Annotated in this window: 52 protein-coding genes and 1 other annotated feature (1 of these 53 only partly in view); of the genes, 12 read left to right on the forward strand and 40 right to left on the reverse strand. The window is 36.5% G+C overall.

Features of this window, described 5'->3' with window-relative positions; all coding sequences use genetic code 11:
- The 14 genes from BFJ97_RS04450 to BFJ97_RS04520 all read right to left on the reverse strand — a co-directional run.
- Positions 1–172, reverse strand: partial view of a GrpB family protein gene (locus tag BFJ97_RS04450; protein WP_068983416.1) — the 5' portion only. It extends 356 nt beyond the left edge of the window; the window shows 172 of its 528 coding nt (coding positions 1–172); the start codon lies at positions 170–172; the stop codon falls past the left edge of the window.
- Between the two features lie 720 nt (positions 173–892).
- Positions 893–1,267 (reverse strand): hypothetical protein, encoded by a 375-nt coding sequence (locus BFJ97_RS04455; RefSeq protein ID WP_068983417.1) that lies wholly within the window; start codon positions 1,265–1,267, stop codon positions 893–895.
- 979 nt (positions 1,268–2,246) lie between these two features.
- Positions 2,247–3,206: a hypothetical protein gene (locus BFJ97_RS25045; protein ID WP_223552867.1), complete on the reverse strand. Its 960-nt coding sequence runs from the start codon at positions 3,204–3,206 to the stop codon at positions 2,247–2,249.
- 88 nt (positions 3,207–3,294) lie between these two features.
- The gene (locus tag BFJ97_RS04465; protein ID WP_068983418.1) at positions 3,295–3,828 is read right to left on the reverse strand and encodes a hypothetical protein; all 534 of its coding nucleotides are present in this window, start codon (positions 3,826–3,828) and stop codon (positions 3,295–3,297) included.
- A 214-nt stretch (positions 3,829–4,042) separates the two neighbouring features.
- Positions 4,043–4,510 carry a sensor histidine kinase gene (locus BFJ97_RS04470; protein WP_175401666.1) on the reverse strand — a complete coding sequence of 156 codons (468 nt, stop codon included), beginning with the start codon at positions 4,508–4,510 and terminating at the stop codon, positions 4,043–4,045.
- A gap of 414 nt (positions 4,511–4,924) precedes the next feature.
- Positions 4,925–6,097: a D-alanyl-D-alanine carboxypeptidase family protein gene (locus tag BFJ97_RS04475; protein WP_068983420.1), complete on the reverse strand. Its 1,173-nt coding sequence runs from the start codon at positions 6,095–6,097 to the stop codon at positions 4,925–4,927.
- Between the two features lie 1,233 nt (positions 6,098–7,330).
- The gene (locus BFJ97_RS04480) at positions 7,331–7,747 is read right to left on the reverse strand and encodes a hypothetical protein (RefSeq protein ID WP_068983421.1); all 417 of its coding nucleotides are present in this window, start codon (positions 7,745–7,747) and stop codon (positions 7,331–7,333) included.
- A 445-nt stretch (positions 7,748–8,192) separates the two neighbouring features.
- Positions 8,193–8,705 (reverse strand): hypothetical protein, encoded by a 513-nt coding sequence (locus tag BFJ97_RS04485; RefSeq protein ID WP_068983422.1) that lies wholly within the window; start codon positions 8,703–8,705, stop codon positions 8,193–8,195.
- Positions 8,706–9,063: 358 nt separating this feature from the next.
- Positions 9,064–9,243: a hypothetical protein gene (locus BFJ97_RS04490; RefSeq protein ID WP_068983423.1), complete on the reverse strand. Its 180-nt coding sequence runs from the start codon at positions 9,241–9,243 to the stop codon at positions 9,064–9,066.
- A 377-nt stretch (positions 9,244–9,620) separates the two neighbouring features.
- Positions 9,621–10,913: a histidine--tRNA ligase gene (locus BFJ97_RS04495; RefSeq protein ID WP_068983424.1), complete on the reverse strand. Its 1,293-nt coding sequence runs from the start codon at positions 10,911–10,913 to the stop codon at positions 9,621–9,623.
- A gap of 453 nt (positions 10,914–11,366) precedes the next feature.
- Positions 11,367–11,744 (reverse strand): enoyl-CoA hydratase, encoded by a 378-nt coding sequence (locus BFJ97_RS04500; RefSeq protein ID WP_068983425.1) that lies wholly within the window; start codon positions 11,742–11,744, stop codon positions 11,367–11,369.
- 146 nt (positions 11,745–11,890) lie between these two features.
- Positions 11,891–12,100, reverse strand: coding sequence for a hypothetical protein (locus BFJ97_RS04505; RefSeq protein WP_068983426.1), 210 nt, complete (start codon positions 12,098–12,100; stop codon positions 11,891–11,893).
- Positions 12,101–12,404: 304 nt separating this feature from the next.
- Positions 12,405–13,211: a thermonuclease family protein gene (locus BFJ97_RS04510; RefSeq protein ID WP_068983427.1), complete on the reverse strand. Its 807-nt coding sequence runs from the start codon at positions 13,209–13,211 to the stop codon at positions 12,405–12,407.
- A 1,270-nt stretch (positions 13,212–14,481) separates the two neighbouring features.
- The gene (locus BFJ97_RS04520; protein ID WP_068983429.1) at positions 14,482–15,063 is read right to left on the reverse strand and encodes a phosphatidylglycerophosphatase A family protein; all 582 of its coding nucleotides are present in this window, start codon (positions 15,061–15,063) and stop codon (positions 14,482–14,484) included.
- Between the two features lie 110 nt (positions 15,064–15,173).
- Here BFJ97_RS04520 and BFJ97_RS04525 point away from each other — a divergent pair, with 110 nt between their 5' ends.
- From BFJ97_RS04525 to BFJ97_RS04535, 3 genes are all read left to right on the forward strand, one after another.
- Positions 15,174–15,893 (forward strand): alpha/beta hydrolase, encoded by a 720-nt coding sequence (locus BFJ97_RS04525; protein ID WP_068983430.1) that lies wholly within the window; start codon positions 15,174–15,176, stop codon positions 15,891–15,893.
- 82 nt (positions 15,894–15,975) lie between these two features.
- Positions 15,976–16,491 carry a YjcG family protein gene (locus tag BFJ97_RS04530; RefSeq protein ID WP_068983431.1) on the forward strand — a complete coding sequence of 172 codons (516 nt, stop codon included), beginning with the start codon at positions 15,976–15,978 and terminating at the stop codon, positions 16,489–16,491.
- Between the two features lie 3 nt (positions 16,492–16,494).
- Positions 16,495–16,923, forward strand: a complete 429-nt coding sequence (locus tag BFJ97_RS04535) for a GNAT family N-acetyltransferase (protein ID WP_068983432.1) — start codon at positions 16,495–16,497, stop codon at positions 16,921–16,923.
- 121 nt (positions 16,924–17,044) lie between these two features.
- On the opposite strand, the gene BFJ97_RS04540 is transcribed toward BFJ97_RS04535, so the two are convergent.
- The 6 genes from BFJ97_RS04540 to BFJ97_RS04560 form a co-directional block, all read right to left on the reverse strand.
- Positions 17,045–17,293: a stage VI sporulation protein F gene (locus tag BFJ97_RS04540; RefSeq protein WP_068983433.1), complete on the reverse strand. Its 249-nt coding sequence runs from the start codon at positions 17,291–17,293 to the stop codon at positions 17,045–17,047.
- 173 nt (positions 17,294–17,466) lie between these two features.
- Positions 17,467–17,643 (reverse strand): YjcZ family sporulation protein, encoded by a 177-nt coding sequence (locus tag BFJ97_RS23420; RefSeq protein WP_083226900.1) that lies wholly within the window; start codon positions 17,641–17,643, stop codon positions 17,467–17,469.
- A gap of 65 nt (positions 17,644–17,708) precedes the next feature.
- Positions 17,709–18,068 carry a stage V sporulation protein AE gene (spoVAE, locus tag BFJ97_RS04545; protein WP_374967608.1) on the reverse strand — a complete coding sequence of 120 codons (360 nt, stop codon included), beginning with the start codon at positions 18,066–18,068 and terminating at the stop codon, positions 17,709–17,711.
- A 16-nt stretch (positions 18,069–18,084) separates the two neighbouring features.
- Positions 18,085–19,080, reverse strand: a complete 996-nt coding sequence (locus BFJ97_RS04550) for a stage V sporulation protein AD (protein WP_068983435.1) — start codon at positions 19,078–19,080, stop codon at positions 18,085–18,087.
- Positions 19,074–19,529, reverse strand: a complete 456-nt coding sequence (gene spoVAC / locus BFJ97_RS04555) for a stage V sporulation protein AC (protein WP_068983436.1) — start codon at positions 19,527–19,529, stop codon at positions 19,074–19,076. Before spoVAC ends, BFJ97_RS04550 begins: the two co-directional genes overlap by 7 nt.
- Positions 19,529–19,933, reverse strand: a complete 405-nt coding sequence (locus BFJ97_RS04560) for a hypothetical protein (protein WP_254660113.1) — start codon at positions 19,931–19,933, stop codon at positions 19,529–19,531. The genes spoVAC and BFJ97_RS04560 overlap by 1 nt, the downstream gene beginning before the upstream one ends.
- Before the next feature lie 141 nt (positions 19,934–20,074).
- On the opposite strand from BFJ97_RS04560, the gene BFJ97_RS04565 reads away from it, so the two are divergent.
- Entirely contained in the window at positions 20,075–20,599 is a 525-nt protein-coding gene (locus BFJ97_RS04565; protein ID WP_068983437.1) for a CotY/CotZ family spore coat protein, read from the forward strand.
- Between the two features lie 64 nt (positions 20,600–20,663).
- Here BFJ97_RS04565 and BFJ97_RS04570 read toward each other — a convergent pair whose 3' ends face one another.
- From BFJ97_RS04570 to BFJ97_RS04595, 6 genes are all read right to left on the reverse strand, one after another.
- Entirely contained in the window at positions 20,664–21,065 is a 402-nt protein-coding gene (locus tag BFJ97_RS04570; protein ID WP_068983438.1) for a hypothetical protein, read from the reverse strand.
- 52 nt (positions 21,066–21,117) lie between these two features.
- Complete coding sequence (gene mgtE / locus BFJ97_RS04575) at positions 21,118–22,494, reverse strand: magnesium transporter (RefSeq protein ID WP_068983439.1); 1,377 nt, start codon at positions 22,492–22,494, stop codon at positions 21,118–21,120.
- Between the two features lie 955 nt (positions 22,495–23,449).
- Positions 23,450–24,358, reverse strand: coding sequence for an RluA family pseudouridine synthase (locus tag BFJ97_RS04580; RefSeq protein WP_068983508.1), 909 nt, complete (start codon positions 24,356–24,358; stop codon positions 23,450–23,452).
- Position 24,359: 1 nt separating this feature from the next.
- Positions 24,360–25,154, reverse strand: coding sequence for an NAD kinase (locus BFJ97_RS04585; RefSeq protein WP_068983440.1), 795 nt, complete (start codon positions 25,152–25,154; stop codon positions 24,360–24,362).
- Positions 25,151–25,822, reverse strand: coding sequence for a GTP pyrophosphokinase (locus BFJ97_RS04590; RefSeq protein ID WP_068983441.1), 672 nt, complete (start codon positions 25,820–25,822; stop codon positions 25,151–25,153). Before BFJ97_RS04590 ends, BFJ97_RS04585 begins: the two co-directional genes overlap by 4 nt.
- Before the next feature lie 62 nt (positions 25,823–25,884).
- The gene (locus BFJ97_RS04595; RefSeq protein ID WP_068983442.1) at positions 25,885–26,268 is read right to left on the reverse strand and encodes a hypothetical protein; all 384 of its coding nucleotides are present in this window, start codon (positions 26,266–26,268) and stop codon (positions 25,885–25,887) included.
- Between the two features lie 146 nt (positions 26,269–26,414).
- On the opposite strand from BFJ97_RS04595, the gene BFJ97_RS04600 reads away from it, so the two are divergent.
- The 4 genes from BFJ97_RS04600 to BFJ97_RS04615 all read left to right on the forward strand — a co-directional run bounded on the left by BFJ97_RS04600 (position 26,415) and on the right by BFJ97_RS04615 (position 29,252).
- On the forward strand, positions 26,415–27,002 hold the full coding sequence (locus tag BFJ97_RS04600; RefSeq protein ID WP_068983443.1) for a CYTH domain-containing protein: 588 nt from the start codon (positions 26,415–26,417) through the stop codon (positions 27,000–27,002).
- A 32-nt stretch (positions 27,003–27,034) separates the two neighbouring features.
- Entirely contained in the window at positions 27,035–27,823 is a 789-nt protein-coding gene (locus tag BFJ97_RS04605) for a lytic transglycosylase domain-containing protein (protein ID WP_068983444.1), read from the forward strand.
- Between the two features lie 219 nt (positions 27,824–28,042).
- Entirely contained in the window at positions 28,043–28,450 is a 408-nt protein-coding gene (locus tag BFJ97_RS04610) for a globin domain-containing protein (protein WP_068983445.1), read from the forward strand.
- The gene (locus BFJ97_RS04615; protein WP_068983446.1) at positions 28,443–29,252 is read left to right on the forward strand and encodes a DsbA family protein; all 810 of its coding nucleotides are present in this window, start codon (positions 28,443–28,445) and stop codon (positions 29,250–29,252) included. Before BFJ97_RS04610 ends, BFJ97_RS04615 begins: the two co-directional genes overlap by 8 nt.
- A 450-nt stretch (positions 29,253–29,702) precedes the next feature.
- Here the strand turns inward: BFJ97_RS04615 and BFJ97_RS04620 are convergent, their stop codons facing one another.
- From BFJ97_RS04620 to BFJ97_RS04635, 4 genes are all read right to left on the reverse strand, one after another.
- On the reverse strand, positions 29,703–30,425 hold the full coding sequence (locus BFJ97_RS04620) for an anti-sigma factor (RefSeq protein ID WP_068983447.1): 723 nt from the start codon (positions 30,423–30,425) through the stop codon (positions 29,703–29,705).
- Entirely contained in the window at positions 30,422–30,967 is a 546-nt protein-coding gene (locus BFJ97_RS04625) for an RNA polymerase sigma factor (protein ID WP_068983448.1), read from the reverse strand. Before BFJ97_RS04625 ends, BFJ97_RS04620 begins: the two co-directional genes overlap by 4 nt.
- A gap of 114 nt (positions 30,968–31,081) precedes the next feature.
- Positions 31,082–31,570: a COG4315 family predicted lipoprotein gene (locus BFJ97_RS04630; RefSeq protein ID WP_068983449.1), complete on the reverse strand. Its 489-nt coding sequence runs from the start codon at positions 31,568–31,570 to the stop codon at positions 31,082–31,084.
- Positions 31,571–31,608: 38 nt separating this feature from the next.
- Positions 31,609–32,412: a substrate-binding domain-containing protein gene (locus tag BFJ97_RS04635; RefSeq protein WP_068983450.1), complete on the reverse strand. Its 804-nt coding sequence runs from the start codon at positions 32,410–32,412 to the stop codon at positions 31,609–31,611.
- A gap of 391 nt (positions 32,413–32,803) precedes the next feature.
- Here BFJ97_RS04635 and BFJ97_RS04640 point away from each other — a divergent pair, with 391 nt between their 5' ends.
- Entirely contained in the window at positions 32,804–33,709 is a 906-nt protein-coding gene (locus BFJ97_RS04640; RefSeq protein ID WP_068983451.1) for a LysR family transcriptional regulator, read from the forward strand.
- A gap of 597 nt (positions 33,710–34,306) precedes the next feature.
- On the opposite strand, the gene BFJ97_RS04645 is transcribed toward BFJ97_RS04640, so the two are convergent.
- The 5 genes from BFJ97_RS04645 to spxA form a co-directional block, all read right to left on the reverse strand.
- On the reverse strand, positions 34,307–34,774 hold the full coding sequence (locus tag BFJ97_RS04645; protein WP_068983452.1) for a 2,4'-dihydroxyacetophenone dioxygenase family protein: 468 nt from the start codon (positions 34,772–34,774) through the stop codon (positions 34,307–34,309).
- Positions 34,775–35,616: 842 nt separating this feature from the next.
- A complete protein-coding gene (gene pepF / locus BFJ97_RS04650; protein WP_068983453.1) occupies positions 35,617–37,434 on the reverse strand; it encodes an oligoendopeptidase F in 1,818 nt (605 codons plus the stop codon).
- Between the two features lie 48 nt (positions 37,435–37,482).
- Positions 37,483–38,604: a competence protein CoiA gene (locus BFJ97_RS04655; protein ID WP_068983454.1), complete on the reverse strand. Its 1,122-nt coding sequence runs from the start codon at positions 38,602–38,604 to the stop codon at positions 37,483–37,485.
- Positions 38,605–39,037: 433 nt separating this feature from the next.
- A complete protein-coding gene (gene mecA, locus BFJ97_RS04660; RefSeq protein ID WP_068983455.1) occupies positions 39,038–39,706 on the reverse strand; it encodes an adaptor protein MecA in 669 nt (222 codons plus the stop codon).
- A 434-nt stretch (positions 39,707–40,140) separates the two neighbouring features.
- Positions 40,141–40,536 carry a transcriptional regulator SpxA gene (gene spxA / locus BFJ97_RS04665; RefSeq protein ID WP_068983509.1) on the reverse strand — a complete coding sequence of 132 codons (396 nt, stop codon included), beginning with the start codon at positions 40,534–40,536 and terminating at the stop codon, positions 40,141–40,143.
- A 527-nt stretch (positions 40,537–41,063) separates the two neighbouring features.
- Positions 41,064–41,297 (forward strand) — a binding site (T-box leader).
- A gap of 123 nt (positions 41,298–41,420) precedes the next feature.
- Here spxA and trpS point away from each other — a divergent pair.
- Entirely contained in the window at positions 41,421–42,410 is a 990-nt protein-coding gene (gene trpS, locus BFJ97_RS04670) for a tryptophan--tRNA ligase (protein WP_068983456.1), read from the forward strand.
- Between the two features lie 820 nt (positions 42,411–43,230).
- Here trpS and fabF read toward each other — a convergent pair.
- From fabF to BFJ97_RS04690, 3 genes are all read right to left on the reverse strand, one after another.
- Positions 43,231–44,472: a beta-ketoacyl-ACP synthase II gene (fabF, locus tag BFJ97_RS04680; RefSeq protein WP_068983458.1), complete on the reverse strand. Its 1,242-nt coding sequence runs from the start codon at positions 44,470–44,472 to the stop codon at positions 43,231–43,233.
- A gap of 30 nt (positions 44,473–44,502) precedes the next feature.
- On the reverse strand, positions 44,503–45,441 hold the full coding sequence (locus tag BFJ97_RS04685) for a beta-ketoacyl-ACP synthase III (RefSeq protein ID WP_068983459.1): 939 nt from the start codon (positions 45,439–45,441) through the stop codon (positions 44,503–44,505).
- A 738-nt stretch (positions 45,442–46,179) separates the two neighbouring features.
- Positions 46,180–46,551 carry a hypothetical protein gene (locus tag BFJ97_RS04690; RefSeq protein WP_068983460.1) on the reverse strand — a complete coding sequence of 124 codons (372 nt, stop codon included), beginning with the start codon at positions 46,549–46,551 and terminating at the stop codon, positions 46,180–46,182.
- Between the two features lie 428 nt (positions 46,552–46,979).
- On the opposite strand from BFJ97_RS04690, the gene BFJ97_RS04695 reads away from it, so the two are divergent.
- A complete protein-coding gene (locus BFJ97_RS04695) occupies positions 46,980–47,174 on the forward strand; it encodes a YjzD family protein (protein ID WP_068983461.1) in 195 nt (64 codons plus the stop codon).
- Positions 47,175–47,226: 52 nt separating this feature from the next.
- Here BFJ97_RS04695 and BFJ97_RS04700 read toward each other — a convergent pair whose 3' ends face one another.
- Positions 47,227–49,353 carry an ATP-dependent Clp protease ATP-binding subunit gene (locus tag BFJ97_RS04700; protein WP_083226903.1) on the reverse strand — a complete coding sequence of 709 codons (2,127 nt, stop codon included), beginning with the start codon at positions 49,351–49,353 and terminating at the stop codon, positions 47,227–47,229.
- A gap of 271 nt (positions 49,354–49,624) precedes the next feature.
- Here BFJ97_RS04700 and BFJ97_RS04705 point away from each other — a divergent pair, with 271 nt between their 5' ends.
- Positions 49,625–50,311: a Crp/Fnr family transcriptional regulator gene (locus BFJ97_RS04705; protein ID WP_068983462.1), complete on the forward strand. Its 687-nt coding sequence runs from the start codon at positions 49,625–49,627 to the stop codon at positions 50,309–50,311.
- 45 nt (positions 50,312–50,356) lie between these two features.
- On the opposite strand, the gene BFJ97_RS23975 is transcribed toward BFJ97_RS04705, so the two are convergent.
- Positions 50,357–50,560 (reverse strand): hypothetical protein, encoded by a 204-nt coding sequence (locus tag BFJ97_RS23975; RefSeq protein ID WP_139114373.1) that lies wholly within the window; start codon positions 50,558–50,560, stop codon positions 50,357–50,359.
- Between the last annotated feature and the right edge of the window lie 402 nt (positions 50,561–50,962).

Here is a 50,962-nt window from a genome sequence, read left to right on the forward strand (position 1 = left end):
TAACTAAGATGTCTACAATTGGTTTAGCAAAACCAATTGTCGGTATAGCTGTACTCCCTATATGATGAATTTCAAGCAATTCATCTTTAAAAATATCTTTAAGTATAATTTCTTCTTTATAAAATTGTGTTACCCAATCCTCTGTCCAAGGACGTATTTCAGCTTTTCTCATCGGCACCCCTCATTAACTTAAAATTTGATTTTATTTTGGTGATTCCTTCTTTCACTAAATGCCCCGTTAGTTTATTAAAAAAAGAGTTGTCTTAACAGTTCAAAGTTCACCCCCGATAGTTTAAGTGTGATTCTTCACAAAATCTTAGAAATTCGCAATGAAAAGCGGATCACATCATATTTATTAAATTCCTCATATTGTTCAGTTAGGTCATATTGAATTTTAATGATACACATTGTTCCATTAAGTACTTTATCATATAATTTTAATTAGAAAAATTTGGAGGTATTACAATGGATTCTTCATCTATATTCACCATTTCTATAGCAATGGCAGCTTTCGTCATCACGGGTATTAATGAAAAAAAATTAAAAAATTAGAAAAACGTATCGAAGAACTTGAAAAAAATAAGTAATTAATTCAATATAGTTATGAAATTTATAGTTTCACTTTAGGATATCTGTTTAAAGTAACCTTCTACTCCTTCTTATTCAACTAAACTGTCCGTTAGTTCAATAAGAAAAAAGAGCTGTCTAAGCAGCTCTATGGTCTTCAAGTAAAGCACCCCGTTAGCCATCCATGTAGCGCAAAAACCAGCGCTACTCCACAGAAAATGAAAGATGATTACGTTCTTTCATGAGAGTTCTATAACATTTTGTTGAGCTAAAACAAACTGTGAATTGAAAAGTTTTCTACTAGAAAAACAGGATTAGAAATCCATTATTTATAATTAGTAAGCCAGTCAATTAATTGATTATAGTTACTGGAGAACATTACATTGCCTTTAGTATTAGACTTTTCAAGATGAATTAGAATATCCCCTTCTTCTAATAAAAAAGCGACTGCAATAGAGTTCTCTAATATATTATTAGAGAATAATTTATCTTTCCACAATTTTTGTATAGAATAATGCTCTGGAGTATAACCTTTACGATTAACTAACAACTTAAACTTTTTGTCTTGTTTAATAAATGAAAAGCACGTTTTTTCAAATGAATTAAACCATGTGTTTACATCAGCAAGAGTTATGTAACCTGTTAAATTAGTAATAATAATATCTTCAAAAATGGATGTACTTACATTTTTAACATTCAATTAAAAAACACTCCCTTTTTATCATTATAAACCAAATAATGTAAGTGGGTATACATTTTAATATTGCACAGTTCGAAGACATTACGCTTGTTAAATTAACCTGCTCCGTTAGTTTAAGTACATTTCTTCACAATCTCCAAAGTGAATTTTCCAATGAAAAAACCGAGGCTGGGACAGAACTCGATTATTTTGAAAAATAGCGAAAACAGATAATAACTTTTTCGCTTCAATGAGTAGAGTGTTCCTTCCTAAATCCAAAAAATGTTAGACCAATGCAATCGGTCTAACATTTTTTCTTTTTGTCCCAGCCTCCATCTTTTTTATTCGAAAACAGAAGTGACAATATTAATTATAATTATTTCTTTAGTATTCCACGGTATGGGTATGTATTTTATAATTAAAAATACATGTATAGGACAAATAAAGTTGGAAATGCAATACCTTATAAAATGTGTGTTCTAACGTTTAATGATAAAACAAACACCTTATTAAACTAAATTGCTCCGTTGAATAGCAACAATCTTTTAGAAAACAACCTATATCTTTTATTGCTTAGAAGTTTAAGAAATAGACTTTAATGTACAAATAATTGATATAAGCTCCTTTTAAATACTGCAACATTAGATTGATTTAATTGTTGTAGTGATTTTGTTGTTTAATTTTTGATGTAAGATACCCCACTCTACTAAAAAATATAATAATAACGTCGTTTTAAAATCTAAGTTTTATTCTACAATAGCGCCCATGAGCCTCCTCGGCAATGTCTACACCGACAACTAGATGCATTGAGGAAATGTTTTCAATGAGTTGTTTTTCTTGTCCTACGATTTAAACTTCATCGTAGAACATCCTCCTGGATGGTTGGCTTTTGAGGTATCGACCTCGTATGCAACTCTATCGTACCGAGGCGCTTTTTTTTTGCAAAGATCAAATTTTTCGTTTCATAGGAATTCTATCGGGATCTTAAATCTACAAAGACCTAATTTAGCAGTTTGAAAGATTTATTAATATTCAAATCACCGTACAGTTGGTCAAACAGCTTGCCGTCTTTCGACTGGGGAGCAAACGGATTGGACTGCGGTACTGTATACACATACACCATGCCGTTGGCTTTCGTAATGACGCTCCCTACAGGCGGGCCTTCTTCGCTGGAGAGGCGACTCCAATCATTTTTGGAAAATACGGAGATCATCAGCAGCATCTCAGTATCTTTTCCATTTTCGGTAGTATAATCGAACTGCACGACATGCTTAGCCGATGGCATGATTTGATTTGCATTTTTACCTGAATATTGGCTTGTTTTGTAATGTCCGTTCCATGAAACAGGCAATTTAAAAATGAAGTTTGCCTGAGAATTCGTATATAGTTCTTGGTTATCCGCCAAAACATTTTTGAGTTTCTTTCCTTCCCAAGTTAAGATCAGATGATCCACGTAACCACCATTTCCTCCTTGAGGGGCCGTTACGATAATATCGTTGACTTTGTTGCCTGTATAGTCACTAATAATCAACTTTGGTTCTCGGGCAGATTCCCCATACAATTTTCCATCCGTCCCTTTGAACATCCAATCATATTTTATGTATCTTTTAGTTTTTCCCTCCTGCACGATGATGGATAAATCATTCGCATACGCATCTAGTTTTCCATCAATCTTTTCTTTTGTACCCACCAATATCACATTGTCTTTAACTGAATTACCGTCAATATCGGACACTTTGCAGTCGAGTACATACGTATTTTCCTTAAGTTTAAGTTCGGGTACTCTAAATTTTTGACCAATTTCTACTTTTGGCAACGTTTTTTCGGATTGCTGAGCCACCACTTTTGGATCTGAAGCTGCCTGTTTTGCCATCGAAACTTGTGGCGCCCCAATTCCAACTGCACAAATTAAACCTGCCAATGCTAAATAAGAAATTTTCTTTACGTATTGCTTCTTCATTTTCTAAACCTCCATTTATTCATTTTTGTTTCTACATAAGTAAGACGTATGAGGTCCCCTAAAAAGTTTTTTTATGACACTCTATATATTACTTATTGCTTGTTTCTACTTGCTTGGCGTCTGTTACTTTTGCAGCTTTTGTCAGCTTTCCTTCTTTTTCAAGCTGAGCAATTAGCTCATCTAACGTCATTCCTTTTTCTTTAGCCATTTTTTCTAAATTGACAGGTTCATTAGATTTTGAGTTTTCCGCTGATTTAGTAGCCTCAGTTGTTTCGGCAGCTTTTGTCAGCTTGCCCTCTTTTTCAAGCTGAGCAATTAGCTCATCTAACGTCATTCCTTTTTCTTTAGCCATTTTTTCTAAATTGACAGGTTCATTAGATTTTGAGTTTTCCGCTGATTTAGTAGCCTCAATTGTTTCAGCAGCTTTTGTCAGCTTGCCCTCTTTTTCAAGCTGAGCAATTAGCTCATCTAACGTCATTCCTTTTTCTTTAGCCATTTTTTCTAAATTGACAGGTTCACTAGATTTAGTAGTTTCCCACATGTCGTTGCTCGCAGCATAGGCAGATCCTGCAACAACAGATAACCCCAGCATAAGTGTAGCAATTGTTAATGTTTTCTTCATATTGAATTCCTCCTAAAATATTTTTAGCCTCTACCATAAATGAATACTGTAATTAAATTGAATCAGGTTGGTTGCCTGCATCCTTTCTATTAGATGTTACGAGTGTATAACAATCCATGTTAAATCCTTGTTAAGAGAAATACTTCTTGAAAATTTGTAAAAAAAAAGCTTTAAATAAACAGGGTAAACTGCCATTCAAAGTCTTTTTCATTTTTTATATACCAAGTGTAATTTCTAAACAAGTACCGCAGTTTTCGTTGTCAGTAACAACGATAGTTCCGTTGTGCTTGGCTATGATACTTTGCACAATGGAAAGTCCCAAGCCTGATCCACCCAATTTACGAGAGCGTGATTTATCCACTCGGTAAAAACGCTCAAATATATTCTTTTTTTCCTCATCAGGGATACCAATTCCCGTGTCTTTAATTTTAACCATTATCTTCTTATTATCAGATTTGACATTAATCATTACCTTCCCGCCGTCAATATTGTATTTAATACCATTTTCAACAATGTTATAAAACGCTCGATAAAGTAAATCTGTATTTCCGCAAACAACACTATTATCGCAATCCCAATATAGTTTAACCTCTTTTTCATCAGCGATATGAGATAGTTCAGAAACAATATCTCCAAAAACATCCTTCAAGCAGATGGTTCCATTCTCAAATCCATCATTCATATTTGTCATATCTAAAAGGGTGAATACATGCTCGGATAATCGCTGTGTTTGCTTTTCAAAAACGTTAATGAGTGCATCAATTCTTCTGTAGAATGTGCGTTTTTCTTGGAAACGATGGACATTCTACCAATGATGAAATAGCGGAGCTAACGCAATCTTTTAATGAAATGACGGATAAGTTAAACAATGCTTTTATGATGCAAAGCCGTTTTTCCGCAAATGCAGCCCACGAATTCCGAACCACTTGTGGTTTTAAAAACAAAGGTCGGTGTATCGAACTGAATATTCCGATAAATAATTACATGTATTTTGCAAAAAAATGCAACTTTACACGGAGCTTGCCCACCTCTCCGTGTAAAGTTGCAACTTAATCTTATCTTTGTAAACTCTTATTTTAAAACATCATAAACTAACTTATTTAGTACTAGATTTGGAATAATACTCTTCAAGAGTAATTCCTTTACCCATAATTGTTTGGGCTATTGATTTTCCTACATATCGAAGATGCCATGGCTCGTATTGATAACCAGTAATAGACTCTTTTCCTTGAGGATAACGAATGATAAATCCATAATCAGCTGCATGTGATTTCAGCCATTTTGCTTCTTTAGTACCGCCAAAACAATCCTGTGCCGCACATTTACCATTCCCTCCTGTAACATCAATGGCAAGACCTGTTTCATGCTCACTTGTTCCAGGTAATGCACTATACGTGATGGCTTTGTCATAACCATCCCTTTTTACGTAATTATTAAATAGGGTAACTTGTGTCGCATGTGATCTGTATGCAGATACACCAAGAAGACTCACTCCTTGTTTCTTAGCATCGGCAAATAGTTTGCCAATGGCTATAGATGCTTCATTTCGCATTTTTCTTTTTTCTGTCTTTTCTTTAAAAATAAAGGGTATTGAAGTATATACTAAGTCTTTTGGTACATAATTTTCTGGGAGCTTATTTTTTTTATTAACTAATACTGAAATACTTTCAGGCTGTGTAACAACATGAATAGTATCAGATGAAGAATTGCTTATTTTTACATATTGACTGCTGACATAACCTGTTTGACCTTTTATGCTAACCTTTAACCACCCATTGGAAGCTTTCCCTGTAACCGTTAACTGCGTTCCCTTTTTAACCGTTGTTATTATTTTATTAGCGGTAGAAGGGCCAGTACGGATATTTAAATTATCAGTTGCTGTATAGGTTGTAGCTGCTACATTAGATTTATTTTCAGGCTTTTTAACAGCATTACCTGTAGAATTGGTTACTTTCACATATTGACTGCTGACATAACCTGTTTGACCTTTCACGCTAACTTTTAACCACCCATTAGAAGCTTTCCCTGTAACCGTTAACTGCGTTCCCTTTTTAACCGTTGTTATAATTTTATTAGTGGTAGAAGGCCCCGTACGGATATTTAAATTATCAGTTGTCGTATAGGTTGTAGTTGCTGCACTAGCTATATTCGGTCCAAATCTCTCAATATTTGATAGATTAAAATCTATGGGACATGCAAATAAAATTGTGAAGGCAAAACCGATAGCTACGAATTTTTTGTTCAAGAAAGTTCTCTTAAATTGTGTCATTTTAAACATCTCCAAATACTAATACTCTTCAAAACAAACAAATGTAATATTATAAAAGTTTTATTTTATCTATTAATTACTGAATTCAATAACCCTCTCTTTCTATTTTTAGGGTATAAATAAAAATTGAATAACAAAACAAAAAAGAATAACAGGCGTGTTGATTAACCATTTTTATACATTCGAATTAATTCGAAAAGGCTGATGTCTGCTACGGGCTACTCGCTTTCCTGCGGGAGTCTAATGGCCCTACGCTACAATCAGTTAAAATAGAAATATATTAGCAAAATAGCAACAAGATCCATTTATCGCTCAATAATAAAACTATTTTCTCCTAGTCAACACATCTGAAAGAATAATAAATTTTAACCATGCTGATAATTCCCTCTATCTATGAAATCCACTTTCAGCTACTTAGAATATAATAATCTCAATTCTGAGTCAATAAAATTAATATGGTAAAAATATGATTTTTTATTGTTTTTGTATTAATAACGCAACGCTTTCTAACCTTTAATACTATTACATCTAAAGTTCAAACCAAATACATGAGATATAATAAGCAAAAAGCATTACTTGAAACAAAAACGACCATTGTACAGAATTCGGGAGAGATAATATAAAAAAATCGCCATTTTAATTTTTCTAAAGACTTATATGATGAACTTTCATTAAAGAAAAAAGTAGAAAATTTATTAAAATTTCATTCCAATAAGTTTAAAAATCATAAACTTTTGGCAACGTTTTTTCGGATTGCTGAGCCACCACTTTTTGATCTGAAGTTGCCTGTTTTGCCAACGAACCTTGTGGTGCCCCGATTCCAACTGCACAAATCAAACCTGCCAATGCTAAATGAGGAATTTTCTTTACGTAATGCTTCTTCTTTTTCTAAACCTCCATTTATTCATTTTTGTCTCTACATAAGTAAGACGTATGCGGTCCCCCAAAAAGTTTGTTTTTGGATTGGAGGAAAAAGAAATCTTTTTTATTTTTTTATACGTAGTACCTAAAGGGATAACATCAGGTAAATGCGGATTTACATCGCTATGGAAAAAAGACTGTCAATAGACAGTCCTGTTATTAAGCTAACGCTACACGGATTAGGCAGTAACGATAAAGAATAAACCCTTATTCATTACGGCCTTTTAAATTCGACACCTTACAAGTAAAAAGCCGTTGCAAAAGCTCCTCTTAGCAGAAGTATCCTCTTGTGACAGCTCCAGTTACTATATATTATTTAGTGCTTGTTTCTATTTGCTTAGCCTCTGTTAATTCAACAGCTTTTGTCACCTTGCCTTCTTGTTCAAGTTGATCAAGTAGTTCATCTACAGTGATTCCTTTTTCTGTAGCCATTTCTTCTAAGTTAGCAAGTTCATTGTCACTAGAAATGTCATTGTTCGCAGCCTCAGTGTTTGTTTCTACTTGCATGGCCTCTGTTAATTCAACACCTTTTGTCACCTTGCCTTCTTGTTCAAGTTGATCAAGTAGTTTATCTACAGTGATTCCTTTTTCTGTAGCCATTTCTTCTAAGTTAACAAGTTCATTGTCACTGGAATTAGTAGTTCCAAGATCATTGTTCGCAGCCAGCGCAGAACCTGTAACAACAGATAACCCTAGTGTAAATGTAGTAATTGCTAATATTTTTTTCATAATTAAAATCCTCCTATCGATTAGATGCTATCAGTATATACCGATGCATGTTAAATCCGTGTTAAGTAAAAACCGTATACATTCCCATACAGTTTGGATTTACATAACAACGGAATTAGGCAGTAACGATCGATTAAGGATAAACCCTTGTTGGGGTAGCACCAGGAAAATGCGGATTTACAACGTTAAGAAATATACACGATTTTATGTACACTAAACGGTAAGCCATAAACGTGGAAATATTGATGTATCAAGTGTTTGTGCTTCCTGTATAAAAAGCTGTATAAAGAATGTTCATAAGAAAAGCCACGAAACGTTGATGTAACAACATTTGTGGCTTTTTGGTGTGTTTCCAAACTTCCATTTGGGAACGTTATTCGGTTTATTTATGTATACGATATAAATCCTTGTTTCACTAAAACACTCAAAAGAATATTAAAGAAACTCAATTGATCCAAGGAAGGAACTCTACCTTTACCTTCAGTTTTATATCATCAGGAGACTTTTCCTCTTCTATTAGGTAAGAGATGACATAATCGCCTTCAGGGAATCCGTCAAATACCTTCTCATAACTTTCATTACTTTTTAAAACACCATTTGTTATAAGTATTTCTTTATCATCTACATTTTGAATTTTGAATAAAAAGCTTTCAGTACCGGTATTTAATAAAGATATTTTAAATGGCATATCACGAGAATTAGAAAAATAAGATTTGCTTTCACCCATTCGAGACGCGACCTCTTCATCAATCACAAGGGGCCTAGAACCTCCCATTTGGTCTTGATACTTTTCCATATACGTGTTGACATCTAAGATAACAGGTTCCTTTTTTACAACTTCTGACACTTCTTTAGACTCTACTTTTGCAGATGGTTCTTCTGATGGAGCTGAAAATGCATTACACCCTGACAAGAGTATAATAAATGCACCTATACAAGCTAATTTATAAATTCTCATGACTTCTCCCTCTAAAATTACTAACAGCGGTAATTGTACCATAAAGTGACAAGTACCTAAAGGAAGCTTTGGATACTTTTCATTGAGATTCTATTTATATGTTACGGCCATTCAGAACAAGTGGTTCGAACAGTCTTCTTTAAAATTATTTTTCGCAGCGTCTCAGAGTGTTATTTTCTATAAAAAAACAGCTACAAACACCGATTTAACAGTGTTTGTAGCTGTTTGAAATGTTATCAAGCTTGATTTGGGAACGTTATTTTGTATTTGATTGTATAGCTTAAATAAACGCATCAATCGAACTCGATGTAGGTTTTACTCGTGTTGTGCTTCGCTTTTAAAGCATTGATTGTTTATTTTATCCGACTTTAGATTGAATGTTTTTAGTGTTCTTTTTTAATCCCGTTGCAACCCCAATCATACAAAATGTTATTGCAAGAGAAGACCAATCGAAAGTGCCTAACTTAACTAAAGCATAAGTAAAAGTGATAATAGCAAGAACCGCGATAGTGTAAAAAAAGTAAAGTAATAATTTCATAAGAAATACCTCATATTTTAATATAATCCTACAGATTGTAACATTATTCCTTTTTTGTTTCTATATCAGTCAAATAATTTCTAAACAAGTTTCCAAAACGTCGTTTAGAAAGCTTTCCTCGTAGAGTCATCAAAGTATCATTTGGGAACGATTATTAGGTTTGCTTTGTATACGTTATAAATCCTTGTTTCACTAACGCTACCCGTTAGCCATCCATGAAATGCAAAAATCAGCACTTCACCACAGAAAATGAAAGATGATTAAGTTCTTTCATGGGAATTTAATAAGAAGGTGAATAAATTCTATCTGTTTCCAAATCAGCTGAAATTAAAGCTATTTGTTGCAACATCAGGAGATTATTGCACCTATGCCTCCGTTTACCTTTTCAGTAATGGTTTACTAAAATTATAACTTTTTTCTTCAGTCGTTCCTGTCATCATATTCTTCAGTTGATATGTGTTATTCTTAACTTCTTGCTCACCTAAAACAATAACGTTCGGTATATTTTCTCGATTTGCCTTGTCCATCGCCTTGCGTAGTTTTTTGTGGCTCAGTTCAACGACCACACGTTTTCGTTGTTGACGAAGTGTTGTGGCCAGCTGTAATGCTTCCTTTTCAACACCCATAGGAATAATATAAACATCAATTTCACTTTCAACAGCAACTTTTCCATTCAATTCAAATGCTGTAAATATCACATCTAAACCAAATGAAATACCGACTGTCGGGAAGCTTTGATCGCTGCCAATCAACCCACCAATTGCATTGTCATAACGACCACCACTGCCAATACTTGATTTGATGGAACCTTCCTTTAAAAAAATTTCATAGATAGTCCCTGTGTAAATTTCAAGGCCACGTGCTAAAAATGGATTAAAAATGCAATTGTCCATTACATTTAGAGTTTGCAAATACGAATCTAACTCACGCAGCTCTGCAATACCTTCTTGCACAAAGTTATTCAACGTTGCATATTGCTCGAAATAATCAAATGCTGGTTCAGTATCTAAAAATTGTTCGATTGCAGCTAATGAATCGCTCGTTAACGCTAACTCTTCTAGCTCCTTCACTAATGTCATTCGATCAATTTTCTCCATTTTATCAAGTACTAATATAACTCTATTCATCACTGCTTCAGGTACAGCAAAACATTGCAACAAACCGTAAAGTAACTTTCGATTGTTGTACTGAATGAGAATGTCTACGTCCAGCTTGCAAAATGCATCAACTGCCATCATCATAAGCTCTGCTTCAGCAACTTGTGATTTTACGCCAACAATATCCACATCGCATTGAGTAAACTCACGTAAACGACCTGTCTTAATTGGCCCATCACGAAATACTTTACCAATTTCATAGCGTTTAAATGGCATCGATAATTCTGGATTCATAGCAATAACCTTTGCAAATGGTATTGTTAAATCATAACGTAACGCTAAATCACGTTCCCCACGATCCGTTAGAGTATACATTTCCTGTAAAATTTCTGCCCCACCTGCATATTTAGATGCCATTAAATTTTTATAATTAAGAATTGGTGTTTCCAATGTTTCACAGCCATATAAAATAAACGTATCTTCTAATGTTCTACGAATTGTACGGCGAATAGCTTCTTGTTTAGGTAAATAATCTTGCGTTCCTCTTACATTTTGGTAATCCATCTTTTTCATCATATCTTCCTCCTCGTTTTAGCAAATAAAAAAACCGTATAACACTAAAGCTCTAAAACGGCTTTAATTATACGATTCAACGGGAAAAAGTCTTCCTATTCAATATTAAAAAATTAATAAAGATAGCAAGACTAATCAATATGATGATGTGTAGTTTTTTTAATTATTGAGAAATATACGACCATAATTTTTACCTCCTTTTAAATTGAATTAATAATACAATATATGTTAATAAAATACAATTGGAATATTTATAAAATATTGTTGAACAACACTCTTCAACTAACCAGCACTGTTAGTGAAAAAGCGATTGCTCTAATTGAACAATCGCCCCCGATAGTTTACGTTCATTTATTCACAAACTATCTGCTTTTACATCTATTAACTCTTTTTAGTTATGCCAGGAATGCTATCCCGTAGATTTCGATAGTGCTTCCGTTACTATAATAAAGTTTAAAGAATTACGCCTGATACATCTCCTTTCAATACTTCTTTTTCATTCTGATTTTTACATAAAAAGGATGCAACAAACGCTGTTCTATTATTTTCTTGCCTTTCGTATTGCTCAATTTTAACTATACAAACGATTGTATCACCTGTAAAAACAGGTCTTAAAAACTCAAAGCTCGTACTACGAGCCAGTACGTTATTATCTCCAGCTATTTTTGTTGGCAGAGTTGCCGTTAATAATCCTTGAATGACAAGTCTTCCTTGTTCATCTGGAGTTATGTGATGTATCCCTGCATCCCCTGAAATCTCAGTAAATAATTCAACATCCCTTACTGTAAAAGTTCGTTCAAACGTAATTATATCTCCTGCTTTTAATGACATTTTAAACTCCTCCCACTGTCTGGTTAATCACGATGTGAATATTACACCAATACCAGACTTTTTTAGGTAATATATTCCACAAAAAGTCCAAAAACCCTTCTTCAACTAACCTTTTCCTTCATTTATGAAGAAAAAGGCTCTACCCATTATGAAGTAAAGCACTCCGTTAACCATCCATGAAGTGCTGGATCTGCAAAAATAGATTGAGAAGGACCTTTTGCAATAATCTCTTTCCAATCCCCACAAATAAATTCCGCTTGGTTATGTCTAATATGATCCGCTATAGCATCAATTTTTTCTTTTGAATTATCCACCGTAATAAATTTTACTGTTGGAGAATGGAAGAAAGTATCCAAGAACTCCCTACACCAATACCAGTTCCAACCTCAAGAATTTCACCTTGTGTTATTTGTCCAACGAGAACTGATAATAGTCTTCCAGCTTCATCTGAACAGGAATTTTTTACAAAACTACAAATTACAATAATTTGCTTAAATAAAAAAATGGAGGAATTGAACGGACTCAATTTCTCCATTTTTCTATTCAAAGTCAGCTATACACTAGTCTAATAAACCTTACTGACAAATAATGCAGCTTTATTTTAATAATTCTTATATCATCTAAGAAAAAAATCACTTACTATTAAAAGGTCTATCAATCTTATCTTGTAGCTGGAAGAAACCCAGCAGCTTCGGCTTCTTCTTCAGTACAGAACATTTCTTCTGCTACTGTATTGTCATAATCACGTTGTCCAGGCATATGGTAAATTTTATTACCTTTTGAATTAATATTACCTTTAATTACACAACTGTTTTTATTAGCCGTATTAGATTCGTCATTTTCTGTCTTAGAATTATCTTTTGTTGCAGCATAATATGCATCTTTATCATAACCACGATTTGTTACATAGTCTTCAACTGACCAAATACCAATAGCAGATTTTTGCGCAGTTTTTTGAATCGATTTAAACCAATCTACATGCTTCGTATTTGGATCATAAATATAGGCCACGCGAGCTAATCCATTTTTCAATAGTTGCTCTTGAACACTAATACCATCTTTAGTATAAACATATGCTAGTAACCTTTTATATTTATCACGATATGAAACGTCGAATTCTAAATAAACCGTATCTTGACCAGCTAGTAGCTGCTTTGTAAATTCTTTAGCTTCTGGCCCATAAGGTTGCTCTCCTAACGTTTCGTGATTAGTTTCAGGGGTATCTACAAGAAGAAAACGTACTTTTTCTGGGCTACCATTATATTTTATTCTTATTGTGTCGCCGTCAATTATATCTTGTAGTTCGTATTCTTCAAATTTACTCACATCGTGCTTTTCAGCCGTTTCCATTGTTGAAGCTACAATTCCTTGTATATCTTCAGTTTCAATAATATCTGTGCTAGTTTCTTCCGTACATCCACTTATAAGCAATGTAGAAAAGAACAAAGCCAAATAGAATTTTTTCAAATCAGTATCCTACTTTCTTAAAGATAAAATATATCATTTATTTGGTTCATCACCAAAACGTGTGGTTGATTTCCGTTCCGACTGGGCGCTTTCCTGGGGGCGTCCGATGAGCCGCTTCACTCGCGTTGCTCGCTCCAGGGTCTCATCTGTGACGCTGATCCCCAAGGAGTCACCCAGCCTCCACTCCAATCAACTTATTTATATAGTATATGTTTTAACAAATGTCATCCACAACTTTTGGTGATGAGCCATTTATTTTCCTTATGTATCATTTTCTAGAATTCAAATACTACGATTCCAAGTTAGACAATGCCTCCGTAACCAATCTGATACCTTTAGTGCTTCAAACATTTTAGTTTGCCACTTCCAACTCTATGCACATCAAAATTAAAAAGGTGATCAATAATTTGTCACCTTTTTAATTCCTTACGACACATTCCTTAATAGTTTTTATCGAAATTAAATATCTTATAATCTTATCTTCAATAGTATTACTCACATTTTCCTATTAATAATATAATTTCTGATCCTATCTTTTCATAAAATCAAAAATCCCCAGTTAAATGATAATTGAAGACCTAAAAATTTATCTGAATATTAAATACAACACAACAGCAAAAATAATCGTTCCGCTAGTGATTAACGTCTTAATATCTTTGTCACTCATTTTCAGTACCTCTCCTCTTACTACTTTATTTAAGTCTATTATCAATAAAGCCCACTAATATCACAATGAATTTGATTTGTTTTTGCTGAAGAGTTTTTCAATCGTGATTAGAGTATTACCCTACTCATTAAAAAAACTTCAGTTTCAAAAACCGAAGATCATAATAATTATATAATTAAGCAATATTTACACATCACAACTTAGTACATCATTATTCTACATCAGTAAATATGTACACTTTCATACATATATAATGAATCCAGATATAGCAAAAATAGTTCCCTTACAACTAACGAATCAAAAGTCCGAAAGAGTTTCACGATGTTTGTTTCTATTGTAAAATATCAAGCTATTACATTCAAGCTATGTAGGTGCAAACAACTCAATGATTTTGGGATACTTCAACTAGCTGACTATTTACTATCTCATAACGTGTCTGTCTATTTGCTACTTCCATATATTTTTGCTTTTCTATCATCGCATCTAATGTTAACGATTACGTATAAAGATTCCGTGTGTGAGTATACAAAACAATTGTCTAAGCATACTAAAAACAGAGCCTCCTACAGTAATGAGGAGGCTCTGTTTTTAGTAAAGACTTTGTTAAATCTCGTTATGTGATTTTGGTTTTGGTCCTAGCTCTTCTGGCTCAATATCAGCAAATGTCTCGCCCTCTTCTTCCAAGTCACGCATACGATGTGCTATACGTGATGCGGCAGAAGCTGCGATACTGCCAACTAAATCATCTAAAAACGTATTTACATGATGTCCAGGTTCTGTATCTAACTTTTTAATAATACCGATTTTTTGCTTGTCTAAGTGTCCGAAAGTTGTAACCGCTATGCTACCATATGTAAAAACAGATCCAAGTGCGATTGTTTCATCCACACCAAATAAACCTTCGTCAGATTCTATTATTTGCTGTAATGGTGCAGATAATAACTTTTTCTCTGCAAGTTCATCTAATTCAATACCTACTAATAAAGCATGTTGAACTTCACGTTTACGTAATACACGCTCGACAGAATGAACACAGTGTTCTAATGTTAAGCCTTCATTATAGGTTTTTTGCATTTCATAAACGATTTTAGCAATATCCTCGAGCGATACACCGCGACGAATGAGTGCAGCTTGGGCTGCCTTCGCTACTTCATCAGAATGTATGCGAGTACTTTTATTATGCATAACCAACCCTCATTTCGTTTTTTTGCTAATAAAGTGCTAGCCTCACCTATTATACCTTTACTTTCGTATATGGTACAATTTTGTTACAAACACATGAAGGAGTGTCATCATTGGATAAGGGAACTGTACAGGATTTAAAGTTCTATAGTGAAGCGTTGCAGGAGGAATTACAGTTATATATTTATGTCCCTGCAAATTATTCCCCACTATATAAATATAATATTTTAATTGCATCAGATGGTAAGGATTATTTCCAACTTGGGGGAATCACAAAACTTGCTGATGAACTTATCGATGACTATGAAATCGAAAATTTAATTATCGCGTTCGTTCCATATAAAGATATAAAGGATCGACGTCACAAATATATCCCTAGTGGAGAGCAACATGAAGCTTATCTGCGTTTTTTAGCACATGAGCTTGTGCCATATTTAGATGCTGAATTTGCAACTTACCAAATGGGCATGAGCCGTGGATTGATAGGTGACTCCATGGCTGCAACTGCTTCCTTAATGGCTGCTTTAAAATATCCAAGTATTTTTGGTAAAGCCATTTTACAGTCACCATATGTCGACGAAGATGTGCTTAAAGCTGTTGAAAATTTTAAAGATCCAGGAACAATTTCTATTTATCATATTGTCGGAAAAAAAGAAGACCAAGTGGTAACAATGGACAAAACAATAAAGGATTTTTTAACACCAAATCGTCAATTGCATAACCTTATGTTAAGCAAAGGATTCTCTACATTTTATGATGAGTTTGACGGCAATCATACATGGAAATATTGGAAACCTGATTTACGGCGCGCATTAATTGAAAATTTCAATTAATTTGGGCTATTCAAATTACGAAAAGAGAAATTTCTGTTATACTTTAATAGTAAATTTGTTTATTTTCGGGAGGTAATGGACTATGAAGTACGGTATTGTGGCGTTTCCATCAAAAAAATTGCAAGATTTAGCTAACACTTATCGCAAACGTTATGATCCGCATTATGCGAAAATTACACCGCATATGACGTTAAAAGACAGCTTTGAAGCAACAGATGAAGATATTAATTCCGTTGTAAAGCAATTAGATGAACTTGCTGCCAAATATGCACCTTTAAACATTCATGCATCACGCATCAGTTCGTTTTTCCCTACAACAAATGCAATTTATTTCCGCATTGATCCGACAGAACAATTAGAAGCATTTCAGTATGCACTAAATGAAAAAATTCCGTTTGGAGAAACTAAACATGTTTTTGTCCCACATATTACAATTGCTCAAAAAATGACAGCCTCAGAGCACGATGACATCTTTGGGCAATTACGTATGACAGGCGTTGACGAAAAAGATACGATTGATCGCATCCATCTTTTATATCAATTAGAAGATGGCTCTTGGACAACTTATGAAACATTCCGATTGACTGGGGATGAGTAAAACTTGTATAACGTTAAGATTGTTGAAACGACAAAAGAACATGATGATGCGATTACAGTCCGCAAAAAAGTTTTTGTAGAAGAGCAAGGTGTGCCGCTTCATCTAGAATGCGATGCAGAGGATGCATCCGCAACGCATTTCATTATGTATGAAGGTAATGAGCCAGTAGGTGCCGCACGTTTGCGTAGTATTGAAAACGATGCTGCAAAAATTGAACGTGTCTGTATTTTACAAGACCAGCGTGGCAAAAACCTAGGTGCTTTAATAATGAAGGAAATGGAGAAGCATGCCATTTCCATTCAAATGAAAAAACTAAAACTCCATGCACAAAGCTATGCTATTCCTTTTTATGAAAAGCTTGGCTATTCGGTAACATCTCCTGAGTTTATGGACGCAGGTATTCCACATCGTGCTATGGAAAAAAACATTTAACAAAAGGGTGTTACGAAAATGCTGATGCATATCGTAACACCCTTTTTGTAAAAGTTGAATGATAAATGAACATCCATTTAACCAACCTTTTTGATATTTCTTTGCATGTGAATATATCATACTATTTCATCATTTTAGTAATTTTATCGAAATCTAGTGAATCACCATCTTGAATAATAGATTGTACTATTTTATCCTCAAGCTCTTGCGAAACTTGTCTTTTGGATATCTTACTTACACGTCGTACGATTTTTCTTACTTGTTTTTCATTTGTAAAATCTGCATGTTGAATTGCATTTGCTAATGCGAAGATTTCCTCCATTGAAACCCCAGTTTTTTGTTCAATTGAATTAAAAAACCCGCGATGCATGTTCCCCCTCCTATCAGTTAAAATTTTAATTTTTTCCACCGTTGTTTTCATACAAAACATTTAACAATGAGTGAAGGCTTTAAACTTTATTCAGATAATGAGTACTCTGAAGAAAAGCTAAAGCCTTTTATCTACTGTCACATTTAATCAATTATTGCGTCTGCGATGTTACATTACATGAAAGTAGCGCCGACAATAATTAGAAGAATAAATAGGACAACAATTAGGACAAATGTTGAGCTATTGCCATGACCACAATAGCCGCCGTAGTATTCGCCTCCACAATAACTAGCGTTATAGCTACCAACATTTCCTCCATACGGTTGTGCGCACCAGCCTTGATATCCCATAAAAATACCCCTCCCTTCTACAACCTATAATATGTTTTCGTTGTAGAAATGGGTGGGGTATTCGTCTAGTCAATATTTCCTTTTGGTTTAAAAATTAAAGCGCCGATAAAGCCAAACACTATGGCAGCACTGATTCCTGCACTTGTTACTTCAAACATCCCACTCAACACGCCTACAAGACCGTGCTTCTCTGCCTCAGCCATTGCACCATGCGTTAATGAATTTCCAAAAGATGTAATAGGCACTGTTGCACCTGCACCTGCAAAATCAATTAGAGGTTCATACAAGCCCATCCCGTCTAAAATTGCTCCCACTACGACTAGCGTACTCAATGTATGTCCGGGTGTTAATTTACCAACATCCATTAATAATTGACCTATAACACAAATAATGCCTCCTACAATAAATGCAAATACAAATGACATAACCATAGCTTTTACCTCATTTCATTGTAATTTCAATTGCATGTGCCGTACATGGAATTGTTTCACCCTGTTGAAACGAAAGCGGGGACAGTAATGCTCCTGTTGCTACAAGAAGTACTCGCTTATAGGTACCTGCTCGCATTTGTTGGATCACATAACTAAAAAATATTGCTGCTGAACAGCCTGCACCACTTGCACCAGATTGGAATGATTCATCCTGTCCATAAAATTCAGCACCTGCATCACGTAAAAGTGTTAACTCCTCATTCTTTACGCCACTTTCAACAAGCATTCCTTTTAAAAGTTTCAAGCCAAGTTGACCTAAATCACCTGTTAAAATTAAATCATAATTGTATATTTTTTGATTACGCTGCTCTAAATGTGATTGAATCGTTTGAAAAGCAGCTGGTGCCATTGCAGCACCCATATGAAACGGGTCATCCATACCATAATCAATTGATTTTCCAACTGTTGCTGCTTCAATAGAAGGATATTCCTCATGATGCTTACCAATTAGCGCAAAACCAGCAGCTGTTACCGTCCATTGAGCAGTTTGAGGTTTTTGCGAGCCATAATCGACTGGATAGCGGAATTGTCGTTCAACTGCATTATGTTGACTAGATGCACCAGCTAGCGAGAAATTTGCGGCACCTACTTCTGTTAAAAGGCTCGCAACAATTACTGAAGAAACAGAGGTAGCACACGCAGAGAACAATCCAATAAAAGGAATAGCTAAATCTCTAGCTGCAAAATTGGTCGGTGTCATTTGATTAACTAAATCGCCACCCATAAAGTAATCAATGTCCGGATTTTTCACGCCAGCTTTTTTCATGGCAAATTCACAAGCCTCTTCAACCATTTTTCGATGACCCTGTTCATTTGTTTTCATTTCCCAACGCTCGTCATCATAAATCGCATCAAAATATTGACTAAATATACTACGTTTCTCTAGCGGGCCTGCTACCACACCACCCGCTAGTAAGGACGGTTTCGATTGAAAGACAATTACCATGAAACCACTCCTATCGTCACAAGAATATATTTAATAAGGCCAACAAAAAAAGCAGATACAACACCAAATAATACAACTGACCCCGCTAATTTAAATAAATTTCCACCAACACCAAGCACTAATCCTTCAGATCTATGCTCAATAGCAGCTGAAATCACAGCATTCCCGAACCCTGTAACAGGCACAGCCGATCCAGCTCCAGCACATTGACCGATTCTCTTATATAAACCAAAGCCCGTTAAAATCATGGCGAAAAACACCATTGTTGCAACTGTCGGATTTCCTGCTGTCGCTTCCGTAAAGTTAAAGAAAATCATATAAAAAAGTGAAACAGCTTGTCCGATTGTACAAATAAGACCTCCTACAAAAAAAGCCTTTGCAACATTCTTTAAGTAGGGTGGCTTCGGTGTGACATTTTGTTCTAGCTTTTTATATTGCTCTTTCTCCATTATGACTCCTCCTTTGAAAGCTCTTTCAATTCCTTAATTTTATCGTTCAGTTTATTATCTTCAATTTTATCCTTTTTTATTTTATTGGCTTCATAAAATATTTTAAAATCAGCTGAAACCAAAACGTCTTTATTCGGATATTTTTCATCAAATTCCTTTTGCAACTTTTTCTCTAATTTAGCCTTTTTCCACTTATCCCATGGTTTAATTTGAACTGCTACAAGCATACTATCGTCATATTGGATAACCGTTGTTTTATCAACAAAGTCATGTTCTTTTAAAATGGCTTCAACTTCCTTTTCATTATCCGGTGAACCGTAGACAATAAATTTTTCTTTCTCATTGCAACTACTTAAAAGCGACACACTAACTAATAGAGGTAACATTATTCCTAATAGCCTCAAGATTTTACCCTCCTTTTCTTTACAGTTTCTCCTTAGATAAAAAAACTATTCACCTAACAAGATATACGAAAGGCGAAAGCCCGTGTCCATTTTTCAAGGGTACATATTGTATAAGTAGTAACGAGGAAAGGAGGTGACAATATGGGTTGTGGCAAGCCAACAAATCCTATTGGACCAATCCATTCAGCAGGCTGCGTTTGTGACGTAGTACGCGCTATTTTAGACATTCAAAATCAAGCGGTGAGAGAAGAATGTCAACCATGTACAGCTAACTGTTTCTTAGAACCACTTGGAGGCATTGTAAGTCCTTCACGCTCTCATGCAGATACACGTGTATTCATGTTAATTACCAAAGATGGTACTCCTTTCAAAGCATTCTTTAGTTCTCCAACAGCAGATCCATGTATATGTACATCAGTATTTTTCCGTGTAGAAGATATGTTTGATGAGTGCTGCGCTACTTTGCGTGTTTTAGAGCCTTTATGTTCATTTGACTCTAGTGAAAGTACAGTAGACCTATTAAGTCGTGATGGTTGCTGTGTCAACATGAAAAAAATATGTAAAGTAGATGACTGGAATCCAACTGAGAGCTGTATCACTGTAGATTTATCTTGTTTCTGCGCTGTACAATGTATTGCTGATGTTGACTTAGGTATTTGTAACTAATCTTTTCTCCTTTGACACACTACACATAAAAAAAGTGTACAGCATCCTCTGCTGTACACTTTTTTCATAAGGTAGGTAATTTTTTGCCTCGCCATAATATTTGCGCAATATCCTCAAAATAGATAATCTCTTGTGTCTTTAATTCTAAAGAAGTAAACATCAATGAATCAGTCTGTACATCAGATGCATTACCGTGTAATTTCCTACCATCTTTCAAAGATATTACTAACGGTTGATAGGCTTTTTGTCGAAACGGCTTTTCTAAAAATTGAAGTTGCTTTAGTAAATACGGATCTATGAGTACTTCCTCTACCACTTCTTCTTTTTCTTCCATTGTTTGTTCATTGAAATAGCCATCCTTTACATACACTGATGTACTTTCAGTCAAATCAAGTTCATGTAGCACCTTAGAGATATTTAGAAAATATTGTGGTGACTTTATAAACAAGCGTGGCTCTCGATCCACATTACTCACTTCCCTTTTTTCTTACAATATGCAAAAGAAAGGGATTTGGTTCTTAGCCTATCTGACTTAAAAAAACTGTCGCTAAACCTAAGTAAATTAAAATACTTGTAATATCATTTAATGTTGTAATAAATGGACCTGATGCAACGGCTGGATCAATTTTCAAACGATGCATAAGCAGTGGGATAAAAGAACCTGCAACTGTAGCCACTAAAATAGAACCACATAACGCTGCACCTACCAGCATTCCAAGAATAAGCTCTTGTTTCCAAATATAGACGATGCCGATAACAATCAGCCCACAAACAATTCCAGACATTAAGCCTGTTCCTGCTTCACGTAGTAGTAATTTGAACTTACTATGATCTTCGACGTCTCCTGTCGCAATTCCTCGAATAGCTACCGCTAGTGCCTGAGTTCCACTATTCCCAGAAGTACCTGAAATAAGAGGGATAAACACCGCAAGTAAGGCTACTTGTTCTAACGTTGCCTCAAACTGTCCCATCAAATTTGCTGTTAACATTCCTAAAAATAGTAATATGACAAGCCATGGTAAGCGTTTTTTAGCTGCTTGTAATGAAGTCGTATCAAATTTATCCATATCGGAAATACCCGCTAATTTAGAGTAATCCTCCGATGCTTCCTCATCAATAACGTCAATAATATCGTCGACTGTGATAATCCCTAGTAATTCTCCTTTATCGTCGATAACTGGAGTTGCTAGGAAATTATAGTCCTTCATAATTTGAGCAACCTCTTCTTGGTCATCCCCTGCATGCACCATCACAACACGTTCATTCATAATTGAACGTATAAGGGTATCTTCATCAGCAATAATTAAATCACGAAGTGAAATAACGCCTGTTAATCGATGTGCTTCGTCAACGACAAAAATATAATAAATTGTTTCGGCATCCGGAGCCTCTTTTCGTAAAATCGCCATTGCTGAACGCACAGTAGAATTTTCTGGGATTGCTACATATTCTGTCGTCATGATCGAACCGGCAGTATATTCATCGTAGCTTAATAGTTCATTAATTTCTTCAGCTGTTTCCTCATCCATCATGCCTAAATAGCTTTCACGTTGCTCTGTATCCAACTCATTTAAAACGTCTGCTGCATCATCTGCATACATATGAGAAAGCATTTCTGCACCATATGACGGAGCCATCTCAGCTAGATATGCTGTGTACTCATCATCATCTATTTCGATTGCCTCAAAAATATCAGCCATTTCCGTCGGAGACAAGAACGAATAGATGATCTTCCTTATATCAGGTTCCACCTTCTCATAAAACGTTGCCTGATCATACGGATGAAGCTCTAAAAACTCATCGCGGAATGCGTCAATATCATGTGCTTCGAGCATTTCTCGCAAACGTGCCTCGTCGAATTGCACATCATCCTTTTCATTTCTTTCCTCTATCATGCTTGTCCCCTCCTTCCGAGAATCAATTATGCCTCGGCATAATTGCGTCCAGAATCGGCTTTGTGCTTAGGCCTGCACGAGGGCCGACACGATGTCGGTCATTTCGGTAATGCCACAGGACGTGGCGTTTTTACCGATGCAGGTCAGTTAGCCGTTATCGCATGGATGCGATGATTTTAGGCTAACATCCTCTAAGAACTCCTTTCCGATTCAGTGACATCTGCCGAAATTTCAGCGGGTGTTTGACCAACCGCCGAAAAGTAAATTCATTTGAACCTGTTGCTATGCTTTCGGTACAGAAAACATTTGCTGAAATAAGTTAAATCATTACGGACAATGCCGTAAATCTACCTTTTATATAATAGAGTGTATTGTACCTTTTCTGCAAACCCTTTTTTTAACTCCTAATGACCCGCGACATTACCAGGATTTAATTGGATAAATCTGCGTATAAAATTTTCCGTTTTTTACCTATAACTATAACGTGGAGTTGATTTCCGTTCCGACTGGGCGCTTTGCGCGAAAGCGTAGTGCTAACGAAGCAGCAGCAGAGGGTTTTGTTTGTGCGAAAGCGCAGCGACAGCAACAGCACGGATGTTGGTCACGAAGGCGTTATCACAGGACGTGATGGTTTTAGCCTTTGTTCCTCTATTACTGATCCCCAAGGAGTCGCCGAGTCTCACTCCAATCAACTTATACTACATTTTAAAAAATGTCATCCCTACCTTATAGTAATGTGCCTAAAAAGCCCTCTGTTTTACTATATCCTACAAACACTTTCTTTTCTGTTAACGTGCTGTTAAGAAAACTTTCTTATAAGAGATAAAAAATGATAAGGAGATGCCCGTTTGTGCGAACATCTCCTTAAATATATAAAATAGTTTTCACAATTAGTGAACTAAAGACTGTTTAGATCGTCTTCGTCATAGTATAGGTTTTAAAAAAAATCTAAACTTTAGGCTAAGGAGTCATTCAGTAATTGCTGCATATCTTTGTTTAAGTCACTTGTGAAGTGTAAACTCTCACCTGTTAAGGGGTGGAGCATCTTTAAAGACACACAATGTAGGGCTTGTCTATTGATATGGTTGCGACTTCCACCATAAAGTGCATCTCCAACAAGTGGATGTCCCACATAAGCCATATGCACACGAATTTGATGTGTACGCCCTGTGTGTAACTTTAGTTGTATATGTGTCATCGGTTCATCATGTAAATAAAAGCGTCTTAAAACTGTCACATCGGTATGCGCAAATTGACCGTCTTCACGTACCTCTCGCTCAATAATACTCGTCTCTTTGCGTCCAATAGGAGCAATGATTGATTGTATATCTTGGGCTACATGTCCATGCACTATTGCTTCATATTGTCGAGAAATTTCTCCACTACGCTGTGCAAGTCCCGTTAAATGATGGATATGAGCATGTTTAGCAATGCATAATAAGCCAGAAGTATCACGATCAAGTCTCGTGACGATATGGGCAGTAGATGCTAGACCTTGCTTCTGAAAATGACCACACACTAGATTAGCTACGCTAAGCGTTGGATGCTCTCTCGAAGGGATCGTACTCTGATGCGCTGGCTTACTAAGCACTAAAATAGCTTCATCTTCAAAAGTAATAGCGAGTTCACCATGTTCAACAGCAAGTCCTTCACTTTTTTCTTCTGGAGGGAATTTCACTTCAACTCGATCACCAACGTGAAGAGGATGTCTAACATTTCGTTCGACATCATTCACTGTCAATAAACCTCCATCAAATTTAATTGCTGTTAAAGCTCGCTTAGAGATTCGCCATTCAGTTAAGGCTTCCCTTAGTAGTTGACCTTCCTTTTCTGCTATAAAATGCAGTGTAAACCTTGTATCCATCTTACTCATTTGCCACGAACGATTCATGGACTCGTTCCCAGAATGGGAATGGGCGGAAACGAGCAAAACGTACTCGTTCATTTGCTACATTAAAAGCAATCGACTTCACATCGCCTTGCGTAACTTGTAAATGATCAACCGTCATATTAAAGTTTTGATCATTAACTGGACGTAAAATACAGTGATGGTGGGCTGGTAAAATGAGTGGTGAACCAACTGTACGGAAGACACGGTTATTGATAGATGCTATTTCAGTAATTTGGAATGCAGCTAAAGTCGGGTGAATAATCGCTCCACCGAGGGCTTTATTATACGCTGTGCTACCCGAAGGAGTCGACACACAAAGCCCATCTCCACGGAAACGTTCAAACTGATTGCCATTTAACTCCACATCCATAACAAGCGTGACATCAGGTGATTTCACAGTCGCTTCATTTAACGCTAAATACGTATTGGACTCCGCATTATGATGCTCCACCTTCACCTCTAGTAAAGGATACTCCACAACGTTAAAGTCTTTCTTAGCAATCGACAAAACAAGCTTTTCTAATTCAGATGGCTTCCAGTCCGCGTAAAATCCTAAATGTCCTGTATGGATACCTACGAAGGCAACCTGATCTAGCAAATGAGAATATCGATGAAAGGCATGTAATAATGTTCCATCTCCTCCAATAGAGACTACGATTTCAGGCGATTCCTCATCATAAGTTAGCCCAAAATCCTGCAAATACGTTCTTGCTAGCTCCATTAATTCGTTCGATTGTGCATCTCTACGTGATTGAATGGAAAATTTCATTTTATGTCACGCTCCTTCTCTGATAGTAAATTAGGATTCGATGCTTCTTTGTATTCGCTAAAATAAGCTTGTGCTTCTTGAATCTCACTGCGAATGGACGACATTTCCTCATCCAATCGGAAGGCCGCCTCTGCAGCACTTTGAAGGCGATTTTTTATTTCCTCTGGGAACATGCCTTTATATTTATAATTTAATGAATGCTCAATAGATGCCCAGAAATTCATAGCTAGTGTTCTTATTTGAATTTCAGCTAATACCAATTTTTTCCCTTGAATCGTCTCAACAGGATATTCAACAATCATGTGATATGAGCGATATCCACTTGGTTTATTATGTGTAATATAGTCACGTTCTTCTACTACGCGCATATCTTTTCGTTGACGGATTAGCTCCGTAACTGTTGAAATATCATCTACAAATTGACACATAATACGAAGGCCTGCAATATCACCTAGCTCATCACCCAGTTGTTTAGAAGGCTCAAAGGAAAGCCCTTTTTCTAATGTTTTATCGTATATACTTGCTAAAGGTTTTACACGCCCTGTAACAAACTCGATTGGTGAATTTGCATTAACAATACCAAACTGCGAACGCATACCCTTTAATTTTACTTTTAACTCATCTACTGCTTGTTTATAAGGACCTAAAAATATTTCCCATTGTCCCATCACAAAAACCTCCCGACATTCGGTATCGAACAAAACCAACACCGTCTGTTCGTTTTGTCTTTTTATTCAGCGAGAATTGTCTTGAAGTGTTGTTCCACTGCTTGGACAAATTCCGCTCCGTAATTGTAATTTCCTTCAATATTATACACGAGCATTTCCAATTCATCGTAAAAATTGGTAAGTTCAATAACTTCTTCACCTAATTGCAGCTTTGGATTTTTCTTTTTTTGTAAAATATGTACAAGTTGATCCCAACTACTTGGTGGAAAACGCAAATAATGATAATTTTCTCCTGCATCAAGTAAATAAATAAACGCAAAGTCATCAGAATCTGCAATTAGTTGTGCAGCAGGTTTTAACTGTAAATTTTCATCAATGTCGTTTAAACTAAAATGAAGTTGCTCGTTTTCAAAATTCAATGTTTCTATCGTATAAATTTTACGCACATGCCGTTCCCCTTTTTTTTCGTACTCTTCCTCTTATTTTAGCATACAGGGTAAATAGTTGCAGTGTGTAAATATTAACGAATTAAACTTTTCTTTCTTCGTAATCAACACATTTGAAAAAATTTAAACTAAACAGGTGATCATATATGGCACAACAACTTGAAATAGAATTTAAAAACCTCTTAACAAAACAACAATACGAGCATTTATTGCAAGAGTTCAGCATTTCCGAAAATGCTATTCATCGTCAAACAAATCATTATTTCGACACTCCTTCCCAAGCTATTCGGAAATTACAAAGCGGGCTCCGTATTAGACAAATCGACAAATATTTTGAATGTACATTAAAAGAAAAAAGTGCAGAGCATGCACATTTAGAAACAACAGATGAAATAACCGCTGAGCAGGCAAGCAAAATGCTTGTAGGAGAAGGTTTTTATGCCAAAGAGGTAGCTAAAAGACTAGCACTATTTCAAATTCCTTTAGAAAATTTGGAAGTTTTCGGTTCACTGACAACGGATCGTGTCGAAATACCTTATAGAGATGGTCTTCTAGTATTTGACCATTCTTTCTATTTGCAGTGCGACGATTATGAGGTAGAATATGAATCAAAAGATGCAATAAAAGGAAATGCAATCTTCGACGAATTTCTACAGCAATATGGTATTGAAAAACGGTCTGCAGATAAAAAAATCGCACGTTTTATGCAAGCATTACAAATGAATAAAGAATAATACTAATAGCTTAAGAAAGGGTGACCAACTTCTTGGATATCCAATCAATCAGAACTTTACTTGAAATTCAAGCATTGCAAACACTAGGCTCTACAGCAAATTCATCGTCTAACAATCTTACAGACAGTAATTCTATGTTTTCAGACATGATTAGCGAATTGCTTGGCGGTGCAACAACTGCTAATAGTGCAAAATTGTCCAGTTTACTCGGAAGTGCATCAAGCGTCTCTTCATCGATCAACCAATTTAGTAGTTCAAATGGGTTGTTTGAAAACATGCAAAATAGTGGGTACCAATCATTGCTCTATAATGGTTCTAATTCCGTCTATATCCCTGATTCTGTACAGGCAGCATTAGCAAACACACAATCTAGTACAAAACTAGACACCTATGTTTCAGATAATGTCATTGGTTCAACAGCGTATGCCAATGCATTAACAGGGGCGAATCAATATGCTTCGATTATTGAAAAGGCAGCAGCTACATATAATGTACCCGAGAAACTTATCGCTGCCGTAATCAAGCAAGAGTCTAATTTTAATCCAACAGTGGTTAGTCATGCTGGGGCACAAGGTTTAATGCAATTAATGCCAAAAACAGCACAACATTTAGGGGTTACTAACGCTTTTGATCCTGAGCAAAATATTATGGCTGGGGCAAAATATTTACGCCAAATGCTAGATAAATTCGATAATGATCCAACGTTAGCGTTAGCTGCCTATAACGCAGGAGCTTCTCGCGTTACAAAGTATGGTGGCGTTCCTCCTTTCAAAGAAACACAGAATTATGTCAAAAAAGTGATGAATTACTACACTGCTTAATCGCATAATCACTGTTATTACAATCTTTTTCAGCAAATTTCACCCTTTGTGGTGAAATTTGCTCTTTTCTAGCGAAAAACAATTCCAAAGAGCGGTTTGTTTGTGTTAACGAAAAGACGTTGATAGAATGAAGGTAGTCACAAGAAATTCACATTTTTGAAGATGACCGAGTATAAAATTGTACTTTACGATATAAAGACTTGAAGGAGCATTTAACTTATGAGTAGAAAATACACTGTTCCTTATGAGGAGCTGGGAGCTGAAAAACTTTCAGAGCTAATTCATGCATTCTATAAAAGAGTTGCTCAGCATCCTGATCTTATTCCAATCTTTCCGGAAGATTTGACAGAGACAGCCCGCAAGCAAATTCAATTTCAAACACAGTATTTAGGTGGACCAAATCTTTTTACTGAGGAACATGGACATCCAATGATGCGTGCACGTCATATGAATTTTCCAATTACACCCGATCGTGCTCAAGCTTGGCTCGAATGTATGTCCGAAGCAATGGATGAAGTTGGTTTAGAAGGGAAGTTCCGTGAAACTTATTATCAACGTTTAGTATTAACAGCTCATCACATGATTAATACACCAAATGACGATGAGGGGGAATTGTTACGTGAATAATATTCAAATGTTGCAAGCACCAACTCCTGAGATTTCTACTGCGAATAAGCCAATTGAATTGTATATTTTCGTAGATCCACTTTGTCCTGAAGCTTTTAATATACAAGCCATTCTTCGTAAATTACAGCTAGAGTATAATCATTACTTTACATGGCGCCTTGTGCTAAGCACAGAGCTTACCTCTTTAAATTGTTTAAGTAAGCGCGTAAAGGGGTGTGTATCAGGCATTGAACTCGACATAAATCACCCTGTTTTACCATCTATTGCTATTAAAGCAGCAGAGTTACAGGGCAAACGTGCCGGAGCGCGCTATTTGTCGAAACTACAAGAATATGTATTACTAAACCATCAAGATGTTAATTCCTATGCAACGCTGTTAAAAATTGCGGAGGATGTTCAATTAGACATGAATGAATTTTCTGTAGACTTTGGGTCGAAGGAAACAGCACGTGCCTTCCAATGTGATTTATATATGAAACGTGAAATGGAAGTTGATGAAGTGCCTAGCATTGTATTTTTCAATGAATGTATTGAAGATGAGGGACTTAAAGTTAGTGGTAGCTATTCCTATGACGTATATGAACATATTTTACAAGAGATGATGGATGAACAGCTTGTGCGTCAACCATTACCAACAATGGAAGAGCTATTTATAAAATTCCATACACTTTCAACACATGAAGTAGCTTTTATCTATTCATTAACAGAACAAACAGCAGAACGCGAATTAAAAAAACGTATGCTACAACAAAAGATTGAACGAATTCAGACAGATGACGCTACATTATGGCGTATTAAATAATGCAATTATACTCTTATTCTAAAAAATAGAGGGCTTATCCGATAAGTCCCTAAAAATAAAGCAAGTGAAGGAAGCTCCGCGCTTCCTTCACTTGCTTTTGTTTGTTGTCCTAATAATTAACTTTCTCTTGGATTATTCAAACTCAACGAAAATAAATAATCAACCTCATCGATCATCTCATCAATATCCGGATTGTGTGTTCATTTAGATATGGTAATGTCAATTGGAAAACTAAAATTGACGAAAGCAATGAATAGAAAAAATAAACTGTATATTTAAAGTTCCCTTTTTATACCTGTATTGTCTTTTCCACCATCATTTATAAGCTGCTATTACAGTCCACTGGTATTTTAATTCCTTGTCACTAACATTAGCAAATTCTAATAAACCTAACGAATACTTTTTATTAATAGCATTTTTAAAAATGTATCTGTCCTTTTCTGTTCCCATCTATGACCCGGCTATTTTTTCTCCCTTTGGCTGGCTGCTGTTGGCGTCCGGTTCGACAGTGATGCCAATTTGATCAAAAGTCTGCCCTTCGGCTAGCTGGTAGGTCAGTATTCCGGATCCGTTTTCATCTGGCTTGAATATGCCGCTATTTTCCCTTATGCCATTTTTCAGCAGCCAAACCTGGTAAACCTGTGAGCCTTCGACGCCGGGTAATTCGTGAACCTGCACCACCAAATTTTTCTCAGATCCCTGCTGGACAATATATGCGATGCCGTTTGTTCCCGTGTGGCTTTGATTAACTGCTTTTAAGGGAATGGTCGTTAAAATCTCAATGGGTATATTTGCAGCATGGCGATTTTTTTCCTGTACATTCGCTATTCCAAGGCCAATAATAGCGAGCAACAAGACGACCAATATACTGGTTGAAACTGGAGTGAAATGGCTTTTGAACTTCATCATAAGCTTACTCATCTTAGCCATGAATGTTTCCGTATCGCTTTTCGTTTGATGATCAAAAACGAATCCCAGCACCTCGCCTTTTAACGATTCAGGCACCGCGATTTCAGTATAATCAAACGGCAAAGCATGCCAGGCCTGGGACAATTCCTGATATTCTTCCTTACATTTCGTACAATCCTTTAAATGTTCAACATAGGCTATGCGTTCGCTCTCCTTGAGCTCATTTGCTATATATGGAATTAAATGATCACAATCCCTTCTCATTTTATATCCTCCAATTCCAGATGTTTCCTCAAACCTTTAAGTGCTTGGTGCAACCTGCTTTTAATCGTGCCGAGCGGCTCTTGTTCCAGCTTGGCGATCTCTGAAAGAGAATAGCCTTTCCAATAAAGCAAATCGATTAATTTTCTTTGCGCCGTCGGCAATTTATTTTTCGCCATCTCAATATCATTCGTATTTACTCGTTGCTCGATTACATTGGCAAAGTCGGCGATTTCTTCATGTTCCTCTTGATAGTGTTGCGTATGCCTCTTCTCTTTGCGGTGGTAGTCAATGCAAATATTGCGAGTAATCGTGAGGAGCCAATTGACAAAGCTGCCTTGAGCGGGATCGTATTGGCTGTTTGTTGTCCATAGCCTCAAAAAGACCAACTGAATAATTTCTTTCGTCTTCTCCTCATTCCCATTACAAAACTTCATAACGAAGCCGTAAACAAGCTTTATATATCGATCATACAGCTCCTCTAATGCGTGACCGTGTTTTTCGTTTACCAATATCATTAATTCCGCATCGTAATTTTCTTTCATGTGGCACTCCCTGCTATTGGATAAAAATATATTCTTTCGGTACAAAAGACACTTACTGAAAGAAGTTAAAAGTAAGGATGGGAACGACCGCGATTGATCGTTCCCAAGATAGGCTTACTTAAATTCTGTTTTGCTATTTACGATAAACCATACATCTTTTACTCCTTGTCCATTCACATCCCCTTTTTGCTGGTCTTTAGCAAAATAATAAAGAGGAAAGCCTTTGTACGTGACTTGCTTCTGACCGTTGTCTGCTCTTGTAATTGTACCGAAATCCTTTTTGTCAAAACCTTCTGGGACAGCGAAATCTTCCTGAGTAAATGCCGGCCAGGTTGCCAGGCAGTCTCCACTACAATTGCTTTTTTCTGCTTCATCCTTCTTAAAGTAATACAGCGTCTTTCCCTGTGAATCTGCTAGGTATTCTCCAACTTTGTCATTCTTCAAAAGCTGAAGGCTGTTAGCCGGGGCTTGTTCTGTTTTAGTTTGTTCCGTTTGGGCTTGATCAGCTTGATCCGTCTCTGTTTTTTCCTCAGTGCTTTTTCCACAGGCAGCCAAAACAAAAATAATCGATAGTATTTCGAGGGTAAAAATTCCTTTTTTCATGTACGTTCCTCCCAGTTTTTCAGATTTAATGATCTTCCTTATTTCCATCCCCATTTTTGAAAGATTTGATGACCTTCTTCCGTTTTTAAATACTCAATAAATTGCTGTGCCTCTTTTTTCTGATCGGTAATTTTCGTCAGGGCGATCGGCGTTCCACGATAGAGCTTCTCTTCTTCGGGAAGTTCGACTAGGTCGGTCACATCCTTGAGTCGGTAATGCCATGATTCATAAGTAATCCAGGCGTCTAGGCTAGAATTCGATTTCCATCGTTCAATGGCTTCAGCACTCGACTTTACAGAAAGGTTAATATTTTGAGAAATACCTTCGATTATCCCTTTTCTGCCTGCCATGTCTTCCCACAAGCCGAGCTGGCCAGCTCCATTCACATCGAGTATTTTGACTCCATCTTTCGTTAAATTTTCCAGGCTTTCAATCTTCTTTGGATTTCCTTTCCTCACCAGTATTCCTGCAGCACGCGGGTAAAGCTCCGTTCGTGATTTAGTGTCAATCATTTCGGGATGGTTAAAGATGAAGTCCTGCAGCATATATTCGGAGCCACAGAAAATAATATCTGCATCTTGCTTTGCCTGGCTGATCCAATTGCCCTCTGGTCCGGCTGTTACTTCCACCTTTATTCCCGTTTCAATTGAAAAATGTTCAGCAGCTTCCTTGATTGGTCCAAGTGGTCCGCCTGGTCCATACACCCGGATGACATGATCACTTTGAACGGAATTTGGTGTCGCCTGGGAAGCCTGCTTACTGTCCATTTTTGCATTGACTGACAAGCCGGTAGCCGCAATAACAAAGAGCAGTAAAGCTGATAGAAACAAGGTCTTCTTCATGATTATTCCTCCATTTTATACATGTTTTTTTACGGTACTATCAAAGGAAACGAAGGGAGGCTGCAAACGGTTTGATTGTAATTTCAAATTAGTTAGAAAGTTTCATAAATAAGATCAATTTATGCCTCGGCATATTGCGTCCGGAATCAGCCTTAATATACGCAATAATCATCGCGGCACTTACAGCGTATGCTACTGCCTCTAGATGGCTAACAGGGCAGATTAGTTCAAGGAGGATTTATCTATTCTTAGGAGAACTTATATATTTAATAAGAAAATTATTTAGCCAAAGACGGTATACCTACTAAATCTTGTATATGTTACTGGTTTTCATTCCCAATCTAACACAAAATATGTTGATAAGATTTTTTAATAGACAAGGAGAAAAACTATGAACTTTGAACAATTACTATATATTGTTGAAGTGACAAAACACAATTCACTCTCTATAGCAGCTCAGAATCTTTATGTGACTCAATCGGCTATTAGCCAATCCATTACTAGTTTAGAAAAGGAATTGGGACTAAAAATTTTACATCGTTCAAGGGGACAAGGTGCTGTGCCAACCGATGAAGGTAGAATCATTCTGAAGCAAGCCTACGAAGTGTTAAGAAAATTGGAGGAAATTAAAGAGACCGCCCACTCATTTAATTCCATGGTAGAAGGAGAACTAAAAGTATCTTCCATACCAGGATTAACAACGATTCTAGTAAAGGCTTTGGCTGCTTTTAAACAAGATTATCCTCAAGTAAATGTAGAAATAAATGAAAAAAGCGGCTCTTCTGTGATTGAAGATGTTCGCCAGCATCAGATCGACATCGGACTGATTGCCTATTCACCAGACTGGAACATAAACATGGAAGGAATAGCTTTTGAATCACTATTTGAAGGAAAGCAGAAAATCTATGTTTCTAAACATTCTCCTTTAGCGTTTACAGGTGCCATATCTTCACATGAGATACTCGATCAAACGCTCGTTACATATTACGGTGAATTTATGCAATACTTTGTTCATGATTTCTTTAACAAATACCAGCCCATGAAAATCCTATTTACATCAAACAATTCGGACGGCATTCTCCAAGCTATCATTGAAAGTTCGGCTATTACATTCGCTCCTGATTTCATCATGAAAAATTATCCACCCGTCATAAATGGAGAGATAATTCCTATTGATTTAGAAAATCATGGAGGTCTCAATATTTCTTTTGGATTAGTTTTATCAGAAGATAAACATTTATCCATTTTACTAAACAAGTATATCCATTATCTAAAATCTGAAATTACGAAAATATAAGAGAAAAAGAGTTGCCACTTCGCCTTATGGAAGGGCTTCTCTTTTTTTGTCAATCTAACTAATCAATTATGCCTCGGCATAATTGCGTCCGGAATCGGCTTTGCGCTTAGGCTAGCAGATGTTTTTTGTGCGAAAGCGTAGTGCTGACGCAGCGGCAGCAACAAATGTTTTTTTGTGTGAAAGCGTAGTGCTAACGCAGCGGCAGCAACAAATGTTTTTTTGTGCGAAAGCGTAGTGCTAACGCAGCGGCAGCAACAGATGTTTTTTGCGCGAAAGCGTAGCGGCAGCGGCAAATGTTTTTTTGTGCGAAAGCGTAGTGCTAACGTAGCGGCAGCAACAGATGTTTTTTGCGCGAAAGCGTAGCGGCAGCGGCAAATGTTTTTTGTGCGAAAGCGTAGTGCTAACGCAGCGGCACCGATGCAGGTCAGTTAGCTGTTATCGCATGGATGCGATGATTTTAGGCTAACATCCCCTAAGAACTCCTATCCGATTCCGTGACATCCGTGATGTTGGTCACTCAGTCGTTGCCACAGGACGTGGCGTTCTTAGACTGAGTTCCTTTATTTCAGCGGGTGTTTGGATACCCGCTGAAATAAGTTAAAATTGAGTCACATCTATAGGTGTAATTCCCTCAGCTTCACAATGATCATGGTATTTTTGCAATAATGACTTCCAATTATCTCTAGCAATAATTTCTCCATTTTCATTCACATAATCTAATGTTGCCTCAACAATATTTAACGTAATAACCTCTTCATCTCCTAGAGATTCAGGTGTGTGTTGGGATCCAGCAGGCTCATAAACTACATCCCCAGCGTTAGAAACCCAATCATTCTCCATATATCTCCAAGAGCCACTAATCGTATACACAATAACCGTTCCAGGATGGAAATGTGTAGGAAGCTGTATCCCTGCAGGAACTTTTAACAGGGTAATAGTTTGTCCTGTTACTGGATTAACTTTAAGTAACTTAAAATGAGCCACCCCAAAATAAGAAACCCACGGTAAATCATCTGGACAGATATTTCCTGCATCATATACTTCTACAGCTTTTACATTACTCATTTAAAATCCCCCTCGTCCAATGTAAGTTATAAAATTCGCACATTGATAACATTTACACTAGGAAGCTTGTTAACTGTTGCGGATTTGTAATTTTTAGTATATTTACAATTATCTATTTATTCAAATTATGATTTTTAATGTGCAGTTTAATTACATTAATATATACATGCAATTCCCTTACGTTTATCATAATGGCTTTTTGATTTGGGCATTTCCTAATTTGAATGTATAGCAATACCGATTGCTATAGTTGAACCGGCGATTGAAACTTAAGCTGAAGCGTTGTGGTGGGGTTTGATTACAATAACCTACAGTTGGCTATGGGGATATTGCGCCTGTACTGGATTAGGTAGATTAATGGCTACTGTATTGCTAATGGTAGGAATCAGGATGATTGATATAGGATGATTTGTTATAAAAGCGTCTATCCGGAACGGAAATGAATCCCTCGTTTTGCCGAAGAACCATACTTTATTTAATACGATATCTTAAATCGACATAAAAAAACAAAAAAATAAAAGAAGCGCCACTATCCTCGACAGATAGTGACGCCTCTCTTTCACAAAGGGGATGGGAGAAATGTTCACGTTCAAACAAAGGGGTGTATGTTTGTTTTGTGATTTATTTCACAAGAATCACTTTATCACGGAATAATTAATATAGCAATGATACTGATGCTAGATTCACAAATTTGTCAAATAGAAAGCGATTACAGACAGTATTTTTCCAAGATGAGCGCTTTTAAACTTATAGAAATCAAAAAAAATCATTATCCATTATTTTTTTAACGCTCCACTTTTCATAGAAAAAAGGCTGTAGTAAAATTCCTACAGCCTTGCTAATTAATTATTCAACAATAATTTCTCTAACTCATTTAAGCGTTCTTCAAATACTTTACATGCATCATCAATCGGTTTTGCCACGTTCATATCAACACCCGCTGCCTTTAATACATCAATTGGGAAATTAGAGCAACCTGCTTTTAAGAAGTTATTAATATAACGTTCTACAGCTGGTGTACCCTCTTCTAAAATCTGTTGGCTTAATGCAGTTGCCGCTGATTTACCTGTAGCATATTGATACACATAATAATTATAGTAGAAGTGTGGAATACGAGCCCATTCTAAGCCGATTTCCTGATCAACGACGATATCCTCACCAAAGTACTTTTTATTTAAAACATAGTAAACCTCAGTTAAACGTTCTGCTGTTAAAGATTCACCATTCTTATCCATTTGATGGATAAGGTGTTCAAATTCAGCAAACATTGTTTGTCTGAAAACTGTACTTCTGAAACCGTCTAACCAATGATTTAATAAATAAATCTTCTGTTGAGGATCCTCAATTGTTTTCAGTAAATAATCATTTAATAGTTCTTCATTACATGTTGAAGCTACTTCAGCCACAAAAATAGAATAGTCGCCATAAACAAACGGCTGGTTTTTACGTGAATAATAACTGTGTACACTATGACCAAATTCATGAGCTAGTGTAAACAGGTTATTAACATTGTCTTGCCAATTCATTAAGATGTACGGATTTGTTCCATAGGCGCCTGAAGAGTACGCACCACTGCGTTTCCCTTTGTTTTCTAAGACATCTACCCAACGGTTATCAAGACCACTTTGCACAATACCTTGGTATTCCTCACCAAGTGGTGCTAAAGACTTTACTAAAATATCCTTCGCTTCGTCGTAAGTGATTTTCATATCAACTTCCTTAACGAGTGGTGCAAATAAATCCCACATATGCAGTTCGTTCACGCCTAATAGTTTTTTCCGTAATGAAATATAGCGCTGCATAGCTGGTAAATGCTTATGGATTGTTTCCACTAATTGATCATAAACATTTTCTGGAATAAAATTATTAGACATGGCAGCATGGCGAGCAGAATCATAATTACGAATACGTGCGCTGACATTATGCTTTTTTACATTGCCCGTTAAAGTTGCAGCAAATGTATTTTTAAAGTTGCCATAAGTTTCGTACATAGCTTTAAAGGCATTTTCACGAACAGTGCGATCTTTGCTTTCTAAGAACTTAATATAGTTACCGTGTGTTAGCTGCACTTCTTCCCCCTCTTCATTTTTCACCTTAGGGAATACTATATCAGCGTTATTTAACATACTAAATGTATTTGAAGCGGTACCTGTAACCTCAGTCATTTGGGCAAGTAATGCTTCCTGTTCTGCCGGTAATACATGCGGACGTGCCATTGTTATTTCTTTTAAAGATTGCTTATACAGTTGTAAATCTTTATTTTCAGCTAAGTAACTTTCTATTGTTTCTTCATTCAATGATAAAATCTCTGGTGTTAAAAATGATAGGGTAGCTGAGATACTAGTCGCCAATGTTTGAATACGACTATTCATATCCTGGTAAGAGCTATTTGTCGTATCTTGGTCATTACGCATATGGGCATACGTGTAAAGCTTCATTGTGCGTTCATAAATATCATCGTGATAAGTAAGAACCGCTAATAAAGCATTTGCACCATTTTTTAATGTACCTGCATAGCTAGATGCCTTTTTGGAAATTTCCGCTACTTCCTTGTACTCCTCTTCCCATAAAGCGTCCGTTGCAAATATATCCTCCAAGCGCCAAGTTAATTCTTCTGGAACTTCATTTCTTAATAAAACTTTATTGCTGTTACTAGCCATATGCCAGCCCCCTTTATATGTGAGTTTTTCCTATACTCTCATATTTTCTCAGTATATTGTGGCAATTGCAAATAAATGTGCGTACACTTGCTCACAAATATCCGGAAAACAATTATTTTTTTGATAACTTTTCGCTGTCACCATTCCATAGTTTTTTATGGCCTGTACAGCACGATCTGTAATCTCTACATTTTGTTGGCGTAAAAACAAGTGAATATCTCTCTCATCCATCTCATGGGGTAGTAATTGCAAACCTCGACAAAAATAATGTAAAATCGTTTGCCACTCAATAGAAAATAACGGAATCGCTTCCACATCTTTTACAGGAATACCTACGTAATCAGGCATAGCCGTTAAAGACCAGCGTAACTCATAACTACATCGTAAAAATGAATCTTGCGCCCCTTTTTTACTATGTATTAATCGCTGATACACGAATTGCTTACAATGCTTTTTATAAAACTGCCAATAAAGACGAAATTCCTCTTTCGTTATTGATGTAGGCTGATAAAATGGAAAATATTGCTTGTGAATAGCTAATTCCTGTACTTTGCCTATAAAAGTATGCCCATGAACATGAAGAAGATTCGTCCAATAAATAAATCTCGATATCTTTGCATCATAGCTCACTAAATAAGACAAGCTTTGCGCTGTAGTAGTAATCATTTTTTGCATAATGGGAGAAATAAAAATCTTTTGTATACCTTGTGTGGATTGTCTTTGAGGTGTTTGAAAAAGCCACAATGGCTGTATAGAATTTTTCTCATATCCGGATGTACGCAATAGCCACTTTTCATGAGATATTGCGCTACATTGAAATTCAATAGCAATTTGCTGTTGCTCTTTTATCAAAAGCAAATCTGGTCGCTGTGAAAGTTTCGGTAAATAAGGCTCCAACTTTACTGTATGCCCAAGTTTTCTCAGCCATTCAAATAATTGAATTTTTCCTTGATAATGAAGTTTTGATTCACCCTCTGAAAATAACTGTACACAGCTATTATTAGCAATATGAGCAAAATGAGGAATATTATATTTACCTATCTTTAATTGGACAGGCTGTAGGCATTGGGGACAATAAAATTTCATCTGTTGCCTAGACTGTTGTAAAGCTTCCCTTGAATATTGATATGGGAGAAAAAGCTGCTGTTGCTCGTTATAAGCACTAAGCATAAAATCATCTCCTTTTTGACTAATTGTAAAGGAGTGTTTTTATAGCAACAAATAAATAACGGCTTTTTCTTGAAATTTTAAAAATGCCACCTTATCAATTATGACTCGGCATAATTGCGTACGGAATCGGCCAGAGCTTTAGGTGCCAACATATGTTTTTTGCGCGAAAGCATAGCGGCAGCGGCAGATGTTTTTTGCGCGAAAGCGTAGTGCCAACGTAGTGGCAGCTGCAACAACGCGACGTTGGTCACTCAGGCGTTTTCACAGGATGTGAAGCTCTTAGCCTGAGTTCTTTATTTCAGCAGGAATATCGGATCTTTATCATAAATTGTATTGTTAACTAAACAAATATTAAAATAAAAAGACTGCAAACAATCTTGAATCTCATCAAGTTTGTTTACAGTCTATGCCTCTGAATCAGAGGAAAATTGCTTTAAATAAAATATTTTCGTACTGTTTCAAAGCAATTAAACTCCATAATTTTTTCGCCATATTCCTCTAAGCGATGGATTGTGAAATTCGATGGTATTAAAAATTCTTTAATAACTGCATTTCTATCGTGGCGATTTAGGTCTTCATCTGCGTTCGCAAAGTCTACTACTAGGTAGTACCAACCTTCATATTTAAATAATGAGGAATCCACTAATTCATCTGTCATGCGTTTCGCTACAGGGATTAACTCATCAATATCTTTAAATTTATAAACATAAATGTCTGTATCCATAAATAATTCTGACTCATCTATGTCACCAAATTGAGTTAGTTGACTGAGAAGATCCTCTCCAACGTCGTCGAATGGGCCAAACATATCTTTGTGTTCATCAAAATGCGACTGACCATCTAAGGTTTCACCGTCTTTTAAAATATGTGCACGTGTGACAATGATTTCCAAGCCTACTTCAGACGCATTGATATGAATCCATATCGGACCCTCTACATCAAAATAATCCTCCGTGTTTACTTCATCAATCATATCCCAAAAAAGTTGTTCACCCTTTGCTCGATTGTACCAAATTTCTTCACGACTATAGCCGCGATCCTCTATATCATTGTACGTAATAAAGAGCTTGAGTGTATTTTCGTTTACACGTTCGATGTCCACCAGACCTCATCTCCCTTCACTGTCATTTGTCGAAAAACAGTTTTGTTCCATTAGTATGCTATTATTCATTGTTTTTAACCTCATACTCCATTTTGTTTTTCAACCTTTGACCACACTACAGTAAAACCATAGAGCAACCGAAATCAAAAATAATTGTCCACAGTTGCCTCTAATTCTATTGTATGCTGTTCTGTCATAAAATGAAAAGGATATACACCGTTTCACAGAAGATATTTGAATTATTGAAATTGTAGTAAACTATTAAGTTTAAATCAAGTTTAACATACTTTTACGGAAATATATGACTTTTCCCTACTAATTATTATACTTTATATAGATGGTTTTACATAAGTAAAACATAAAAAAATAGATGTCACAATATGCTTGTTGCATTTGTAACACCTATTACTTATATTATGCAGAATACGGAGTTATTAGTTCACCATACGCTGTGCTTCTTGTAATTGATAAGCCCGAACTTTACGAGGTAGGAAACGACGAATTTCATCCTCGTTGTAACCAACCTGTAGTCGTTTCTCATCTAAAATAATTGGACGACGTAATAAACCTGGATACTCTTGAATTAATTCATATAAGCGTTGTAATGGTAAACTTTCAACATCAACATTTAATTTTTGGAAAATCTTCGAGCGAGTTGAAATAATTTCATCCGTACCATCCTCTGTCATACGTAAAATTTCTTTTATTTCACGAATGCTTAACGGTTCGGAAAATATATTACGTTCTGTATATGGGATTTCATGTTCCTCTAACCATGCTTTCGCTTTTCGGCAAGACGTACAACTTGGTGATGTAAATAAAGTTACTATCATACTGACACATCCTTTCCATTTAATCATTATCTATAGACCAGTGTGTTAAATTAGAATTAATGTAATGTAAATCTACATACCCATTATACAGTACTCTATTGTATTTGAATATAGTTCCAATAAAAAAAAGAATAACTTTATCACTAAATATTCTGTCTATATTTACACATCATACAAAGTAGTTCCTTCATTGCATGGCTAATGTGTTACTACTAATATTCCCATTCTCAGAGCATTTTAAACACCCTTTAATGAATGGCTCTTGTTCTCATTTAAAAATCTTAAACGAGAATAATGTCAATTCGGTGTGTACAAATCTAGACGTATATTTACTAAAATTGGTTGCTTTTCTAACACAAAAGAACAGTAAAAATAGCATATAAGCTTTTTTCGAAAAAAAACACCGCCAAAAGTCTGACTTTACACACTTGCAATCCACCGAGCCTTTATAATATAATTTTTTGCAACAAATCAATAATGTCTTTGGCGAATTCACTTCGCTATCTAGACAGTTATTGTAATAAATAAAAACGCTGACGAAGAGTAGTACATATGCAATTTACACGTTTAGAGAGTCTGTGGTTGCTGCAAACAGATCGTGTAAGCATATGGAATGGACTTCTGAGTTAGCTTTGTGAACGACTAAGTATCCTTACTTGCGTCTATTAGCAAAGCTCGTCCCTTCACGTTACGAAGCAAAGTGGCCGTTTTAGGCAAGCTGGGTGGTACCGCGGATTCTAACATCATTCGTCCCTTCATTAGAAAAACTAATGAGGACGCATGATGTTTTTTATTTTGGATATCGAATATGCCTCGGATGGGTACTTATGTAACAGACAAATGACTGCCACTGAGGCGACAAATTACAAGGAGGAAATGACATGACAACTATTTTTTCAGGCGTACAGCCAACAGGGATTGTAACTTTAGGGAACTATTTAGGTGCATTTAAGCAATTCCCTGCATTACAAGACGAGGGGAACGCTATTTATTGTATCGTTGATCAGCATGCTATAACAGTGGCACAGGATCCAAAAGAATTACGCCAAAATATTCGCAACTTAGCAGCTACGTATATCGCTACTGGTATCGATCCTAAAAAATCTACACTATTTATTCAATCTGAAGTGCCAGCTCACGCACAGGCAGGCTGGATACTACAATGTGTCTCATCGATTGGTGAACTTGAACGTATGACACAATTCAAGGATAAATCTCATGGTAAGGAAAGTGTTTCTGCAGCTCTTTTAACATATCCACCACTAATGGCAGCAGATATCCTTTTGTATAACACAAACATCGTTCCGGTTGGTGATGACCAGAAACAGCATATTGAGCTTACTCGTGATCTTGCAGAGCGCTTTAACAAACGTTTTGGTGATGTTTTAACGATTCCTGAAATTCAATTGCCGAAAGCAGGAGCTCGTATTAAATCACTTCAAGAACCAACAAAGAAAATGAGTAAATCAGATCCAAATACAAAAGCTACAATTAAGTTTTTAGATTCAGCGAAAGATATTGAGAAAAAAATTAAATCAGCGGTTACTGACTCTGATGGTATTGTGGCATTTGATGTGGAAAATAAACCTGGTGTTTCTAATTTACTAACAATCGAGTCTGCCATTTCAGGCGTATCTATTGATGATCTTGTAAAAAAATATGAAGGCGTTGGCTACGGTGGTTTCAAGCAAGGTGTTGCAGCAGTAGTTATTGATCACCTTACACCAATTCAAGAGAAGTTCTACAATTTAGTAGAATCCTCAGAATTAGATACCATTTTAGATGAAGGTGCTGAAAAGGCAAACGCTATTGCTAGTGCTACATTAAAACGCATGGAAGAAGCAATGGGCCTTGGGCGTGCACGTCGCTAAAAGATAACGGAATTGATTCTCTCCCAAATACAGTAGTATTGGTGGGATTTATCGCAAGAGCTTGACCAAAAAGAGTGTATGCTTAGAGTCACGTTTTATCTTTTACGTTTAACGTTTTATCAAAACCAAGATCAAGCACAACAGCGCATAACACGATGGCTGATCCAATAGCCATATAAAACTCTGTTGTATGCACCATGAATTTAAAAACAACTATCCAGGAATATCCGAGTGTCCGATAATTCAAATACAATATGAGATTCCCTAATGAGAGAATCAATAGGCCATAGCATATTAAAAATAAAAAGAGTCGGAACATGATAAGGGCATCCTTTCTATTTCTTCTTACTTATCATCTATTCACAAAACTATAAAAAAAGACGTCAGCCATGTAAATTGGCTGACGTTTTTTATGTTGTTGAAAAACTAAGTCAATAAAATTACTGTCCGTTAATGCGAAATAAATTTTACCAGTTAATTAAAGTGTCATCCTATTAAATAAAGGAAGTCTCTTCTGCAAAAAGAGGGGTTGATTTCCGTTCCGACTGGGCGCTTTGTCACGACGTTGGTCACGAAGGCGTTATCACAGGATGTGATGTTTTTAGCCTTTGTTCCTCTATCGCTAATCCCCAAGGAGTCGCCCAGTCTCCACTCCAATCAACCGCCCAGTAGCAAAATGCCTTTATATATGCGAAAACATAGCGGCGGTAACAAAAGATGTACAATCGCTTGACTGCTATAAGTCACTTCTGTCCCGATTGGTGTAGACAAATAAACAGTGGAAGATGAAGATCCCCCACTGTTTAAAGTGTTACTTTATTTATTCCTCGATTTTTTTGAATAGAAGACTAGCGTTGTGTCCACCAAAACCAAGTGAGTTACTCATAGCATATTTAATATCTGCCTCACGAGCTTCATTTGGTACATAATCTAAATCACATTCTGGATCTGGATCTGTTAAATTCATTGTTGGTGGTAAAATGCCTTCTTTCAGTGCTAGCGCTGTGAAAATAGCTTCAACCCCACCAGCTGCACCTAATAAATGACCTGTCATTGATTTTGTAGAACTCATTGCAAGTTTATAAGCATGTTCACCAAAGGCAGTTTTTACAGCTTGTGTTTCAAAAAGATCATTATATGGCGTACTTGTTCCATGTGCATTAATATAGTCAACTTGTGAAGGCTCTAGATCGCCATCAGCTAATGCTTGTAACATTGCACGTGCGGCACCTTCTCCTTCTGGAGCTGGAGCTGTAATATGATGAGCATCACCTGTTGAACCATAGCCAAGAACTTCTGCATAGATTTTTGCCCCACGTGCTTTTGCGTGCTCATACTCTTCTAGCACGACAATACCTGCACCCTCCCCGATAATAAAACCATCGCGATTTTTATCGAATGGACGGCAAGCTGTTTGTGGATCTGTATTTAAAGATAAAGCAGTATTTGCACAGAAGCCTGCCACTGCCATTGTAACGATTGGTGACTCAGCACCGCCAGTAATCATGACATCTGCATCCCCGCGTTCAATTACTTTAAAAGCATCACCAATTGAATTTGTACCTGAAGCACAAGCAGTTACTGAGCAAGAGTTAATGCCTTTTGCACCAAGATGAATTGATACTTGGCCCGAAGCCATATCAGGAATCATCATTGGAATGAAGAATGGACTGACACGTCTTGCGCCACGTTCTTGGAATGTTGTAAATTGTTGTTCATATGTTTCCATACCACCGATACCCGAACCAATCCATACACCTGCGCGTGGTGCTAGCTCTTCATCGATAGTTAGTTGTGCGTCTTCCATCGCCATAATGGACGCTGCTAAGGCGTAATGTGTAAAGCGATCCATTTTGCGAGCTTCTTTACGTTCGATATACTTTTCAATATCAAAGTCTTTTACTTCAGCGGCAATTTTTGCTGCGAATTGATCTTTATTTAAACGTGTTAACTCGCCAATACCAGATTTTCCAGCTTTAATATTAGCCCATGTTTCTTCGATGCTATTTCCTAGTGGTGTAACTGCGCCAATCCCTGTAATTACTACTCGTCGTTTACTCATTGTCTTACTCCCCTCAAGCATTTTTAGTTATTATTTTCCCCATCTCATTGCAACGGCGCCCCATGTTAAGCCACCGCCAAATCCAACAAGTACTAATAAATCATCATCTTTTATCTTACCTGCTTCAAGCTCATCTACCAAGGAAATACCAATAGACGCTGCTGACGTATTACCATATTTGTGAATCGTTTTTGACATTTTTTCTGGTGGCAGCTCTAGACGCTCACGAGCTGATTCCATAATTCGAATATTCGCCTGATGTGGCACTAAAAAATCTACATCATCTTTTGTTAAACCTGCTTTATCTAACACAGTTACTGCAGATTCACCCATTTGACGTACTGCAAACTTAAATACTTCACGGCCATTCATAGCAATTGTGTCCTGCTGCGTTAAAGACAAATGCTTCCCACCTGTACCATCAGCTCCAAGCTCAAATGATAAGATACCTCTACCTTCTGATACTGGACCAACAATTGCTGCACTTGCACCATCACCGAATAACACTGCCGTATTGCGATCTTCCCAATCAAGTACCTTCGACAGCTTTTCAACACCTACTACTAAGACATATTTATAAGCATTTGCTTCTACAAAGTGCTTTGCTGTCACTAAACTATATATAAATCCTGCACAAGCAGCTGCTTGGTCCATCGCAGCTGCATTAACTGCTCCAATTTGTTCCTGAACCATACATGCTACACTTGGAAAGTTTTGATCTTGTGTTACAGTTGCTACAAGAATTAAGCCTATTTCTTCAGGTGTAATACCCGCATTTGCAATAGCCTCTTTTGCAGCAGCTACTGCTAAATCTGAAGTTTCCTGATCATCTGCAGCAAAATGACGCTCTTCAATCCCCGTACGAGTTCGAATCCATTCATCCGAAGTGTCCATAATTTTTTCTAAATCAAAATTTGTAACGACCTTCTCCGGAACGTATTTGCCTATTCCTATAATACCAGCGTTCATAAAGCAACCCCTCCGCTTTCTTACTATCAATTATTAGTAACTGGTCATAATTATAACTCATAATGAAGGAATGGTGCAAGATGATTTGAAATCACCGTCTTAAAGCTAGCAATATCAAGGATTTTAGTGATATATACAATTTTGGCTCATCACCATAACGTGAGGCTGAAAAAATTTAATAATGGCGGATAATGAAAAAAAGCTGCACATAAATCTGCAGCTTTTACCAACATTGCTAACATATATGATCAACAACGCAAAAGTCGATATCGTAAAAAGATGGAAGGTGGCTCTCGCATTGTTCGGCCTACATCCAATCTATTCTCTAATAGGTTGTGAAGGATCGCGTTTTCTTTGGAACTCCTAGTGCTCTGAAGAAATCGCTTAATAGGTTGTAGCACAGAAGGCTTCAAACGACGTGTTGTACGTTTCTTTTTGTTAGGTGTGCTACCGTAGTTGTGCCAACGTAATGGCTGAAGCTTTAATCGTCTGGTGTTGCGGTGGTGTTTTTGGTTCAATAAACAATGTTGAATAATACGCATCCGCAATGGTAATCAAGTAAATCACAAAAAGTAATTGTTTTGTTCAATGGTTCAAAAATTATTTCTCCCTTTTTTTAGTTCTATCAATTCGAATTGTCTAGTTATAATACGAATGGTACATAAAAAGGTTTCAAATTAAAAAGGACCAACGCACAGAAGAACCCAATCAGCCACCTCGGTTTGCGATCGCTTAGAACTACAACATTGGTTTGAATAATAGATAACCATACGCTAAACCTTTTACTGCATAAAATAAAATTGGAGCGAGTATGAACCATGCGAATTTTTCATCCAATACTTCAACCTTTTCTTTACTAGTCTTTTTCTCTATAACTTTTTCAATCACTAAAATAATGATAACAATCATACCTGCCAACAATAATGAAAAAATCATTTTCCACATTAGTGTAGAAGCTAAGAAAAGATAAACTTCCGGGAACAGTAGGAAATCGAAAATAGGTATGAACCAATCGAATATTTTACCATCTAAAATGTTCTCTATTGATGGTTGTTCGTTTGTTAGTTGCCTTTTAACTTCTTTAATAATTTCTTTTAAAAAATCTCTCATTCTCTTTCCACCCATACTTTTTATATTTCCAATTATTTCTACGGAACTAAAAGTGAAAAGTTTCGCTGAAGATATAACAAAAGACCACTCTTATTTAAACTGGCACATTGAAAAGAGCTTGATAAATTTGACAAGAGGATCTCACTGTATCCGAATACCATTGCTGTAATGAAGATCAGTGGCAGGATGAATTAAAGTTAATGCTTTTTGCCTCAATTCGATTCGGCTACGACACTCCCCTGCATCAAACATTTGCAGCGTCTTCTAATTTCGGTGATCCTATTGAAATTGCATTCAAGTAAGATTATCGTTGTGACAAAATCGACATGTTTCACAGAAAAGGTTCTTTTTTTTTCGAGTTATGTTATGATATGATAATGAATATGTAGTAAAACTTTATGATAAAAAGTTCGGTTGAGGTGAAATTAATGCAATATATCGTAACATTCATATGGTCATTCCTACTAGTTTCAATGTTAAACTACGTAGTAAGCTCTGTACTTGGCGTACCATTTGATTTCCAAACGGGTGCAATCTTATCAGTTGCATTCTCAATTCTTATTTTCATTATTGGGGCAGTCATTCCAAACGAGCCAACTCCAGAAGCTGCAGATCATCATTAATTCAAACAAGAAAAAACCTGTTCCGCATTGTGCGAAACAGGTTTTTTTCTTGTTATTTTTCAACAACACATTGACCGTCATGCATTCTAATATGCAATGTTTCTCCTGGTAATACTTCACCTCGTAGCAATTCCTTTGCAACTGCCGTTTCAATATAACGTTGTACGAAGCGTTTTAATGGTCTTGCGCCAAACTGAGCATCCGCTCCTTGGTCTACAACCCAATCAATTACACCTTGTTCTACTTGTAAAGCAATATCTTGCTCTGCAACACGTTTTACAAGCTGTTCAACATATTTCCAAGCAATCGCTGTAAAGTGCTCACCTGATAATGCGTGGAACATAATAATATCATCCATACGATTTAACAGCTCTGGTTTAAAGTGCTGACGCAGTGCAGTCATCACTAAATCCTCAACTGCTCCATCGTCTTCTTTTGCTTCCATTAAATAGCTTGAGCCAATGTTAGAAGTTAAAATAACCACTGTGTTCGTAAAATTGACCATACGACCTTGACTATCCGTAATGCGGCCATCATCTAAAATTTGTAGTAAAATATTCGCGACATCTGGGTGTGCCTTTTCAATTTCATCTAGTAATACAACTGAATATGGATTACGGCGAACAGCTTCCGTTAATTGTCCACCTTCCTCATAACCAACATAACCTGGAGGTGCCCCTACAAGACGTGATACGCTATGTTTCTCCATATATTCACTCATATCAATGCGAATAAAATGATCCTCGGAATCAAAGAGCTGTGCCGCTAATGCCTTGGCAAGCTCTGTTTTACCAACACCGGTTGGTCCTAAGAATAAAAAGCTACCAATTGGTCGATGTGGATCTTTAATACCAGCTCGAGCGCGCCATACTGCTTCAGTGACAAGTTGCACAGCATTATCTTGTCCAACTACTCGCTCATGCAATGTATCTTTTAAGCGCAATAATTTTTCGCGCTCTCCCTCCACTAACTTTGTTACAGGTATTCCTGTCCAGCGTGAAACAATAGATGCGATTTCATCAGCTGTTACCTCTTCACGTAAAATACGTGATTCTATGCCATTCTCTAATTGTTTCTCCATCTCTTGTATATCCTTTTCAAGAGTAGGAATTTTCCCATGACGTAGTTCGGCTGCTTTATTTAAATCATATTTACTTTCTGCTTCATCTAAGTCACGACGATATTTATTAAGCGTTTCTCGTTTTTTCTGAATGCCCTGTAACGCTGCTTTTTCGCTTTCCCATTGTTTCCGCATGCCTTCTGAGGAATCTTTTAGCTTTGTTAATTCCTCACTTAATTGCTCGAGACGCTTTTTACTTGCCTCATCCTTTTCTTTACGCAATGCTTGTTCCTCAATTTCGAGCTGCATAATACGGCGTGTTACTGCATCCAATTCCTGTGGCATAGAATCAATCTCTGTTCGAATCATGGCACATGCTTCATCGATTAAATCAATGGCTTTATCAGGCAAGAAGCGCTCTGTAATATAGCGGTTCGAAAGCTCTGCTGCCGCTACGATCGCACGGTCATGAATACGTACCGCATGATGTAACTCAAAGCGCTCTTTTAAGCCACGTAAAATGGAAACTGTATCCTCAATAGATGGCTCACGCACAAGCACTTGTTGAAAACGACGCTCTAAAGCAGGATCTTTTTCAATATACATACGGTATTCATCTAATGTTGTAGCACCGATACAATGTAACTCACCTCGTGCAAGCATTGGCTTTAACATATTCCCAGCATCCATTGCACCATCCGTTTTACCTGCACCAACAATTGTATGAATTTCATCAATAAATAAAATGATACGCCCTTCCGATTCCTTCACTTCTTTAAGTACACCTTTTAAGCGTTCTTCAAATTGACCTCGATAACTTGCACCTGCTATTAAAGCACTCATATCAAGCTCGTATAATACGCAATCTTTTAATCCCTCGGGTACATCCCCTTTTACAATACGTTGAGCTAACCCTTCTACAATTGCTGTTTTACCGACGCCTGGCTCACCGATTAAGACAGGATTATTTTTCGTTTTACGCGTTAAAATACGAATAACATTACGAATTTCTTCATCACGACCGATAACCGGATCCATTTTACCGTTTTTAACTTCTTCAATTAAATTACGTCCAAATTGCTCTAATGGTTTTTTATTATCTGTTTGTTGAAATTGCATAATTAGCACTCCTTTTCAATAATGTTAGCGGAATCCCGTTTACCATTCTTGTTCACGAAAAAAGTTTGACCTTTTTTGACTAACTTTATTTTACAACATACGACAAACCTAAGCAAAGAATAAGCTCTAAAATTCCTTCCCTTCTAACTGAAAAGTTAAGCTATAATAAAAGTATGTTTCTTAGATTTAGTATCGAAATTATTCACCATCCTTTTGTAATAAACAGCCACTTATTACAAAAAGAAAGCGATGTGTTGGAGATATGGTTATAATGGATAAATTACAAGAGCAATTTCACGATCTTTTCCAAAAGCACGGTGTTTTTACGAAAGTAAATAAGGATCATAAAATTTTTTTAGAAGGCGAACGTGCGAAAGAAATATACTATATAAAAACTGGAGCTATCTCGATTAGTCAGGAAACTGAGAACGGCAAGGAGTTAACAATTCGAATTTGTGGTCCGAATAGTATTATTGGTGAAGGCTCTTTGTTTTGTAACTTTACGTATCATTCCATGACTGCTAAAGTATTAGAACACTCTAGTTTATATGTTCTAAGCCGCAAATCATTGGAACTATTATTAGTAGAACAACCTAATTTAATGGTGGAATATATGAAGTGGTTGCAAATAGAAAATTTAAAGCATCAAAGTCGTTTGCGTGATTTAGTTTTAAACGGTAAAAAAGGTGCTTTATTTTCAACGCTTATCCGTCTTACAAATACTTATGGTAAGCCTTTTGAAAATGGCAATATTTTTATTGATTTCCCGTTAACAAATACGGAAATCGCTAATTTATGTGCGACGAGTAGAGAGATGATCAATCGCATGCTCAATGATTTAAAGAAGCAAAATATTCTTTCCTTTGACAAAGGTTATATAACAGTTCACAACGTCCAAATTTTAAAGGATGAAATTGCTTGTGAAAATTGTCCGTTACAAATATGTCGTATCGATTAATACGCTACACACAAAATCCCCGCTTATGAGTTATAAGCGGGGATTTCATATAATGGTCAAGGAAATCATTGTGAATATTATAATATTTAAATGAGGGGGATTTCCGTTCCAGGCTACTCGCTTTGACGCTGACGCTTCGCTTTCGCGCAGAGCAAGGCTTCCTGTGGGCGAGCGTCGAGCCGCTTCCTCCACTAAAGGAACGAAGGCTAAGTGCGTCACGTCCTGTGACAATGCCTTCGTGACCAACATCGTGTTGGCCTCAGGGTCTCGCCTTTCTCGCTTTCCAACGGGAGTCGAGTAGCCTTCCACTCCAATCAGCGATAGTGTAGAACTTTTATAAATTTTTGTATTTCAAAAGTGAACGCTATGGAAACTTATCCATAATCAAACAGAAGAATCTTATAACAGTAATGCTATTGTACACCTAATCTTGCTGACGCTCCGCTTTCGCACATAAAACATTGCTTTTTATAGCTATAAATTAAAAGTAACATGCCAGAAGATACATACTAAGAGAAGTTGTTGATTGGAGTGGAGGCTGGGCGACTCCTTGGGGATTAGCGATAGAGGAACGAAGGCTAAGAGCATCACGTCCTGTGATAACGCCTTCGTGACCTACATCGTGTAGGCCCGAGACCCTGGAGCGAGCAA

It is taken from the genome of Lysinibacillus xylanilyticus, from assembly GCF_001708185.1.
Taxonomy (GTDB): Bacteria; Bacillota; Bacilli; order Bacillales_A; family Planococcaceae; genus Lysinibacillus; species Lysinibacillus xylanilyticus_A.

Excerpts from the sequence above, each read along its gene's own strand:
- BFJ97_RS04630 (WP_068983449.1), bottom strand. The coding sequence starts at position 31,570 with ATGAAAAAAGGAATTTTTACCCTCGAAATACTATCGATTATTTTTGTT.
- BFJ97_RS04695 (WP_068983461.1), top strand. The coding sequence starts at position 46,980 with ATGCAATATATCGTAACATTCATATGGTCATTCCTACTAGTTTCAATG.
- BFJ97_RS04585 (WP_068983440.1), bottom strand. The coding sequence starts at position 25,154 with ATGAAATTTTCCATTCAATCACGTAGAGATGCACAATCGAACGAATTA.
- BFJ97_RS04475 (WP_068983420.1), bottom strand. The coding sequence starts at position 6,097 with ATGACACAATTTAAGAGAACTTTCTTGAACAAAAAATTCGTAGCTATC.
- BFJ97_RS23420 (WP_083226900.1), bottom strand. The coding sequence starts at position 17,643 with ATGGGATATCAAGGCTGGTGCGCACAACCGTATGGAGGAAATGTTGGT.
- BFJ97_RS04540 (WP_068983433.1), bottom strand. The coding sequence starts at position 17,293 with ATGCATCGCGGGTTTTTTAATTCAATTGAACAAAAAACTGGGGTTTCA.
- fabF (WP_068983458.1), bottom strand. The coding sequence starts at position 44,472 with ATGAGTAAACGACGAGTAGTAATTACAGGGATTGGCGCAGTTACACCA.
- BFJ97_RS04705 (WP_068983462.1), top strand. The coding sequence starts at position 49,625 with ATGGATAAATTACAAGAGCAATTTCACGATCTTTTCCAAAAGCACGGT.
- BFJ97_RS04520 (WP_068983429.1), bottom strand. The coding sequence starts at position 15,063 with ATGCATAATAAAAGTACTCGCATACATTCTGATGAAGTAGCGAAGGCA.
- BFJ97_RS04640 (WP_068983451.1), top strand. The coding sequence starts at position 32,804 with ATGAACTTTGAACAATTACTATATATTGTTGAAGTGACAAAACACAAT.
- BFJ97_RS04590 (WP_068983441.1), bottom strand. The coding sequence starts at position 25,822 with ATGGGACAATGGGAAATATTTTTAGGTCCTTATAAACAAGCAGTAGAT.
- BFJ97_RS04580 (WP_068983508.1), bottom strand. The coding sequence starts at position 24,358 with ATGGATACAAGGTTTACACTGCATTTTATAGCAGAAAAGGAAGGTCAA.
- BFJ97_RS04625 (WP_068983448.1), bottom strand. The coding sequence starts at position 30,967 with ATGAAAGAAAATTACGATGCGGAATTAATGATATTGGTAAACGAAAAA.
- spoVAC (WP_068983436.1), bottom strand. The coding sequence starts at position 19,529 with ATGGAGAAAGAGCAATATAAAAAGCTAGAACAAAATGTCACACCGAAG.
- BFJ97_RS04565 (WP_068983437.1), top strand. The coding sequence starts at position 20,075 with ATGGGTTGTGGCAAGCCAACAAATCCTATTGGACCAATCCATTCAGCA.
- trpS (WP_068983456.1), top strand. The coding sequence starts at position 41,421 with ATGACAACTATTTTTTCAGGCGTACAGCCAACAGGGATTGTAACTTTA.
- BFJ97_RS04495 (WP_068983424.1), bottom strand. The coding sequence starts at position 10,913 with ATGAAAAAGATGGATTACCAAAATGTAAGAGGAACGCAAGATTATTTA.
- BFJ97_RS04600 (WP_068983443.1), top strand. The coding sequence starts at position 26,415 with ATGGCACAACAACTTGAAATAGAATTTAAAAACCTCTTAACAAAACAA.
- BFJ97_RS04470 (WP_175401666.1), bottom strand. The coding sequence starts at position 4,510 with ATGAATGATGGATTTGAGAATGGAACCATCTGCTTGAAGGATGTTTTT.
- BFJ97_RS04490 (WP_068983423.1), bottom strand. The coding sequence starts at position 9,243 with ATGAAATTATTACTTTACTTTTTTTACACTATCGCGGTTCTTGCTATT.
- BFJ97_RS23975 (WP_139114373.1), bottom strand. The coding sequence starts at position 50,560 with ATGTTGGTCACGAAGGCATTGTCACAGGACGTGACGCACTTAGCCTTC.
- mgtE (WP_068983439.1), bottom strand. The coding sequence starts at position 22,494 with ATGATAGAGGAAAGAAATGAAAAGGATGATGTGCAATTCGACGAGGCA.
- BFJ97_RS04700 (WP_083226903.1), bottom strand. The coding sequence starts at position 49,353 with ATGCAATTTCAACAAACAGATAATAAAAAACCATTAGAGCAATTTGGA.
- BFJ97_RS04645 (WP_068983452.1), bottom strand. The coding sequence starts at position 34,774 with ATGAGTAATGTAAAAGCTGTAGAAGTATATGATGCAGGAAATATCTGT.
- BFJ97_RS04550 (WP_068983435.1), bottom strand. The coding sequence starts at position 19,080 with ATGGTAATTGTCTTTCAATCGAAACCGTCCTTACTAGCGGGTGGTGTG.
- BFJ97_RS25045 (WP_223552867.1), bottom strand. The coding sequence starts at position 3,206 with ATGAAGAAGCAATACGTAAAGAAAATTTCTTATTTAGCATTGGCAGGT.
- spoVAE (WP_374967608.1), bottom strand. The coding sequence starts at position 18,068 with ATGTCATTTGTATTTGCATTTATTGTAGGAGGCATTATTTGTGTTATA.
- BFJ97_RS04530 (WP_068983431.1), top strand. The coding sequence starts at position 15,976 with ATGAAGTACGGTATTGTGGCGTTTCCATCAAAAAAATTGCAAGATTTA.
- BFJ97_RS04685 (WP_068983459.1), bottom strand. The coding sequence starts at position 45,441 with ATGAACGCTGGTATTATAGGAATAGGCAAATACGTTCCGGAGAAGGTC.
- pepF (WP_068983453.1), bottom strand. The coding sequence starts at position 37,434 with ATGGCTAGTAACAGCAATAAAGTTTTATTAAGAAATGAAGTTCCAGAA.
- BFJ97_RS04690 (WP_068983460.1), bottom strand. The coding sequence starts at position 46,551 with ATGAGAGATTTTTTAAAAGAAATTATTAAAGAAGTTAAAAGGCAACTA.
- BFJ97_RS04620 (WP_068983447.1), bottom strand. The coding sequence starts at position 30,425 with ATGAGAAGGGATTGTGATCATTTAATTCCATATATAGCAAATGAGCTC.
- BFJ97_RS04465 (WP_068983418.1), bottom strand. The coding sequence starts at position 3,828 with ATGAAGAAAACATTAACAATTGCTACACTTATGCTGGGGTTATCTGTT.
- BFJ97_RS04610 (WP_068983445.1), top strand. The coding sequence starts at position 28,043 with ATGAGTAGAAAATACACTGTTCCTTATGAGGAGCTGGGAGCTGAAAAA.
- BFJ97_RS04500 (WP_068983425.1), bottom strand. The coding sequence starts at position 11,744 with ATGTCATTAAAAGCAGGAGATATAATTACGTTTGAACGAACTTTTACA.
- BFJ97_RS04485 (WP_068983422.1), bottom strand. The coding sequence starts at position 8,705 with ATGAGAATTTATAAATTAGCTTGTATAGGTGCATTTATTATACTCTTG.
- BFJ97_RS04635 (WP_068983450.1), bottom strand. The coding sequence starts at position 32,412 with ATGAAGAAGACCTTGTTTCTATCAGCTTTACTGCTCTTTGTTATTGCG.
- BFJ97_RS04480 (WP_068983421.1), bottom strand. The coding sequence starts at position 7,747 with ATGAAAAAAATATTAGCAATTACTACATTTACACTAGGGTTATCTGTT.
- BFJ97_RS04655 (WP_068983454.1), bottom strand. The coding sequence starts at position 38,604 with ATGCTTAGTGCTTATAACGAGCAACAGCAGCTTTTTCTCCCATATCAA.